The organism is Nonomuraea sp. B12E4 (assembly GCF_039871825.1).
Lineage (GTDB): Bacteria > Actinomycetota > Actinomycetes > Streptosporangiales > Streptosporangiaceae > Nonomuraea.
The window spans coordinates 1-44780 of record NZ_JBDPME010000046.1; the positions used below are offsets into that span (position 1 = coordinate 1).

Sequence of the window (44780 nt, forward strand, 5' to 3'; positions counted from 1 at the left end):
GCCTGGCCGTGCCCCGATGCGTCGGCATCACCGTGTGGGGCGTGCGCGACAGCGACTCCTGGCGCTCCGGCGACACCCCGCTGCTGTTCGACGGCAACGGCAACAAGAAGCCCGCCTACACCTCGGTGCTCAACGCGCTCAACGGCGGCGGCACCACGACGCCGCCTCCGAGCGGGGGCAGCACGGGGCAGATCAGGAGCGTGGCCTCCGGCCGCTGCCTGGACGTTCCCAACGCCGGCACCGCCGACGGCACCGCGGTGCAGCTGTGGGATTGCAACGGTCAGAGCAACCAGCAGTGGACGCCGTCCTCGGCCGGGGAGTTGAAGGTGTACGGCAGCAAGTGCCTGGACGCCGCGGGCACGGGCAACGGCGCCAGAATCCAGATCTACTCCTGCTGGGGCGGCGACAACCAGAAATGGCGCGTCAACTCGGACGGCACGATCGTAGGTGTGCAGTCCGGGCTCTGCCTCGACGCCGTCGGCGCCGGCACCGCCAACGGAACCGGGCTGCAGCTCTACTCGTGCTGGGGCGGCAACAACCAGAAATGGACCGTCACCAGCTGATCGGGCCCGAGCCGGACCCTGGGCACAACGTCCCCGGGGTCAACGACAGGACGGTGGCCCACGCCGTCGTGGGTCACCGCCTCCTGCGAGCCGAGAGGCGGGCGGCGGTTCATCGCAGGGCGCGGGACGACGGTCGAGACCACGGTCCGCACTGTGCGATGGCTTTGACGGGACGGTCACACACCCGTGATCGTCCACTGGTTGTTGGTGCTGTTGTTCGGCGCCCACATGGCCACGGTGGAGCCGACGGTGCCGTTGCCCATGCCGTCCAGGGCGGTGCTGGTGCCTCGGTTGATGATCTGGTAGCGGCCGTTGCCCACGCTGTTGAGGCGCCACTGCTGGTTGACGCCGCCGTTCCAGGCCGACTGCCGGGCGCTCGCACCGTTGGCGGTGTTGCCCCAGCTGTCGATGACCATGCCGTTGGTCCGGTTGACGATGCGGTACCAGCCGCCGCCCAGGTCCACGAGTTGCCACTGCAGGTTGGCACTGCCGTCGTAGTCCCATTGTTTGAGCACTGAGCCGGAGGCGACATTGCCACCGCTGTCCAGCACCAGGCCGGTGGTGACGTTGCTGATCCGTACGTAACCCGCCGGCGGTCCGAGCGCCGTCACGCGGTACGTGCGGCCGGCCTGGCCGGTCAGTCTGATGACGTCGGACTCGGGCTTGGTGATGCCGACAGCAGCGCCGGTCGTGGTGTCGACCACTTGGTGCGTGCCGGTGAGCATGCGGCTGCGCACGTTGACCGTCCCGCTGCGGTCGAACTTGACGAGGATCTCGGTGGCCGTGGCAGAGCTCCACGTGGTGTCCACCGTGTAGCCGCCACGCCCCCGGAGACCTTGCACCTTTCCGTTCGGCCAGGCCGACGGGAGTGCCGGCAGCACGTGCAGTTCGCCGTTGTGGCTCTGCAGCAGCATCTCGGCGATGCCGGACGTGGCGCCGAAGTTGCCGTCGATCTGGAACGGCGGGTGCAGGTCGAACATGTTCGGCGCCAGCCGAGCCGTCGTCACCAGGAGGCGGAGCAGCGTGTGCGCTCGGTCGCCTTCCTCCATCCGCGCCCAGTAGTTGACCTTCCAGGCGAGCGACCAGCCGGTCCCGTCGTCACCGCGCAGTTCGAGGGTGCGCCGCGCGGCGGCGTACAGCGCCGGGGTGCCGCGCTTGGTGATCTGGTTGCTGGGGTGCAGGCCGTAGAGGTGGGAGATGTGCCGGTGGGCAGGCTCGGTCTCGACCCAGTCGTACAGCCACTCCTGGATGTTGCCGCGCGAGCCGGTCTTCATCGGCGGGAGCCGGTCGCGGGCGGCAAGGACCCGCGCCCGGAAGTCGGTGTCGACGCCGAGCGCCTGGCCGGCCTGGGCACAGCCGTTGAACAGGTCTCGCAGGATCTGGTTGTCCATGGTGGGACCGGCGCAGACGCTGACGCCCGCGTGGTGAGCCAGTTCAGGGGAGTTCGACGGGTTTGTGACCAGATAGCCCAGGCTCGGTTCCGCTACCAGCGTGTCGAGGAAGAACTGCGCCGCGCCTTTCATCGCGGGGTAGTACTGCCGGAGGAACTCCAGGTCCCCGGTGAAGGTGTAGTGCTCCCAGATGAGGGTGGCCAGCCACGCGCCGCCGGTCTGCCACATGCCCCACAAGGCACCGTCGACGACCGACGTCCCCCGCCACGCGTCGGTGTTGTGGTGGGTCACCCAGCCCCCGGCGTTGTACTGCACCCGGGCCGTTCTGGCGCCACTGACCGCGAGCTCGTCGATCATCCTGAACACCGGCTCGTAGCACTCCGGCAGGTTCGTCGTGTCGGCCGGCCAGTAGTTCATCGGCAGGTTGGCGTTGATGGTGTATTTCGAGTCCCAGGCCGGCGTCAGCGAATCATTCCAGATCCCCTGCAGGTTGGCCGGCTGGGTCCCGGGCCGTGAGGAGGAGATCAGTAGATACCGGCCGAACTGGAACAGCAGCGCCGAGAACTGCGGGTCGTCGGTGCTCGCGTGCTGCGCGATCCGCACGTCGGTCGGCTGGTCCGCCGCCGCCGTGCGTCCCAGGTCGAGCGATGTTCGCCCGAACAGCCGCTGGTAGTCGGCGACGTGCCGGCCGCGCAGGTCGTCGTACGTTCTGCCGGTGGCCGCGTCGAGATGGCGCCGCGCGATGCCCTGGTAGTCGCCACCGACGTCACGGAAATTGACGTAGCTGGAGCCGATGGAGATCAGCACCGTCGCGCTGTCGGCGGACCTCACCTGCAGCGTGCCGCCGGAACTGGTGACGCTGCCGCCTTCGACGACGACCCTGGCCAGCGCCAGGAAGCGGACCGAACCGGGCACTCCTTCCATGTCACCCGAGATGCCGTCGAGTGCCACCGTGGTCGCATCCGGGCTGGAGCGGGTCGTCCTCTGGGGACTGGCGAACGTCGCGGAGAACGTGACCGAGCCGGGCCGGTCGGCGGTCAGGCGGATCGCGATCACCTGGTCCGGCGCGCTGGCGAGCGCCTCGCGCCGGTACCGCACGCCGGCGCGCAGATACGACACAGCCGTGGTCGCCGTGGTCAGGTCCAGGAAACGGCTGTACTCGGAAACTCCGTCGGCGCTGCCGAAGCTGAGCCGTAAGTCGCCGATGGGCTGGTAGGCGAGCTGGCCCACCGGGTTTCCCAGCAGGTTCTGGTCGATCATGGCCTGGGCCTGGCTCCACTGGTTCTGGAAGACCAGCTGCCGGATCTGACCCAGCGCCGCCGCACCCCTGGGATTGCTCTGGTCGTACGGGCCGCCGGCCCAGACGGTGTCCTCGTTGAGCTGCAACCGCTCGGTGTCGATGTTGCCGAACACCATGGCGCCCAGGCGGCCGTTGCCGATCGGGAGGGCTCGCAGCCAGTCCGTGCCGGCGCTCTCGTCGTACCACAGGGCCAGATCGTTGGCGGCGCGCACCTCAGGAGGGGGCGCCGAGGCGGCGCGGGCGGCGGCCGCCCATCGCAGCGGCAGCACCGCGGCTCCAGCTCCGGCCGCGCCGAACCTCAACACTTGCCTTCGCGACAAATCAGACATTGCAGCTCTCGTTCCCTACGAGTCGGATCACTGGACGTTTCCGCGTCACGGCGGTGCACCGGGTGAGGACATCGAAGACCTGGAGGGTATGGAGAACACCGCCCAGGGCCGGGTGGCGCCCGCCATGCCCAGCGGACCTGGCCGGTCAGCCGGCCCGCATGGGCCCTTGCTGGTTGAGGTCGTCACGCTGCGAGCGGGAAGCGCGGCGCCGAGGACCGGCGAAGGCCCCCATGGCCCGCAGGACGTTTCCGCGGCTCAGCGATCTCCACTCGCCGCTCCTGGGCTCGATCGGACCTTGCGTCATGCGGACTCCTTCTGGCCGTCGGCGCTGGTCCGAGCCTTCTCGGTTTCCATGGGCCGCCGGTTTCCGCAACCTTGGGAAGCGCTCCCGCGCCGCCATGACCACGCGCTCGTCCCCTTGAGCGGCCGGGATGGATGGTTGACGTGGACGTCAGGCCATGGCGGACAAGCCTCCTGGCACCGGGCGTCGCAGACGAACGGGATCTCTCGGAGCGCCGTTTGTTCGCGCTAACATCTCCTGGAGGAAGGTAAATCCCGCACCGTGACTCGTCAACCGTTCACCGGGAAGAAACTTAAGTAAGATCAAGTCGGTAGTCAGCCGCGCCCGCGCAGCAGCTCGCAGGCTGACGTACGGCGAGCCCGACCGCTTGCCCTCGTCACCTTCCGACGCAGCGGCCCGACGGCATGGCGCGACGTGAAAGTCAGCAAGTTAACTGGTGAGCCCTCGCAAATTACCCTGTTGCCAACGGGTAACTTCTGTGAAACTTTCACATGCACGAGCAGTTCGGCGTGATCTCCTCGAAGGCGAAACTCCAGGCGGGAAGGCGTTCCGATGACAACGCCCAGGTCGGCAAGGGCTGCCCCTCGTTGACGCCGGGCCTGGCCGTCGGATGTACTCCGCGACAACGCACTCAGCGAACAAGCCACACCGCTCCGGCAGGACCGAATGTTAGCGTTAACAATCACTGGCCGTCCGCGATCCAGCCGAGGAGACCCGGATGTCCGCCTCATCGCCCGGCGACGGCGCACGACAGCCCCTTCGCCGTATGCGACAGCTCCGTGCCGGCCGGCGGCTCAATGCTCCGGCACGGCCATGGCGGCCGCATATCCGCTTTCCCCTGGAAACCCCGCGCCCCGGCCGTCCAGACGCGATCCCGCGGGCGACCCAACCGGGATGTTAACGCTAACAAGTGACAACCTCTGGAGGTTCCTGTGAGACGCGTGCTCGCGGTTCTCTCGTCTCTTCTCTTCGTGGGCGTGTTACTCACGCCTCAGGCCTCGGCCGCGACGGTCGACCCCAACACGTGGTATGTGCTGGTCAACCGCAACAGCGGCAAGGCCCTGGACCTCTACAACCTCGCGACCAACGACGGCGCCCGCATCACCCAATGGACCCGTAACAACGGCAACCAGCAGCAGTGGCAGTTCGTCGACTCCGGCGGCGGCTACTACCGCATCAAGTCCCGCCACTCCGGCAAGGTGCTCGACGTCTACAACTTCTCCACCGCCAACGGCGGCGCGATCGTCCAATGGACCGACGGCAACGGCACCAACCAGCAGTGGCGCCTGGCCGACTCCTCCGGTGGCCACGTCCGGCTGATCAACCGCAACAGCAGCAAAGCCCTCGAAGTGCAGAACGCCTCCACCGCCGACGGCGCCAACATCGTCCAGTACGACGACTGGGGCGGCAACAACCAGCAGTGGCAACTCGTCCCGGTCTCCGGCGACTCGAATCCAGGTGGCAACTACACCAACCCGGTGGTCTGGCAGGACTTCGCCGACGGCGACATCATCCGGGTCGGCGACGCCTACTACTACTCGGCCTCGACGATGCACTACTCGCCGGGCGCGCCGATCCTGCGCTCGTACAACCTGGTCGACTGGGAGTACGCCGGGCACTCGGTCCCCAGGCTCGACTTCAACTCCAACGCCTACGACCTCAACGGCGGCCGGGCGTACGTCAAGGGCATCTGGGCCTCGACCCTGAACTATCGGCCCAGCAACAGCACCTACTACTGGATCGGCTGCGTCGAGTTCAACCGCACCTACGTCTACACCGCCTCCGCCGTCGACGGCACCTGGACCAAGCGCTCGCAGATCAACAACTGCTACTACGACGCCGGCCTGCTGATCGACACCAACGACACCATGTACGTCGCCTACGGCAACAGCACCATCAGTGTGGCCCAGCTCTCGGCCGACGGACTCAGCCAGGTGCGCGCCCAGCAGGTGTTCCAGACGCCGAGCAGCGTCGGCACCCTGGAGGGCGCGCGCTTCTACAAGCGGAACGGCTACTACTATATCTGGCTGACCCGCCCCGCCAACGGCCAGTACGTGCTCCGCTCCACCTCGCCATGGGGCCCGTACGAGATGCGCCAGGTCCTGCTCGACATGCCCGGCCCCATCTCCGGCGGCGGCGTCCCCCACCAGGGCGGCCTCGTCCAGACCCAGAACGGCGCCTGGTACTACATGTCGTTCGTTGACGCCTACCCCGGCGGCCGGGTCCCCGCACTCGCACCGATCACCTGGACCGGCGACTGGCCGACTGTGCAGACCGTGAACGGCGGCTGGGGAGTCACCTACCCGAGGCCGAACATCCAGACCAGCCGGACAGTGGCGTCCATGATCGGCCCCGACACCTTCACCTCGGGCGCCCTCGGCCACCGCTGGGAGTGGAACCACAACCCCGACACCAGCCGCTTCTCCACCGGCAACGGCCTGCGTCTGCAGACCGCGACCGTCACAGGCGACCTCTACAACGCCCGCAACACCCTGACCCACCGCATCCAGGGCCCGTCATCAACGGCGACCATCGAGCTCGACTACTCGCAGATGGCGGGCGGCGACCGCGCCGGACTGGCCATGCTGCGCGACCAGTCGGCCTGGATCGGCGTCAAACGCGACAACGGCGTCGACCGGGTCGTGATGACCAACGGGCTGACCATGAACAGTTCGTGGCAGACCACCGGCACGGGCACCGAGGCGGCCGGCGCGAACATCTCCGGCGGCCGGATCTGGTTGCGGGTCAACGCCGACATCCGGCCCGGCTCCGGCAGGCAGGCCCGCTTCTCCTACAGCACCGACGGCACCAATTTCGCGAGCCTCGGCCCGTCCTTCACCTTGAACAACGCCTGGCAGTTCTTCATGGGCTACCGCTTCGGCATCTTCAACTACGCCACCCAGTCCCTCGGCGGCGCGGTGACCGTCCGCCGCTTCGACCTCACCACCCCCTGACCGGTGTCACCTGCCCGGCCCGGTCGTGGCAGGACGACCGGGCCGCGCCACCGGCACGACCCGTCGACGCAGGAAGGCACGCACCGTCCATGTCCCTGATCACCACCGGGCTGGTCGAGGTCCTGGACGTCTACGACCTTCTCCACCGCCAACGGCGCCGCGATCGTCCAGTACGACGACTGGAACGGCAACAACCAGCAGTGGCAACTCGTCCGCGTCGGATGAATCGGAGCAGATCATGAAATTCAGATCCATGGCCATCTGCACGACGGTGGTCACCTTATTGGCGAGCCTGTTCGTCGCCATTCAGACGCAGTCCGCCAACGCGGCCACCGTCGACACCAACGCCTGGTACGTCCTGGTCAACCGCAACAGCGGCAAGGCCCTGGACGTCTACAACCTCGCGACCAACGACGGCGCCCGCATCACCCAATGGACCAGGAACAACCAGAACCAGCAGCAGTGGCAGTTCGTCGACTCCGGTGGCGGCTACTACCGCATCAAGTCCCGCTACTCCGGCAAGGTGCTCGACGTCTACAACTTCTCCACCGCCAACGGCGGCGCGATCGTCCAGTGGGCAGACCTGAACGGCACCAACCAGCAGTGGCGGCTGGCCGACAGCTCGGACGGCTACGTCAGGTTCGTCTCACGTCACAGCAACAAGGCCCTGGAAGTCCAGGGCGCCTCCACGGCCGACAACGCGAACATCGTCCAGTACGACGACTGGGGCGGCACCAACCAGCAGTGGCAGCTCGTCCAGGTAGGCGGCGGCAACCCGGACCCCGGCCAGTGCGCTCTTCCGTCTTCGTACCGCTGGACATCGACGGGCCCGCTGGCGACCCCGAAGTCAGGGTGGGTCTCGCTCAAGGACTTCACCGTCGCCCCCTACAACGGCCAGCATCTCGTCTACGCCACGACCCACGACACGGGCACGCGATGGGGCTCGATGAACTTCAGCCTGTTCACCAACTGGTCCGACATGGCCTCGGCCAGCCAGAACACGATGTCCTCCGCCACTGTCGCGCCCACGCTCCTCTACTTCGCCCCCAGAAACATCTGGGTGCTCGCCTACCAGTGGGGCGGGACCGCCTTCTCCTACCGGACCTCCAGCGACCCCACGAACCCCAACGGCTGGTCATCCCAGCAGGTGCTCTTCTCCGGAAGCATCTCCGGCTCCGGAACAGGCCCCATCGACCAGACGCTCATCGGTGACAGCACGAACATGTACCTGTTCTTCGCCGGGGACAACGGCAAGATCTACCGGGCCAGCATGCCGATTGGCAACTTCCCGGGCAGCTTCGGCACCACCTCGACAGTGATCATGAGCGACACGACGAACAACCTGTTCGAAGCCGTTCAGGTCTACAAGCTCCAGAACCAGAACCGATACCTCATGCTCGTCGAGGCGATCGGCTCGCAGGGCCGCTACTTCCGCTCGTTCACCGCCACCAGCCTGAACGGGTCGTGGACACCTCAAGCCGCCACCGAGAGCAACCCCTTCGCCGGCAAGGCCAACAGCGGCGCCACCTGGACCAACGACATCAGCCACGGCGAACTCATCCGCACCAGCGCCGACCAGACCATGACCGTCGATCCCTGCAACCTGCAACTGCTCTACCAGGGACGCAGCCCCAGCTCCGGCGGCGACTACGGCCTCCTGCCCTACCGGCCGGGTCTGCTGACACGGCAGGGCTAGTGAACGTGGCACGGGTCCGGCTCGGAGGTTCCTGACGTTTCCGGCAAAGGCGGATGCCCCATCGGGTGAGGCGCTTTCATGGCAGGCGATCAGGTCCGGGTGGAGCCGGTGTGGCGGGCTCGGTGCGAAACCGGGCCCGCCCTGATCACGTAGCACTGCCGGCGCACCGTGTGAACCAGGTCCCGGGCAGGGCGCCTGCGAGCATCCGCCGTGCCCAGGGCCTGCGGCCACCTCGCCGGAGAGAACAGAACAGGAGCTCTCCACCGCCGTCGGCGAGTGAGCCGTCGGGAGAAGTCTTGATCTTGGCGAAACACCGCTGCCCGCCTGTCGGCACTCCATGGCTAGACTGCCGCCATGACCACGGAGTCGTCCCCCCTCACCATCGCCCAGCTCGCCGAGCTGGCCGGGGTTTCCACCGCGACGGTCTCCAAAGTCGTGAACGGCCGTTCTGAGGTGTCCTCCGCGGCCCGGGCCGCGGTGGAAGATCTCATCCGCCAGCACGGCTACCGGCGACAGCGCCGCCGTTCCACGCCGACCGCCCTGGTGGAGTTGGTCTTCCACGCGTTGGAGGGCGATTATCCCGTCGAAATCACCAAAGGCGTGGCCGAGGTCGCTCGTGAGCACGAGTTCACGGTGGGGATATACGCATTCCGGACGATCTCAGTGTGATCGGCTTCGACGACCTGCCCTCAGTACGGGCGGCCATCCCACCGCTGACCACCATCCGCCAGCCCCTGGCCGAGATGGCCGCCGCGGCCACCTCGATGCTGCTGACGCTGGCCCAGGGTAAGCAACTGTTACAGAGCCGCGTCGAATTGGCCACCGAGCTCGTCGTACGTGAGAGCACCGCGCCCCCGCCTGCCTGAAGCCGAAGGGTGGGCTTCGGAGCCGGCACGATGAGCTGCTCTGCACGAGTACACCCATGCCGGCCGGCCGGTCGCGCCGCCCCGCCCATGGCGGCCGCCGGCATGCCCAGGGACGGAAGCGCTCGCTGGATGCCGTGCGGTGCGTCCCCGTTCTCGTTGGGCCATGGACAACCTCAGGTTTCATTCGTGGGAGGTGATGTGTCGCCCCATCAGCCCTTCAGGGAGCCTTGGAGCAGAGCCTTGACGAAGTGCCGCTGGAAGACGAGGAAGATCGCGACCGTGGGGGCCAGGATCAGCAGCGATCCCGCGCACAGCAGTGGGATGTCGGTTCCCCACTGTCCCTGGAAGGCGCCCAGAGCACCGGACATCGTGCGCTCGGCCGGGTCGTCGACGAGGACGATCGCCAGCAGGAACTGGTTCCAGGTCCACAGGAAGAGCAGGATGCCCAGGGACGAGATCGCCGGCATGGCCAGGGGGACGTGGATGCGCCGGAACAACTGCCATACGTTGGCGCCGTCCATTCGTGCGCTTTCGGACAGCTCTGCGGGCATGTTGATGAAATGGGCGCGCATCCAGAAGACGCTGAACGGCATGAACAGGCCGATGAGCGGCAGGATGATCGCCCATCGGGTGTTCAGCAATCCCATGTCCCGGATCTGGTGGTACAGCGGCGTGATGATGCCTTCGAAGGGCAGGGTCAGGCCGAGGACGAACAGCAGGAAGACCACGCGGCTGCCGATCACGCGCAGGTGGCCGATGGCGAAGCCGGCCATCGTACCCAGCAGGATCGAGATCGGGACCACGCCCAGCACGATGAGGATGCTGGACTTCAGCAACTCGCCCATGTTCGCGGCTCGGAAGGCCAGCAGGAAGTTGCCCCACTGCGGGTGGTCGGGCCAGGCGAGTCCGGCCGGGTACGTGCCGGAGGGGTGCAGGGCGGTGACGAACAGGCTGAGGAACGGCAGGAGCGTGACCGCCATCATGACGACGAGCAGCAGCCTGCCGGTCCAGGCCTCCCGCCACGAGGTGATCATCGGCCGTCCTTGGCGAACCACTGGATGGGAAGGGCGCAGGCGATCACGAGGAGCATGAGGACCATGGCCAGGGCCGAGGCGGTCCCTACCTCGCGTTCCGAGAAGGCCAGGTAGAAGATCTGCAGGCCGGGCACCATCGTCGTGTTGCCCGGGCCGCCCTGGGTGGAGATGTAGATGATGTCGAAGCTCGCCAGGGCCGCGATGACGGTCACGGTGACGCAGACCGCGATCTCCTGTCGCAGGCTGGGAACCGTGATGGAGACGAACTCCCGCCACGGCCCGGCGCCGTCCAGCCGGGCGGCCTCGTACAGGGCGGGGTCGATCTTGCTCATGCCGGCCAGAAGTAACAGCGTGCAGAGGCCGAGCAGCACCCATGCGCCGATCATGCCGACCGCCGGCAAGGCGGTGGCGAAGTCGCCCAGCCAGGCCCGGGTCACCCTGCCGAGGCCGATGAGCGAGAGGAGCTGGTTGATCACTCCGGTGGAGGCCAGCAGCCAACTCCACGCGATGCCGGCGGCCACCAACGGGATGACCTGCGGCAGAAAGAGCACGGTCCGCGCCACGAGGGCGAGCCGGCTCTCGGCGACGCGCCTGATGGTGGCGGCGATCGCCAGGCCGAGCACGACCGGGATCGCGCTGAAGAAGACGATCAGTTCGAAGGCGTTGATCAGGGAGTCGAACAGGTCGGGGTCCGTGAACACCTTGCCGTAGTTGGCCACGCCCGCCCAGGTGGACGGACCGATGCCGTCCCACTCGTACAGCGAGTACTGGAACGTCAGGGCGACCGGGCGCAGGACGAAGACCGCGTAGAAGGCGAGCGCCGGGATGATGAACAGCCAGCCGACCAGCCCGCGCATTCTGGTGGCAGCCGGTCGCCGGTGTACGGACCGGGCGGTGACAGGCCGGGCCATCAACGCGCTCAGTTCCCTTCAAGCTGGCCGGCGTAGTCGGCCTGGACCGTCTTCAGCAGCCCTTGCGGCGTCTGCTCGCCGGCCACCAGCTTCTGCAGGTTGGGGGTCCAGCTCTTGGCGTAGATGGCGCCGGTGGCGTTGGCGATGAAGTCCATCGCGCTGTTGTCCTTGGCGATGTCCGCCCCGGCCGCCAGGGTGCCGGCGGTGACCTTGTCCGCGGCCACCTCAGGCATGTACGCGTCGGCCGGTCCCATCGGGCGCGATCCGCCGACCTCGACGCCGATCTCGCGGGCCTGCCTGTCGGTGGCCACCCAGTTGAGGAAGGAGGCGGCGCAGTCGGCGTTCTTCGCGGTCGCGGCGATCCCGAAGGCCAAAGGCGCCGACATGGCGGCGAGCTTGCCGCCCTGCCGCGCCGGCGGCATCAGGGAGAAGCCGACGTTGCCCGCCATCTGCTTGTCGAGTTTGCCCGACTCCCAGTCGCCGTTGAACATGAACAGGCCCTGGCCGTCGATGAAGCGGCTCATCATGGTCGCGTAGTCGACCGCGTTGACATCCTTCTGGAAGTAGCCCGCCTTGATCCATTTCTCCAGGTGCTGGGCGGCCTGCAGGTTGGACGGGGTGTCGATGGTGGCGCCGGGCTTCTGGAAGATCCAGTCGTTGATCGGGGCGGCCGGGCCGTAGGAGGCCATGAGGCTCTGCAGCGGGAACGCCAGCCCTCCGGTGGCACCACCGTTGAACTGCACGATCGGTGTGATGCCCGCGCTCTTGGCCTTGGCCAGCACCTGATCGAGCTCGCCCAGCGTGGCGGGGGGCGTGGTCATCCCGATCTGGGCGGCGAGCTTCTTGTTGTAGAAGACGCCGGTCATGCTGAAGTTGAGCCCGAGGGCGTACAGCGATCCCTGTCCGCGCGGCCGTCCGCCAGGGCCCAGGCGGAGTTGCTCGAGTTGCGAGGCCGGCCACTTGTCCCAGCCGAAGGACTGCGCGTAGCCGTCGAGGTCCTTCAGCAGGTTGTCCTTGACGAGCTCGGAGACCTGGGGCAGGCGCATCAGGTCGGGCGGATTGTCCGCCAGGACGCGGGGGGCGTTCTGGGTGATCACCGCGAACTGGTCCTCGCGGATGTTCCAGGTCACGTTCGGGTGCTGCTTGGAGAACTCGGTGGTCAGCGCCTTGGGCAGCGGGAAGCCGGTCTCGAAGTAGCCGTTCATCGTTATCGGTGCCGTACCGCAGGTGGGAGCTGCCGACTGCGACGACGCGCCGGTGGCTGTGGGTTGCGAGCTGTTGCTGCCGGGAGCGGCGCAAGCGGCGGACAGCGTCCCCATGGCGATCACAAGTGCGGCTCCGGCCCTGCCGGGGCGAACTCGACGAGCCATGCGCATCTCCTCTGCTGCCTGGGACACTCGCACCCGGATGATGTCCCGCGTCCGACGCTAAATCGGGTTAGCGCCCGATAGTCTCACGGCGCACGTCGTACGATGTCAACCCCCCGTAACTCACTCTTGACGATCGGAGGCCCTGGGTGAGCCCTCGCCGGGTCACGCTGGCCGATGTGGCCAAAGCCGCGGGCGTCTCCCGCCCGACCGCCTCACTGGTCCTGTCGGGCCGCGGGCGCGAGTTGCGGATCTCTCAAGATGTCGAGCAGCGTGTCCTGCGGGCCGCCGACGAACTGCAGTACCGGCCCAACATCGTCTCCGTGAACCTGCGTACGGGCACCTCCCGGACGATCGGCTTCGTCTCCGACACCGTCGCCACCTCGCGGCTGGCCGGCGACATGATCAAGGGGGCGCTCGAGGCCGCCCGTGAGCGTGGCTTCATGCTGTTCATCGGTGAGACGGAAGGAGACGCCGGTCTCGAGCGGCTCCTGCTGCAGGCCATGCACGACCGTCAGGTGGACGGGCTCATCCTGGCCTCGATGTTCACCAGGACCATCAAGGTGCCCAAGTCCATCACGGCCGCCCCCGCCGTCCTGCTCAACGCGCTGCCCGAGCAGCCCACTCCCCTGCCCGCCGTCCTCCCCGACGAGGTGGAGGCCGGCCGCCGCGCGGCCCGGGTCCTGCTCGACGCCGGCCACCGCGATGACATCTATCTGATCGGCGCGGGACCCGGCATGAGCGAGGTGCCCCCAGAGAGCGTCGCGGCGGTGGAACGGCTCATCGGCATCCGGGAAGCGCTCGCCGAGGCGGGCGTCAAGGTGGCGGGCGGTCATCCCTGCCCCGACTGGCAGCCGGAACACGGCCTCGCCGCGACGCGGAAACTCCTCGCGACGGCGCGGCCGCGGGCGCTGATCTGCTTCAACGACCGGATCGCCATGGGCGCCTACCAGGCACTCGACGATGCCGGGCTCAACGTTCCCGACGACGTGTCCGTCGTCTCCTTCGACGACCATCCCATCGCCTCGTGGATCCGGCCCAAGCTGACGAGCGTGGCACTGCCGCACTACGAACTCGGCCGCAAGGCCGTCGACGTGCTTTTCACCGAGATCAGCAGCGACCACACGGCTCCCGATCGGCAGGGTGAAGTGCACCGGGTGCCCATGCCGGTGCGCAGCCGCGAGTCCATCGCGCCGCCGTCCGCGCAGTCCGGCTGAACACCACCGGCTGAACACCACCGGCTGCGCTTCACCGGCGGACCTGCGACCAGGCGCGTCTATGCCGGCGGCGCGGTGCTGGCGCGCAGGGAGATCGGTGGCGACAACAGCACGTGGCGCGCGGGCGCGTCCGGGTCAGAGATGCGCTCGGCGAGCAGTTCGACGGCGCGATCGGCCATCGCCACGATCGGCACGTCGGCCGCGGTGAGCGGCGGGTGGAACTCCTCGGCCCAGTGCTGCCCGACGACGCCCGTGACAGAGAACAGGCCGGGGATGGCACGCCCGAGTCGCCGCAGCCCACGTTCCAGGCCGGGCAGGGCGGCTTCGTTGACGGTGACGAGGCCGGTGACCTGCGGGTGGGTCGCCAGCAGATCCTCCACGCAGCTCTCACCGGCCATCGCCGCGTCGGCGCAGCAGAGCGCGATGCCGTCGAGCCCGCGCGCGGCCGTGGCCGCGGTGAAGCCGTCCAGGGCTCGCCGGGCGGGACCATAGCCGAGATCAAGGAACTCCTGGGGCCGGTTGACCAGCGCGATCGCCCGGTGACCGAGATCGGCCAGGTGTTCCACACAGCTCGCGACGAGTCCTTCATAGTCAAGATCCACCCAGCAGCCGGGCAGGGCGTCGGCGGTGTGGCCGATCGCCACGAACGGCAGGCGGGCCTCGCGCAGGCTCGCCGCCCGCGCGTCCTCCAACCGCACCTCCATCAGAATGACGCCGTCCACGCGGCGGCCGGCCACGATGCGCTCGAACGAGCGGTCGCGCTCGCCGCCGCTGGGCGACAACAGCACGTCCAGCTCATAGCGGCCGGCGGCCGCGACGACACTCGCGACGAAGCCGAGCTGGACGGGGGTCAGCCGAGGTCCCGCGGGCGGGATCACCAGGGCGATGGTACGGGTACGCCCCTCGGCCAGAGCCCTGGCACTGGCGTTGGGACGGTAACCGGCCTCGGCGATGATTCGCAGAATGCGCCGGCGGGTCGCGTCAGAGACCGTGCGCTTGCCACTGAGCGCATACGAGACGGTGCTGCGTGACACGCCAGCCCTTCTGGCGATCTCCCCGATGTTCATCCGGCCCCCGTGTCGAATCGATTCGACACAAGGCTAGGCAGGGGCTGCCGCCGCTGTCAAAGCAGGCGTCACGTCCTGTTTCGCCGCTCGTGCGCCGCGGCCAGGATGAGGTAGGCGCTGGCCGTCCAGGTGTAGGCGCGGTCGCGTAGCCCTTCCCCGGTGTGGGCGTCGAAGTTCTCGGCGAACCCCGACTTCTCGCACAACGTGCGGAAGCGGGCGCTGATCTCGTCGGCCAGGTCCGGGTATCCGGCGCGGCGCAGGCCGTCTTCGATCAGGACGGTGGAGGGCGCCCAGATGGGGCCGCGCCAGTAGCCGTCGTCCCGGTAGTGCTCGGAGGAGGGCAGCTCGGTGGCGGGCCCGAACGCGGTCAGGTGCTGCTCGATGCGGGCGGCCAGGGCCGCGTGGACGGGTCGCGGCAGCTCCTCCCCCAGGAGGATCGGCATGAGGTCGAGCAGGCTGGAGCTGGACCAGGTGCGCCCCGAGTGCGTGCCGCGGGCGACGAACCGTTCGCCGTCCCACAGCTCCGCGACCAGGGCGTCGCGCATCCGGTCCGCCCGCTCGGCCCATCGGGCGGACGCCTCCGGGTCGGTGGCCAGACGGGCCAGCTCCCGCATCTGCAGCACGAGGAAGGCGGCCAGGTCGGCGGTTTCGACGACGCGCTCGGGATCGAAGGTGGTGGCGTTGTCCCAGCCGCTGTCGTTGCCGTGCTGGTAGTGCGGCAGGGCCCGGCCGGGGGCGCGGCGGGCGTCGAGCCAGAAGGTGGTCCAGCGTTCCAGCAGCCGGTAGGTCTCGGCCGGGTCGGGTGCCGCGGGGAGGTGGCGCAGGGCCCAGCCGTGAATCGGGGGCTTGACGAAGTTGTAGAGGATCTCGGAGTGGGTGACGGAGTCGGGCAGCGCGCCGGCGGCGTCCTGGTGGTCGAAGGGCAGCCGGAACTGGTCCCAGGCCAGCTCCGGCAGGCCGCCGGCGAGGGCGATGGCGTTGAAGCAGTGGTCCCAGCTCCACACCTTGTCCATCCAGTGCTTGGACATCAGCACGGCGGGCCGGGTGACGAAGCCTGCCGGGTGGACGGTCGCCGACCACAGCACATAGGCGGCCAGCTCGGCGGCGGGCGTGCGATCGCTGCGCCAGGGCGCCACCGCCGCGGCGAACGCATCGAACTCCGCCCGCGCCGACTTGACCACGTGCTCGAAGACGTCCGTGCTCGCGTAGGGGGCACGGGCGGTCTCGTACTCCTCGATGGCGATCTCCCAGTCACCGCTGAGGAGGAGGCCGCGTTCGGCGATACCCAGCGCCTGGGTGCCGAAGTGTTCGGCCTGCCCGCCGAGGAGCGTGATCCGGTAGCGGCGGCCGGTCTGGTAGACGGTGAAGACATGGGACCCGTCGACAGGGTCCTGGTAGAAGTACGGCCCGCTGAACGGCGTCAGCACGGGGTCGGCGGCCAGCAGGCGGAGTCCCAGGCCGCGGCCTGTGACCCGTACGGTGTCGGGCCTCTCGTAGGCGAGGTCGATCCTGCCGTCGTCGCCGCTCCAGGTGAGCTGGTGCGGGGTGGCGGTGATGGCGGTGTCGGCGGTGGGGACAAGCCGCAAGATCGGGTGCATACCGGTCTGGTGAGAGACCAGGTGGACGTCCTCGGCGTACGTCTTCTCCGCCACCACGGGCGAGAAGCCGAACCACGATCCGCGGAAGCTGAACGGGATTTCCCGCAGGGAGAACACCGGGCCTGAAGCGGCGACGGTCATGAAGTGGGGGTCCCTTCTTAGTCCTTGACTGCGCCCGCGGTGACGCCGGCGGCAACATAGCGCTGGGCTACAACGAGCAGGATGGAGGCGGGGATGGAGGCGACCACGGCGGTCGCCATGATGGCGTTCCACTCCTGGTTGTTGTTGCCGATGTAGTGGTAGATGCCGAGCGTGATCGGCTGGCTTTCGCCGCCCTGGTCGAGGGTGCTGGCGAAGATGAAGTCCGACCATGCCCACAGGAACGCGAACAACGACACCGTGATGATCGAGTTGCGGCTGACGGGCAGCACGATGGACCAGAAGGTGCGCACCACCCCGGCGCCGTCGGTACGAGCGGCCTGCAGCAGCTCTTCCGGAATGCCGGACATGAACGTGGTGAGGATCAGTACCGCGAACGGCACCGCGAGGGTGGAGTCGGCCACGATCAGTCCGGGGACGGTGTTGAGCACGCCGGTGCTGAGGAAGATGGCGTAGAAACCCATCGCCATGATGATCCCCGGAATCATCTGCGCGATCAGCAGCACGAAGCTCAGCGCCCCGCCGCCGCGCGGGCGCAGCTTGGCCAGCGAGTACGCCGCCGGCGCCGCGAGCAGCAGGGTCAGGGCCACCGTGCCCAGCCCGACGACGAGACTCACCCCCAGATAGGGCAGCTGCTGGTCCAGTACCGCCCGGTAACCGTCCAGCGTGCCGTCGACCGGGAACCAGTTCGGCGGGCTCTTGCGCATGTCCTGGTCACGGGTGAACGACACGTTGATCATCCAGTAGACCGGGAACAGCATCACCGCGGTGAGCACCAGCCCGATCGCGGTCTTGAGGTGCCTCATGCCGGAGTCCGCCTTCGCTGCGCGCGGATGTAGATCAGCCCGAAGACGAGCGCCGTCACGATGAGCAGGTTGCCGACTGCGGCGCCGGGGCCGAAGGACGGCACCAGGTTGCCGAATCCAAGCCGGTAGGACCAGGTCGCGAAGGTGGTCGAGGCGCCGCTCGGCCCGCCCTTGGTCATGATCCAGATGATGTCGAACACCTTCAGCGTGTACACCAGGCCGAGCAGCAGCGTGATCGCCGACACCGGCCGCAGCAGCGGGAACGTCACCTTCCAGAACCGCTGCCAGCCGTTGGCGCCGTCCAGCGCGGCGGCCTCGTGCAGATCCGGCGAGATCGCCTGCAGTCCGGAGTACAGCACCACGAGGTTGAACGGGATGCCGATCCAGATGTTGGCGGCGATGACCGACCACAGCGCCCAGTCCGGCGAGGTCAGCCAGTTCACCGGCGCGATCCCGAACCAGCTCAGCACCGCGTTGACCACGCCCGAGTCGCTGTTGAGCATCCACGACCACGTGGAGGCCGACACGATCAGCGGCAGCAGCCACGGCACCAGGAACAACCCCCGGAGCGTGGCCGACAGCCGGAAGTTCTTCAGGAAGAACAACGCCAGCGCGAGCCCGACGGTGAACTGGAAGGCCAGCGACACCAGCGTGAACACCACCGTGTGCCAGAGCGCGGGCCCGAAGGTCGCATCGGCGAACACTTTCGCGTAGTTGGCCAGCCCCGCGAACGGCGCGTCGCCCTGAACGAAGGAGCGCACGGTGTAGTCGCGCAGGCTCAGCTCGACGTTGCGATAGAGCGGATAGGCGTAGAACACCAGCAGGTAGAGCACGACCGGGGCGAGAAATGCCCAGGCCGCCCACTGACCCGACCGGGCGCGTCCCGCCCGGCGGTTCCGCCCCCTCGCCGGTACGGAGCCGCAGGCGGCAGGACGCGCATGCGTCTGTGTGACTCGGCTCATGGTGCTACTGGATCGCGCTCGCCGCCGCCGACTGCGCCGCTGTCATCGCTTCCTGGGCAGACTTGGACCCGCTCAGCGCCGCCTGGACCGCGCCCCACATCGGCTCGGAGATCTTCGGGTACTTGGTGCCCAGATCGTCGCTGGTGCGGCCCTTGGCCGCCTTCACCGCGTCCACCCACACCCGCAGGTCGGGCGTGGCCGCCACCTGCTTGGCCTGCACCGCTTCCGTGGGCGCGACGTAGGAGAGGGTGGTGGTCGTGGCGAGCGAGTTGTCGGCACTGGTCAGGCAGGTCACCAGCGTCCGCGAGGTGGCGTAGCGGCCGGTGTCGGACTGCACGGGGACGCTGACGAACTCACCGCCGGTGGGCGCGGGCGCGGTGCCGCCGTCCTTGCCGGGAACCGGGATGATGCCGTACTCGAAACCGGCCTTCTTGGCGTTGGCGAGCTGCCAGGTGCCGTTCTCGGCGAAGGCGAAGTCGCCGCTCGCGAACTCCTGCCAGCTCGTGGTCTGCGTGTTGTTGATGACCGAGTTGGGGGCGTAGCCCTGCTTCAGCCAGTCGGTCCACAGCGCCACGGCGGAGACGCCCTCGGGCGAGTCGAGCTTGGTGAGATTCGCGCCCGAGCCCCAGAACCAGGGCAGGAACTGGAAGCTGCCCTCCTCCGTGCCGATGGCCGAGAACGTGATGCCCTTCTTGCCCGACGCCTTCACCTTCTCCAGCGCCGACGTCAGCGAGGCCCAGTCCTTCACCGAGGCGATGTCCACCGCGGCCTTCTTCAGGACCTCCTTGTTGTAGTACAGCGCCAGGGTGTTGGCACCGATCGGGACGCCATAGCTCTTGCCGCCGCTCTGCCCGGCCGCCAGCAGGTTCGGCGCGATCGCCGAGACGTCGAGCTTGTTCTCCTCGGTGGTGGTGAGCACCCCTGCTTCGGCCAGTGTGGAAACGACCGGATTGTCCACGATCAGCACGTCCGGCGAGTTGCCCTGCTGGGCCGCCAGGAGCGCTTTGTTCGTCAGGTCACTGGTGTCGTAACCCGTGCGCTCGACCTTGACCCCGGCGTCCGTGCCGCACTTGTCCAGCAACTTCACCCATTCCGAGCTCTTGTCGTACTGCGGGTACGGGTCCCAGATCTCGTAGGTTCCGCCTCCCGCGGCCTGACTCGCGCTCGCCGAGCCGCCCTCGTCGCCGTTGGACGATGACGAGCAGGCCACCAGCCCGCTCACGGCGGCCAGAACCGCCAGACTCGTGCCGGCCGCACGCCGACTCCTTGCCGCTGATCTCATTGAACTGACCTCCGAAGACAGGCGCTGCACGGCTGCTGCACACAAGTCGAATCGGTTCGCCGAATCGGTTCGACCGAACATAGGCCAGCTCATCACGACAGTCAATGGGAAGGCACGGCAAGGTTGCGGAGATGTTGCCCGGCACGCACGACCGCGACACATGCTCGTCTCGAATTCCGGCAGCGCACTCCCCCATGAACCGATTCGACCTACGATGGTCACCGATCGGCGGTTCGGAAGACGAAGGGTACGCGTGAACATCGGAGAGATCGCCAGGCGGGCGGGAGTGTCGCGCAGCACCGTCTCGTACGCGCTCACGGGCAAGCGCCCGGTGTCCGAGGAGACGAAACGCCGCATCCAGACGGTCATCGACGAGCTGGGCTACCGGCCCAACGCCGCCGCCAGGGCGCTGAAGGAGGGCCGCACCCGCACCATCGGCCTGGTCATCCCACCGGCCAGCCAGCGCCTGACCGACATGCAGCTCGGCTTCGTCGCCAGCGTGGTCGACGCCGCCGCCCACGCCGACCTGGACGTCCTGCTGTCACCCTCGGGCGGAGAGCACGACCGCTCCTTCGAACGCGTCGTCACCGGCCGGCGCGTGGACGGCGTCATTGTCATGGAGATCCGGCTGGAGGACGACCGGGTCACCCGCCTGCTGCAAAGCGGCCTTCCCTTCGTCGGGATCGGCCGCACCCGCCACCCGGAGGACATGTCCTGGGTGGACCTCGACTACGAGACGCTCATCGCCAAGTGCGTCCACCACCTGGCCGACCTGGGCCACCGGCATCTGGCGCTGGTCAATCGCAACGCCGAGCTGGTCGCCGCAGGATACGGCCCCGGCCACCGCGCGCAGGCCGGCTTCCAACGGGCCGTCGCCGAACGCGGCCTGCACGGCGTGCAGGTCTGCTGTGCCGACGACGCCCAGGCCGGGCAGTCCTGCCTGGGGCGACTTCTCGCCGAGCACCCGGAGTTGACCGCCATCGCCACCATCAACGAGGCGGCGGTGTCGGGCATGTACCGTGCGCTGGTCGAAGCGGGCCTGAACGTGCCGGGAGACTTCTCCGTCGCCGGTGTCGCCGCCCAGCATTGGGCCGAGAACCTGCACCCGCCGCTCACCGCCGCCGACGTCCCCGCCGACGAGATGGGCGCCCGCGCCGTCGAACTGCTCATCCAGCGCATCGCCGACCCCACAACCCCGCACCGGCACATTCTCGCCACCCCGCCGATCTCACTGCGCGGCACGACCGGACCCGCCCGCCCACGCGGCTGACCCACCCGGCGGCAGACCCCCGGATCTTTCGGTGGCGCGGCGGCGTGCCTGGAGGAACGGCCGCCCTGCTCCGCCTCGCGCGCGGGCATGAGAGGGCGGGCATGGGAGGGCGGGGAAAGCCCGAAGGCTCCCCGCCAAGCCGGTCGACGACGGTCGACGGCTCCTGCGAGACCTCAGGCGCGGGTCCAGCGCTGGTTGGCCTGCCCGTTGCAGGTCCAGATCTGCAACTTGGTGCCGTTGGCGGTGGCGTTGTTCGGCACGTCCAGGCACTTGTTCGCGCCGACGGCGGTGATGCTGCCGTCGGTGTTGATCCGCCACTGCTGGTTGGACTGCCCGTTGCAGTCCCAGATGATCACAGCCGTGCCGTCGGCCGTGCCGCGGTTGTAGACGTCCAGGCACTTGCTCCCGTACACCCGCAGTTCACCGGCACTCGTGAGCGTCCACTGCTGGTTGGCCTGCCCGTTGCAGTCCCAGATCTCTACCAGCGTCCCATTGGCCTGGGAGGCGCCCGTGACGTCCACACACCGGCCAGAGGCGACACCCTTGATCGTGCCGGTGGCCGTGGGAGGCGGCGTGACGATGCCCCCTCCGGTCACGACGTACATCGCGGCGCCGTGCCCGGGCACCGACGCGCTGATCGTGCCGGACGAGGAAGAGGTGGTGTGCGCCCATAGGTCACGTACCGAGTAGGAGGGCACGGAGCCCAGTCCCACGGCGGAGGCCGTGGTGGTCACCGTCGAGGTCGAGGTGCCTCGGTTGAGCAGGACGACGGCGACCGAGCCGTTGGACATCGGCTTGCGCCAGACCTCCAGGTTCCCGTTGTCGCTGATCTTGTGGCCCTGCCGGCCGCCCCAGTCCTGGTTGACCGCGATGACCTCGGTGTTGGTGAGTGTCGTGCGGGTCTCGGCGCTCATCGAGCGGATGTCGTTACCCGCGATGAGCGGGGCGTTGAGCAGCGCCCAGAGGCTGAAGTGCGCCCGGCCCTCGGTCCCGCTCAGCGAGCCGACGCCGACCTCCAGCATGTCGGGGTCGTTCCAGCCGCCCGGTCCCGCGTACGCCTCAAGCCCGACCTGCTGATCCAGAATGCCGGTGATCGAGTTCCAGTTGGCCTGGATGTCGCCTGTCGTGCGCCAGGAGTTGCCCACCGGCATCCCCCAGGTCCACACGCTTTCCTGGCCCCAGTTGCACAGGCTGTACAGGATCGGGCGTCCGGTGGCGGCCAGCGCGTCGCGCATCGCCGTGTACCGCTGTTGGCCGCTCCTGCCCTGGTGGTCACCGCAGTTGTCGTACTTCAGGTAGTCGATGCCCCATGAGGCCCACAGGCTGGCGTCCCTGCGCTCGTTTCCGAGACTGGCCGGGTAGCCCGCGCAGGTGGTGGTCCCCGCCGAGGAGTAGATGCCGAGCTTCAGCCCCTTGGAGTGCACGTAGTCGGCCAGGGCTTTGATGCCGTTGGGAAACTTCTGCGGGTCGGCCACCAGGTCGCCGCTTGCGTTGCGACTCCTCGTCGACCAGCAGTCGTCGATGTTGACGTAGCGGTAGCCCGCCGCCGCCATGCCGCTGGACACCATGGTGTCCGCCGTCTGGCGGATGAGCGTCTCGTTGACGTTGCAACCGAAGCTGTTCCAGTCGTTCCACCCCATCTGAGGGGTTCGTGCCAGCCCGTTGTCGAGAGCGGCGACCGGCGACACGGCACCACTGACCGCGACCAGGGACCCGGAGGCCAGGATCGCTGCCAGTGCAAATCCGAATAATCTGCGCATCTGATTCCTCTGCCTGCTCGTGTCGGGACTTCATGACGATCCGGCGGACTTACCGAAGGGGCGGTCCAGTACCGCGGTCATGCTCAAGCGGTTGACGCCGACGGCGCCTGCCAGTGCACGGGCGGCGCCGATGTACTGACCCGTTCGGCCATGCGGGTCAGGAGGACGCGGGAGAAGCACCGCCCCTCAAGGCGCCGACACTGGAGGAGGCGCTTGGCGATCTTCCATGTCGCCGCGTCGGCGTCCGCCGGGACAAGCCGAGGTGGGGCGATCCACCCTCAAGGTGGCGAGCCGCACGCCCCCTCGTCTCGTGAGGACGCGGAACCCCCTCTCTGTCGCAAGGCCGGCCGTTCCTGAAGCGGGCGCATGGATTGTTAGCGTTAACAACATCGTTCGATAAGGGTCCTCTTTCGGGCGAGCCGCTGAGGTGGTGGTATGGCGGAGCAAATACGACGCAACTGGATGTGTCAAGGCCCCCATCCGATCACCTCGTGGTTCCTCGCCTCGCCGAGGTGGCCCATCCGCCCTGACGAGGGGCAGGTCCGCCGGCACGGGAGACCAGAGGATGGAACGTTCATCCCGTGGCGGCGCAGCTTGGCCGCCTGGTCGCCGGCACAGGCGCGGCCGAGAGGCGGCGTAGAAGTCGAATCGATTCGTAAATGGCCTTGACATGTTACGTCGCTGTTTCCACACTAAGGCCCCAAGGCTTCCTCCTGCCGGAGTCGGTGGTGCGCGGCAGGAGCCCCAAGCGCGACGCCATGACGGCCGTCGCCTGGGTGACGAGGCCGGGCGTCGTGGAACACCAGCGGTGGCGCTTCGACGGCGACGGCACCCGCACCGTCGTGGGAGCGACCAAGTCGCCTGGACATGCCGACCTACTCCATCGTCACGCACCGAACCCGTCATTGGGCCCCGCAACGGCGGGATCCACCAACGCTGGATCCGCAGCCGACACCCACGACGTCATTCGCCGGGGCGGCCGTCGGCAGCCGCGGCTCCGGCGGTTCGGCCACGCCGGTTCACCCCCCAAGGAGGAGAGCAGTGCAGCCTTCATCCGTTCCCCTGCCCGACCATGCCGTTCCGCGGCGGCGTTCACCGGTGGCCGTCGCCGGATGCCTGGTGGCCATGCCGGCCACCGTGCTGGCGACCGCGCTGATCTGGACGATGCCGGCCTCAGCCGCGGCGGCGCCGCTGGTCAGCTCCGCTTCGGGACGCTGCCTGGACGTGAAGGGCGATGTCGACACGCTGGGCACCGCGCTCGACATCTGGGACTGCAACGGTCAGGCCAACCAGGTGTTCGAGTTCACTTCCGCGGGCGAGTTGCGGACGTTGAACGGCACACGATGTGTGGACGCGTACGGCAACCAGACCTCACCCGGAACTCAGGTGATCATCTGGTCGTGCAACGGCCAGGCCAACCAGAGGTGGCGGCAGAACTCCGACGGCTCCATCACCGGCACCCAGTCGGGCCTGTGCCTGGACGTGAACCAAGCCGGCACCGCCAACGGCACCCCCGTCATCCTGTGGACCTGCAACGGACAGGCCAACCAGAAGTGGAACACCACGGCGGGCCCGAGTACGCCGCCCACGACACCGGCCGGCGCGCGTCCCTGCGACATCTACGCTTCGGGCGGTACACCCTGTGTGGCCGCGCACAGCACGGTGCGGGCGCTCTACGGTTCGTACAACGGCAAGCTCTACCAGGTCAGGCGCTCCTCCGACAACACGACCAGGGACATCGCCGTCCTGATCGCGGGCGGCTCCGCCAACGCCGCGGCCCAGGACTCGTTCTGCGCCGGCACCTCCTGCGTGGTCACCGTCGTCTACGACCAGTCCGGGAAGGGGAACGACCTGTGGTACCAGGGATCGAGCGTGGTCCCCGGCTCGCCCCAGAGCAAACCCGCGGTCGCGACCTCGGAGTCATTGACGGTCGGCGGCGACAAGGCGTACTCGCTGTACATCAACCCCGGCAACAGCTACTGGAGGGACGGTCACCTGACGGGTGTCCCGACCGGCAGCGCGCCCGAAGGCATGTACATGGTGACCAGCGGCACGCACGTCAACAGCGGCTGCTGCTTCGACTATGGCAACAGCGAGACGACGCGCAAGGCCGACGCCGCCGGAGCGATGGACGCGATCAACTTCAGCAAGCAGTGCTGGTTCGGCGGCTGCTCAGGAACCGGCCCCTGGGTCCAAGCAGACCTGGAGTGGGGACTGTTCCCCGGAGGCAGCCAGTCCTGGAACTCGAACCAGAGGGCGTTCACCAGCAAGTTCGTCACCGCGACGCTCAAGAACAACGGGACGTCGCGCTTCGCCATCAAGGGAAGCAACGCGCAGTCGGGCGGCCTGTACACCCTTTACGACGGCTCGCTTCCTCCGGGATACAGCCCGATGAAGAAGCAGGGGGCCATCATCCTGGGAAGCGGCGGTGACTGCTGCAAACCCGACGGAGGCGCCAACCTCAGCGCGGGAACCTTCTACGAGGGAGCCATGGTCTCGGGTTACCCGTCCGATGCCACGGAGAACGCGGTGCAGGCCAACATCGTCTCCGCCGGCTACCGCTGATCCGAAGATCACTTCCGACACGAACGCGCGGACGGCGGCCTGTGCGCGAATCGGTTCGACAGCGGACCGGCTCCGCCCGTGAAGCCGTCCTACGATCGCCACTCCTGCGGCTTCGCAGGTCAGGAAGCCCCTTGTGCGCGACGCGGCGCCGACCGCTAGAGACGGGTCATTGTTGCATATTATGCAACGTAGAAAACATGATATGCAACCGACTATTGACATCGTTGCATATGTTTCTACGATCGTTGCAAATGTGAAAACGGCCGGACCGAATGTCCGGCCACCTCTCGTCCCCTGGAGGGAAGCAGCATGCCCGTGGCATATCCCCGTCCTTCGTCGAGATCCCGGCGGCGTGGACGGCTGAGATCGGTCCTGGCCGGCCTGACGATCGCGGCAGGGGTCGCGACCGTCTCGTTAGCGGCTCCGGCGTCGGCGGCTCCGGCTGCCGCCCTGGGGCCGACCGTGGTCAAGACCGATGCCCCGCCGAGCGGGTACGCGGTGAAGTTCCGGTACCAGGCCCCCGCCGGCGTCAATGCCGTTCACGTCTATGGCGACTGGTTCTTCTCCCGGCCGGAGAACGTCCTGTGCGCCGACTGCGGCGACGGCCGTCCCCCCTCGGAGTGGCAGCCGGGCGACATCCAGGCGACTCCGTGGCGCATTCTTCCCATGGAGAAGGGGACCGACGGGGTGTGGGAGATCACTGTCCCCCTGCCCGCCGGCACGTTCCGTTACGCCTTCACACACGACTGCACGAGCCCGGTGGCCACGGGCTGTGCGCTGTATGACGACCCGGCCAACCGGTGGGAGGTGCCGCCGCCGTATCCGGACGCTCCGGGCGCGGTGCGAAGCCGGGTGTACGTACCGGTCAGCAAGAAGTTCCCCACCTACGACACCGGATACCAGGCGCCGGTCGCTGCCGGCAAGCTCGGCAAGCTGGAGCCGCGGCGGTATACGTCTCCGCTGTCGACCAACCCGGCCGGTGTGCACGACATCGTCGTCTACACGCCGCACGGCTACGACCCGAACCGGGCCACGCCGTACCCGACCCTTTATCTGAGCCATGGTTCCGGTGACCACTCGACGGCCTGGACGATGCAGGGCGTGGCGCACCACATCCTGGAGAACGCGATCCGGGACGGTGCGGCGCAGCCGATGGTCGTGGTGTCGACCGACTTCAACGGCCTGCCGGGTGGCAACCAGGGTTACGCCGACGAACTGCGGAACAACGTCATCCCGTTCGTGGAGCAGAACTATCACGTCTCCACCCGTTCGCAGGACCGCGCGTTCGGCGGGTTCTCGGCGGGCGGGAGCCGCGCCTTCACCATCATGTACGACAACACCGACCTGTTTGCCTACCATGCCGCCTGGAGTTCGGGTGGGCCTGCGGCCTCGCAGGCGCAGATCGACCGGCTGAAGGCGGTGCCCGGCGGCATCCACATCGGCACCGGCCTCCAGGACCGCCTGGGCAACATCGCGCAGAACTCACAGCTACGGGCCGCCGCCCTCAAGGCCGCCGGTGTCAACGTCACCGAACACAACGTCGACGGCGTCCACACGTGGCACGTCTGGCGACCCCTGCTGAACTTCTATCTGCGGAACCTGGCGTTCCGCACGACCACGACGGGTGTGGACGTCAAGGCCGAGCCCGCCGGGAAGGCCGGCAAGGTCACGCTCACCGCGACGGCGACGGTGGACGGCGTGACCGCCAACGTCGCCTCGCCGAAGGGCAAGGTGGAGTTCTACGCGGGTGACGCCCACCTCGGATCCGCGCCGGTCACACATGGTGTCGCCACCCTCAACAAGGCCGTCGATGGCGCGCTTCTCGACAATCCCGTGGTCGCCCGCTACCAGGGCGACACATTGTTCAACGCATCGCAGAGCGCACAGGTGGACGCCGGCTGACCTGGTCCCTCCCTGATCCGGCAAGCCCTTGCCGTGGCTCCTCCCACCCGGGAGGCGCCACGGCAAGGTGCCGGACGATCCGCGGCGGAGGCCGCGGAGGGCACGCCCCGGCAAATGCGGAGCAGGGACACCCGCGGGGTGTTCGCGAAAGGGGGCGTCTCAGCTCGCCGATGGCGCAGGCGAGGGCTCGGGTGTGAATCCGATTTCCTGCGAGATCAGTGCCGAGGTCTCCAGCAGGAGCGGAAGCTTCTCCTTCAGCCGGTCCAAGCTCGCGATCACCTCGATCGCGGTCAGGGAGACGGCCGCGATGACCTGTCCACGCGAATCCCTGATCGGTGCGGCGACGCACATGACATAGGCGTCGTGCTCCCCGTCATCGATGGCCCAGCCACGCTCGGCGACGCGGGTGAGCTCGGCGTCGAGGGATTCGCGGTCGGCGAAGGTCGTGCTGGTGTACCGCTCGAAGGTGACGTGCGAGAGCAGGCGATCGCGCTCCTCCTGGGAGAGGTGGGCAAGGATCACTTTGCCCACGGCGCTCGCGTAGATCGAGACGGCACGGCCGATCCGTGACGGCAGCTTCACCGCGTCGAACGCGGGGCTGTCCACCTTGTCGACGTAGACGATCTCATCGCCGGTCAACTGTGCCAGGTGCACGGTATGGCCCGTCTGCCGCTGAAGCACGCGCAGGTGCGCGGACGCGAACTGACGTAGGTCCATCGAGCCGAGCGCAAGTTCCGACAGCTCGATGAGCCCGCTGCCGAACACGTACGTCCCCGCTCCCGTCTTGCGCACGAACCGTGCGGCCTCCAGCGTCCGAAGGATCCGGAGGGCCGTGGATTTGTGGACGCCGAGCACGTCCGAGGCCTCCGAGAGTGTCAGCGGATGTTCCGCCACCAGGCGGATCAGGTTGATCGCACGCTGGATCGATTGCGCCACTACCGTCCTCCTTGCGTTGCGTATAGTGCAATGTAGCTCATGAACTGCGCAACTGCCACTTGACATCGTTGCACATGTCGCTACGATCGTTGCAATTTCCGACCACGGTTTCGGGGAAGTAACCGGATATCACTCTGGAGTAACAAATGAGGCTGCATCGCCTTCGCCGCAGCATGGTCGCGGCGGCCGGCGTCACATGCATGGCCGTCGCCCTCTTGACCGGCTGCGGTTCCGACGGTGGATCCGAAGGCGGCGTGACCAAGCTGACGTTCGCCGCCTCGACCCTCGGCGATCCGGGCCGTGGGCCGCTGCTCACGAAGTGGCTCGAGGAGTTCAACAAGAGTCAGAGCAAGGTACAGATCTCCGCCGCGGCGGTGCCGTACCCGACCTTCGGCCAGACCATCCTGACCCAGATGGGCAGCGGACAAGGGCCTGATCTGATCCGCTTCGACATGCCGGAGTTCGAGGCCGCCTCGGACGCCGGCCTGATCGCACCGCTCAACGACCTGATCGACGTCAGCAAGTATGACCTGCTCAAGCAGCCGGACCAGTTCATGGTCCACGACGGCCAGCGTCACGGGATCATCTTCGAGGCGTCGAACTACGCGATGTTCTACAACGCCGACCTGATCCCGAAACCCCCGACCAACTATGAGGAGTTCTTCGACACGGCGAAGTCGCTGACCAAGGGCGACACGTACGGCCTGGCGTTCCGTCAGACGGAGGCCGAGGAAGCCGGTGTGTGGCAGGACATCTTCAATTACGTCTACGGCTTCGGCGGCGCGTGGTCGGACGGCCAGAAACTGACGATCAACTCGCCCGCGAACCTCAAGGGCCTGCAGGCGTTCAAGGACCTGTACGACGCCAAAGTGATCCCGCGTGGCGCGGACGCGGCGACGTTCCGCCGCATGTTCGCCGAGGGCAAGGTGGGCATGGAGCTCAACAACGGCGGCTATGTGACGGCGACTCGCGGTCAGAACGCCGATCTGAACTTCAACGTCGCACCCATCCCGTTCCCGGTCCGCAAGCAGGGCACGATCCTCGCACCCATCGTCATCAACGAGGCGAGTCCGGCGAAGGAGGCGGCGGCCACCTTCATCCGGTGGGCGCTCGAGCCGAACAACCAGGTCAAGCTGCAGGAGATCCTCGGCGCCAGCAGTGTGGCAACGGCCACCAAGCGAAGCCCTGAGGAGCTCAAGAAGACGCCCTTCCTGACCGTCTTCGACGACCTCACCGAGTCGAGCCTGCCGCAGATCGTCCAGGGGTTCGAGGCGAAGACGCCGGACATCCGCAAGATCGTCGTGCAGAACGTGATCGCGGCGCTCCAGGGCACGGTCGACCTCAAAACCGCACTGGACCGCGCCCAGCAGCAAGCGTCCCAATTGGCTGGCTGACCGGACGACGCCGCCGGCGAGACCCTCCCGCCGGCGGCGTCCTACTTTCGAAGGACCGAACTCGATGACCGTGCTGGAACAGCGGCAGATCACAGGGCCTCAATCCGGGGCCCGGCGTCGAGGCAGCCCGCTGGGGAGCAAGTGGACGCCCTACTTCTTCCTGGTCCCCGCTGCCCTCTTCATCCTGGTGTTCCAGGTCGTTCCGCTGGCGCAGGAAATCTTTCTGAGCTTCACGCGAACCTCACTGCTGAACCCCGCACGCAGCACCTGGGTGGGACTCGACAACTTCACCCGCATCTTCGGCGACGAGGACTTCCGCCGTACCCTCCTCATCACCCTCGTCTATGTCGTCGTGTGTGTCGTCGCCGCCGTGGGGGCAGGGCTCGCGGTCGCCCTGCTCCTCAACAAGGGCTTCCGCGGCCGGGGGCTGGCGCGGGCACTGGTGACCATTCCGTGGGCGGCGCCCGGCATCGCGGTCGCGCTCATCGCGATATGGATGCTCAACCCGGACTACGGGATCGTGAACCGATTCCTGGACGCGGTCGGCCTCGGCGTCCCGGGCGGCGCCATCCTCGACAGCCCGCGATACGCCCTCCCGGCGGTCCTCGCGACGACCATCTGGCAACTGTTCCCGTTCACCTCGGTGGTGCTGCTGTCCGCGCTGCAGTCCGTCCCCCCGCACCTGACCGAGGCCGCGACGATGGACGGTGCGGGAAGATGGTGGACCTTCCGCGCCGTCACCTGGCAGGCCATCAAGCCGACCGTCGGCCTGCTCGCCCTCCTCATGACCATCTGGTCGCTGCGCCGATTCGAGCTCATCTGGCTCATGACGAAGGGGGGACCGGTCGGCGCGACCGAGACGCTGGTCATCGACCTCTACTCGCAGGCCTTCGACTCCAAGCAACTCGGCTCGGCGGCGGCGGTCGGCATGGTCGGCGTCCTCATCTCGCTCATCGTCATCGCCGGTAGCCGGTTCGTCGCCCGTGCCGCCGAGAGGGAGGCCCGCTGATGAGACTGCCCCACGTCGGTCTGACCCTGCGGATCATCGGTGTTCTCGTCGTGCTCGGGATCGCCGTCTTCCCGCTGTACTGGATGTTCGTCACCGCGCTGACGGGCAATTCTGAGCTCTTCGCCCATGAGGCCCGGCTCGTCCCCGACTTCTCGCAGTTCGGGGTCTTCATCGACGCGCTGGCCGAAGGCAAGGCGACGACCTGGCTGCGCAACAGCCTGGTGATCGCCGCGGGCACGACGGTCCTCTCGATCGGCCTCGGCATCCCGCTCGGCTACGCTCTCTCGCGGTTCTCGTTCCGGGGCAAGGCCCTCGTGACCATCGTGCTGCTGTTCACACAGATGCTCCCCGAGGCTCTCATGGTCGTGCCGCTGTTCGCGCTGTTCCGGCGATTCGACCTCCTCGACTCCCTCGGCGGGCTCATCCTGGTCAACTCCGCCTTCGTCCTGCCGATCGTCGCCCTCATCCTCAAGGGCGCGATCGACGGCCTCCCTCGTGAACTGGAGGAGTCCGCGCGGGTCGACGGAGCACGGCCGCTCACCGTGCTCATCCGCATCAACGTGCCGCTGATCGCTCCGTCGCTCGCCGCGACCGCGGTCATCGCGTTCTTCCACGCCTGGAACGAGTACGTGTTCGCCGTGACGTTCATCTTCACCCCCGGAATGCAGCCGGCATCGGTCGGCATCGCGAACTTCATCGGCGAACTCGGCACGCCCATCCAGACGGTCATGGCGGTCGCCTTCATGTTCACGGCACCCGCCGTCGTCTTCTATCTGTTCGTGCAGAAGTATGTGGTCGCCGGCATGACCGCCGGCGCCGTGAAGGGCTGAGCCGGAGCATGAAGATCACCTCGGTCGACACCCTTGTCGTCGACTTCTACCGCACCAACCTGGTGATCGTCCGCGTCTCGACGGACGAAGGAATCGTCGGACTGGGCGAAGCGACCCTGGAGGGCAAGGAACGCGCCGTCCAAGGCGCCATCGCCGAAGTGGCCGAAGCCGTAGCCGGGATGGACCCCACCCGCATATCCGGCATCCTGTATGAGCTGGCGAGGGACTGGTACTGGCGAGGCGGCCCGGTCATCATGACCGCGCTGAGCTCGCTCGAGATGGCTCTGTGGGACATCTCGGCACGAGAGCTCGGCATCCCGGTCTCCCGCCTGCTCGGCGGCGCCACCCGCGACCGGGTGCGCGCCTATGCCAACGGCTGGTTCTCCGGAGCCGTCACGGCCGAGGACTACGCGGCCGCCGCGAGGAGGACCGTCGACAGCGGCTTTCGCGGTCTCAAGTGGGATCCCTTCGAGAACTACGACCTCACGATCACCTCCCGGCAGCTGGACCGCGTGATCGAGCAGATCGACGCCGTCCGCTCCGCCGTCGGGCGCGACGTCGAGCTGTTCATCGAGGGCCACGGCCGGTTCGACGTCACCCACGCCGTCAAGGTCGCGCGGGAGATCGCGCAGTTCGAACCGGTGTGGTTCGAGGAACCCTGTCCCCCGGACAACCTCGACGCCCTCGTCGACATCCGCCGAGCGTCGCCGGTGCCCATCGCCGCCGGGGAGCGATGGTTCGGACGGCAGGGTTTCGCGCCGGCACTCGCCCGTCAGGCGGTCGACTACGTCCAGCCCGATGTGACGCACGCCGGCGGCATCGCCGAGCTGGCCTTCATCTCGACGCTCGCCGCGACCGGCTACGTCGGTTTCGCGCCGCACAATCCCAGCGGACCGCTGAGCACCGCGGCGACGCTGCAGCTCGGGGCCGCCCTGCCCAACTTCCGCTACCTGGAGATCATGGCAACCGACGTCCCATGGCGCCCGGAGATCACCAACGAGAGACTCGTACTGACGGACGAGGGTGACGTCCTCATCCCGACCGGGGCCGGTCTCGGCATCGAGCTCGATCTCGGGGCGATCGCACGGCATCCCTTCACACCCCACCCCTTGCGGATGTTCCAGGACGCCGTCTTCGACATCCGGCCCCCGGACGAGCGGTCCTTCTTCAACCTGGGAGACGGCGAATGAACCGGTCATCGCCCGATGAGCTCGCCGCCGAGGCCGCCTGGTTCGGGGCGGCGGCAGACGCGCTGCCGGACGATGCCGCGGACAGTGTCCTGATCGGCCGGATCTGGGATCCTCTCGTCGAAGGGCCCTCACCCGTGGTGGTCCGCGACGGAGAGGTCATCGACATCAGCACGGAGTTCCCGACGGTCCGCGACATCTGCGAGCTGCCGGAACCCGCTGCCGTGATCTCCGGGCTCGATGGCCGGCATGTCGGCGGCTTCGGGGACGTGCTCGCCAACACCGGGGCCGCGGACCGGGACCCTACCCGGCCCTGGCTGCTCGCACCGGTCGACCTCCAGGCGCTCAAGGCCGCCGGGGTGACCTTCGCCGTCTCGATGATCGAGCGCGTCATCGAGGAGCGGGCCGGCGGGGACATGGCACTCGCGGCGGACATCCGCCGGCGGATGCTCGCCGGCGTTGGTGCCGACCTGCACGACCTGTCGCCAGGTTCCGAGGAGGCGGCGCGGCTGAAGACCCTGCTCGTCGCCGAGGGCGTCTGGAGCCAGTACCTGGAGGTCGGGATCGGCCCGGATGCCGAGATCTTCACCAAGGGTCAGATCCTCTCCGCCGTGGGAACCGCGGTGCCCGTCGGGGTGCTCGCCGCCTCGACCTGGAACAACCCGGAGCCCGAGGTGGCGCTCATCGTCCAGTCGAGTGGCCGGATCGTGGGGGCGACGCTCGCCAACGACGTCAACCTCCGGGATGTCGAGGGCCGATCCGCGCTCCTGCTGCCGATGGCAAAGGACAACAACGCGTCGTGCGCGCTCGGCCCCCTCATCCGGCTCTTCGACGAGCGGTTCGACCTGGAACAGGTGCGCGGCCTCGTGGTGCGGCTGGACATCGAAGGCGAGGACGGCTTCCGCCTTGAGGGGGTCTCGGAGATGGCGCAGATGTCACGCGATCCGGAAGCGCTGGTGCGGCAACTGATCGGCCCGCACCATCACTATCCCGACGGCGCGGTCCTCATGCTCGGCACAATGTTCGCGCCCATCCAGGACCGCGACCACCCCGGCGAGGGGTTCACGCACAAGACCGGCGATGTGGTGAGGATCAGCTCCCCCGCGCTCGGCACCCTGGTCAACCGCGTCCAGCACGCCGAGGACTGTGCGCCTTGGGGCTTCGGAGTCCGCGATCTCATGGGAAATCTCATGAAGAGAGGACTGTTGTGAGCACTGTCATCGCAGTCGATCCCAGGGAGGCCGGCGTCGCGAGACCGGACTCAAGCCTCTGAGGCGGATGCCGTTGCTCAGAGAGTCCTCCCGGCGGACACCCGGCACACCCCGGCCCGGCCGACAACGAGCCTCCGACGCCTCCCTGCTCCGGCGTCCCGAGGCAGTCGACCGGAGAAGGCGGCTGCTCCGCCCGCACACCGGAGGGGACGGCCTTGGCCGGGGTGGTGTGGAGCGCCACCCCGGCAAGGTGGGGATCAGCCGGTAAGGCTCCAGCGCTGGTTGGCGCCGCCGTTGCAGGACCACAGGTTGAGCTTGGTGCCGTTGGCGGTGGCGTTGTTCGGCACGTCCAGGCACAGACTCGACTGCACTCCGGTGATGGTGCCGTTGGCGTTGATGTTCCATTGCTGGTTGGCCTGACCGTTGCAGTCCCAGATGATCACCTGGGTGCCGTCGGCGGCGCCTTGGTTGGAGGCGTCCAGGCACTTGCCGCCGTACACCTGCAGCTGCTTGCCGGCCGTATAGGTGAATCGCTGGTTGGTGCCGCTGCCGCAGTCCCAGATCTGCGCCTGGGTGCCGTTTGTGGTGGCGGCGTTGCTGATGTCGACGCAGCGGCCCGACCCCGCCCCGACGATCCGCACGTTCTGCCGGCTGTCGCCGCCACCCTGCGGTCCGGCCGACGCCATCACGGCCTGGGCGCCGGAGGGCCAGTTGCCGTTGGTGACCGTGACGTTGTTGTTCACCACGTTCCCGCGGTCGCCGTTGGTGATGTTGGTGGCGCTGTTGCTGGTCCAGTTGCCGGTGACGGTGAAGTTGCCCATGTTCTCACCGCCCCAGTAGTTGGCGGTGGCCCAGGTGCCGACGTTGGACAGGACGTTGTTCTTGACGGTGAAGTATTTGGAGCCCTCGTCGAAGTAGATCCCGAACCAGCCGTTGGTCCGCAGGCAGTGGTTGTCGCTGATCACCGCGTTCGGGTTCCACGACAACGTGTAGATGCATCCGCCGTCGGTCATCTGCTGCATGACGTCGTGCACGTAGTTGCCGATGAGCTGGTTGTTCGACGCGGTGGTGGCCGTTGTGTACCGGGGCTGGTAATCGTACAGGCCGCGGTTCGCGTACTGGGTGCTGCCGCCGGGCTCGTTGGCTCCCCATCCGTACCCGATCGACAGGCCGGTGTACGGCATGTTGTAGACCTCATTGTGCGAGACCGTCGCGGTGGAGACATAGGTGGTCAGGACCGAGACGACGCCCCGGTAATCCAGGCCGAGATCGTGGATGCGGTTGTTGCTGACAATGATGTTCCGGTTGACCATCCGCTGGTCACTGGGGTGATGCGCGTCGGCACGCACGCCGCCGACGACGATTCCGCCCGCCGCGTTACGGGCGATCTCCGACCGGGTGACCGTGATGTTGCTGGCGCCCAGGCCGACACCGCTGGCGTGTCCGTTGGCGTCGTTGCCGATGCCGATCGCCGTCTGTCCCAGGTTGACGAACTGCGAGTCGGTGAAGGTGATGGTGTCGGCCGCGGAGACCTGTACGGCGGCGGGCATCTGGTACCAGTTCGGCCGGGTCGCCTCGAACTGCCGGCAACCCTCATGGCAGGAGGTGAACGAGGGCCAGCTCCAGTCGCCGGCCATGTAGGCGCCGGTCTGCTGGTCCACGAAGCCCTGGTTGCCGCCGGGGCCGAGCCAGCTCGTGCCGGAGAAGGTGATTCCGCTGAACGTGATGTGGTGCGCCGGCGCGTCGTAGGTCCCCCCGACGTTCACCAGCGACTGCAGCACCGGCAGTTCCACGCTGACGTTGCTCATGTTCTGCCCGGAGAGCGGGATGTAGAAGAGCATGCCGGTCGCGGTGTTGACGTACCATTCGCCCGGCGAGTCGAGGAACTCGTAGGCGTTGGCCAGATACAGCGGCCCGGCCCGGTGCGGGCTGGAGAAGGTGTCGTACCCGAAGTTGTTGTTGTTCCAGGCGGGCTGCCGCATCGTGATGAGATTTCCGCTGATGCTCTGCACCGGCGCGTACCGGTCGGTGAAAGAACCGATGCTCTCCATCTCAACCCGGCTCTGGTTGGCGAGGCTGTTCAGATAGCTCAGCGCACTGTTGCTGAACCTCATGCCGGTGCTGCCGGCGGTGAAGTCGGACCGGTTCACGCTGGTGCGCGCCCGGGTGGCGAGGGCGCCGTTGACGTAGAGCTGCCGGGTGTCGATCCCGGCGCCCACGTCGGCCCGCCAGATGTTCTTTCCGGAGTCGGCGAGCGACCAGCCGGTGACCGCCCTGGCTCCGCTGATCACGGGATGCGCCGACGAAGCCGCCCGCCAGATGACCTGATATCCGTTCCTCCCGGAGTCGGCGGCGGTCAGCCGTAGCGGCGCGGAGAGCCGGTACACCCCGTCGGCCAGCTCCACGACGATGTCCCCCGACATCGCGGCGGTGCGCGCCCGCACCGCGGCCTGCGCGTTCGGCAATGAGCATGGCTGGGTGGCGGAGCAGTCGCTGCCGGCACCGGAAGGGGAAGCGTAGAGGATCGTGGCAGCCGCCAAGACAGGAGAGGGAGGAGCGACCAGAACGGTTGCGGCGGCCAGGCCGATCGCGGCGGCACCGGCTGACAGCAGCCTCCGCAGCACAGCACAAGAACGTACGAACACGGGCTCTCCTTGAGGAGGTGGGTGGGGGGTGCGGGTCAGCGGCGATCCATCGTGGGGCGAAACGTAACTCGTATGACGTATAACGTCAACAGTCAGGTGCGTCGTGAGTTCTCACGAGCCGTCCAGCGCGGTGCCGGTGCCGCGGTTGATGATCTGGTAGCGGCGGAGTCGCCACGCACGACAGCCGGCCGGGGACTACTGGAGCGAGGCGTCGTCGATGGAGAAGCCGTCGGTGCCCGCCGCCGTCTCCACGTAGAAGGTGGCGCCGGTCAGTGTCCCGCTCCACGACACTGTCGCCGAGCCGGTGAGCTGGGTCCAACCACCGGAGTTCACCGTCGCGGCCGGCGTGAGCTGAAGGTAGCTCGTGGTGCCGTCGGCGGTGACCGCCAGAGTCGCCTTCGCACTGGGCGTGCCGCTCTGCGAGCGCACCCAGACGCTCGTGGCGTAGCTCTTGCCATTGGTCAGCTTGGCCGTCACGTCCTGGGTGATCCCGTTCCACGACGCCGTGCGACCGCTGATGGACAGCGCCCGCGCACCGCCGTGCACCGGGCTGGTGACGGACGACAGGGTCCCGCCGGACGCGCCCCAGCTCGTCGTGCCGCTCTCCATGTCGCCGTTGGTCAGCAGATCCCCACCGGTGCCGGTGCCGCCGCTGAACTGCCACCAGTTCACGTTGAACAGGTTGCCGCTCCCGCCGGTGTACTTGAAGTACAGGTCATAGGTACCCGTCGCGCCGCTCACCGAACAGGTGACCGTCGCCCACGTCTGCCAGCCACCGGTGCCCGGCACGGTGCACGTCCCGACCAGCGTGCCGTTGACACCGTCCAGGCGCAGCTCGATCCGGCCACCACTGGTCGCCGAGGCCACCCGGGCGCTGAACGACGTCGCGCCGGAGCCGAAGGCGACGCCCTTGACCTTGACGTAGTCCCCGTTCTCGATCCACCCGACGTTCATGCCACCCTCGCTGGAGGGCTCGGTCTCCACGCCCGATTCCCAGGCGATGGTCTCGGCCTCCTGGCGGACGTAGGGATTCAAGGTGCCCACCTGCGGAGCGCCGGTCGTGGTCATGTTGATGGCCGGAATGGACCCGTCGGAGTTGTAGGTGAACTTCTCCACGGCCACCGAGCGGGTGAAGCCGCCGCCACCCGGCAGGGCACCGTTGTGGTAAAAGAAGTAGGACCCGCCGTTGAAGTCGATGACGCCGGGGTGGTTCGTGAAGCTGCTGCCCTGTGTGGGCATGACCGTCCCTCGATAGGTCCAGGGGCCGGTGGGGCCGGAGGCCGTCGAATAACCGATGAACTCCGAGCAGCATTTCGCCGCGAACACGTTGTAGTAGAGGCCGTTGCGCTTGTAGACCCAGGGCCCCTCCTCGTACAGGGTCGGGCGGCTCGTGTCGCCGGTGCGGGTGCCGAACCCGGAGGTGGTGAGCGGGATCTGCGTCACGCTGCCCGAGTACGAGATCATGTCGGCATTGAGCCTGACGTACCAGAGGTTTGGATTGCCCCAGTACAGATAGGCCTGCCCGTTGTCGTCGATGAACACGGTGGGATCGATCTCGCCGTTGCGGACCAGCGGACGCCCGATGGCGTCGGTGAAGGGCCCGGTGGGGCTGTTCGACACCCCGACGCCGATGGCCATCTGGCCACTCGCCCGGTCCTTCACCGGCACGTACCAGTAGAACTTGCCGTTCCTGTACACCGTCTGGCCCGCCCACGCGTCGGAGCTCGCCCAGCTGAAGGTCGCGACGCTCATCGCAGCACCGTGATCGGTCCAGTTGACCATGTCCGCGGACGACCAGACCCGCCACTCCTTCATCGTGAAGTATGTCGACCCGTCCTCATCGTGCCCCGTGTAGAGGTACACCCGGCCGTTGTACACCAGCGGAGCCGGGTCGGCGGTGTAGATCGTCTGGACGATCGGGTTGTCAGCCCTGGCCGTACCCGGCGTCATCGCCACCGCGCAGAGCAGCGCGATGATCGCAAGCACGGCGCGCCTCGATATGACGTCGCGCCGAAGGGGAGATGCGAGTTTCATGGCCACCTTCCGGGTCGGGGCGGGAGCGGGTGCGACCGCCTTCTGAGGAGAGTCCGCCGGCATCCGGGGATCGCGACCGGATCGATCCCTGCCGCTGTCTGAGGGAGGTGAGGGGCTTACGCTCGCCGCACGCTTTGTGAGCGCTAACATGGTGTCCGGACCAGCTCACCGGATGTCACCGGCACGTCGCGGACGCCGTGGGATCGATGGGACAGGTGACGAGGACCCGCGTGGTCCAGGACCGGATCATCGCCGGCCCATGTCGGAGCCCCGCGGTTCCTGCCGCTCACCACCGACCCCGGCAGGAGGAAGTCGCGTTAGGGCCTAAGTGTGGAAACCTCCACGAAACATGTCAAGAGCTTGTCCGAATCGATTCGATGAGCCGTCCGAAGCTCCCGCGTGCCCGCGTTCCGCGCGCCAGAGCCCCGCACGTCATTGGGCAGGTGCACCGTCCGTCGCGGCGGCCACGACCGCATGAACGTTTCATCGCCCATGCTCTTCCCGAAAGTGCGGAGCGGCGCCCTGTCCGTACGGGGACGCCATTGCCCCGGCGGCTCCGAGAACGGTGGGGCACTTGACGAAGCTTCGTCGGTCGTATTTGCTTCGCAACACCACCACCTCGGCCGGTTCAAGTGAGCAAGGGGCACGCCTTTGGGTGATGTTAACGCTAACAATTCGCTCACCCGGCAGGGCGATTCGCCCATGGTGCGCCTGCGCAAGGCCAACGGGCGCGAGGAGCCGTGGCGGGTGTCCTTCTGGGGGCTGGGCAACGAGGCGTGGGGCTGCGGCGGCCACATGTCGGCCGAGCAGTACGCGGCCGAGGCCCGCCGGTTCGGCACCTACTGCCGCGACCACGGCGGCAACAAGCTCTACCGCATCGCCGCCGGCGCCAACTCCGGCGACTACGCCTGGACCGAGACGCTCATGAAGCAGCTCGGCGAGCAGGACCACAACACCCCCGACGCGCCCGGTGCGGTGGCGCCGGTCACGCACGAGCAGGTCACGGCCACGGCGTCCGGGGTGCGCGTGCACCTGCCCGCCCACTCCTTCGTCACCGTGAAGGGACGGCTGGCGTGATCGCCCGCGAGTTCACAGGTCCATGATCTGGGCCGTTCAGCACGTCACACCGTACGTCGCCCTGACCGCGACGTACGGTCCTCCCCTTCAGGTGCTCGTCACCACGGAGCCGAGAGCCGCATGATGAACCGCGATATCGGCCGCTCTGCGCGGTCCTCTTCACGGTCATCGACGGCGCGGCGTCCGGTTCGCCACCGCCGTCGGCGGCGGAGCCCGCTCAAGAGCGTCGGCTCGGGACAATGCCCGGATGTCATCAGCGCGCCCCACGGCACCGGCCCCCGGGCCGAGATCTGGAACCGCGGCGCACAGGCCGGCCAAAGCTGACACCTTCTCCTGCCGGCACTCGCGAACCTGACGGCTCCCACGACCGGCGTCGCGCCTCATGAGAGGTTTGGACTCCGAATCGATTCGATTCATCCCATCCATGGAGCTGCACGTCGCGGCAGATTCGGAGGGCGAAACACCCCATACATCTGGTGGACACCTCGTTGACATCCCGTCACCCGGATCTTAGGATTCGGGCGAATCGGTTCGATAATCAGCTTGATCAAGCGCTCCGTCCGGCCATGACGCCAGCCACTCGTGCGCGACCCGGCGCCCGAGCCGATCCGTGCGAACCATCCGCGGCCCCGCAAGGCTCCAGGATCGGCCACGACGTGTCCCGGGATGCCCACCCCCCTGTTCAAGGAGTCACTTGTGGACACCGAATCCAGCAGGCGGCGCAGGCGCCGCCCAAGGCTCGCCACCCTCCTCTCCGTCGGCGTGCTCATCACGACGTCGGTCTTCTCCCCTGCCGCGCCCGCCCAGGCGGCCGATCAGTCGATCAGTGTCGACTTCTCCTCCGCCGGCGGCTCTCCGACCTACCGGGCCTCCGGCTGGATCTACGGCATGACCGAGGACGCCTCCGCGCCCGCGGACCACTTCTTCCAAGACGTGAAGTTCCAGGCCATGCGGGCCGGCGGCGCGCAACTCGACAGCCCGGGAGGCTGGGTCTCCGGCAAGTACGACCGCCGATGGAACGCGACGCGCGCCCAGTTGCTGCGCACCCGGTCGCTAGGCGGCACGTTCGTCCTGCTCGTTCACGACCTGTGGGGTGCCGACGGGTATCCGATCTCCCGGTTCCCGGGTGACAACGGAGACTGGACCGACTACGACAACTTCCTGACCCGCCTCATCAACGACGTACGAGCGACGGGCGCCCCGGTCGAATGGGACCTCTGGAACGAGCCCAACATCACCCTGTTCTGGAATCGCCCGCAGTCCCAGTACTTCGAGATGTGGCGACGTGCCTACCAGCGCGTACGGGCCGCGTTCCCCTCCCAGCCGATCGTGGGCCCGAGCCTTGCGGGCGTGCCCTCCACCGGAGGGTGGTGGACCCAGTACCTCGACTACGTCAAGGCCAACAACGTGGTCCCCGACATCATCAGCTGGCACTCGCTGCCCAGTGACCCGGTCGCCAACGTGGCGACGGCGAACACCACTCTGGGCTCGCGCGGCATCGCCCACCCGCGCCCGTATCAGATCAACGAATACGGGGCATCCAACGAGCAGAACCCGGCGGACGGCGCCTGGTACATCGCCAGGCTCGAGCGGGCCGGCGCGGACGGGCTCCGCGCCAACTGGGCAGGAGGGAACAATCTGCACAACGACCTGGCCAGCCTGCTCGTCCGCAACTCAGCGGGACAGTACCAGCCGAAGGGCGAGTGGTGGGTCTACCGTTTCTACGGCTCACAGACCGGCCGGCTCGTCTCCGTCACCCCCAGCTCCAATTACGACGCGTTCGCCACCAAGGCGAACGGCAATGCCAAGATCCTGGTCGGTGGGGGCACCACGACCGGTAACGTCGCCGTCGGCCTCCAGCGGATCGACACCACGAGCGGCATCGTCCAGAACAACCAGGTGCGGGTGCTCGTCGAGCGCATCCCCAACAACGGCGGCGGCGCGGTGACGGGGCCGATCACCGTCCAGAACTCGGTCGTCACCCTTACGAACAACGGCACGACCGTCAACCTGCCCCACACCGCCATCGACGACACCTTCACCATCACGCTCCTGGCGCCTTCTGACAGCGGGTCGGGAGGTGGATCAACGTCGGCGTGGCGCAACGTCAACGCCGGCCGATGCCTCGATGTGCCGAACGCGTCGCAGACCAACGGCACGCAACTCCAGCTATGGGACTGCAACGGCCAGAGCAATCAGCAGTGGACGTCGACCTCCTCCAAGCAACTGCAGGTGTACGGCAACAAGTGCCTGGACGCGAACGGGCAGGGCACGAGCAACGGCACCCAGGTGATCATCTGGGACTGCAACGGCCAGGCCAACCAGCAATGGAACATCAACACCGATGGCACCATCACCGGCGTGCAGTCCGGCCTGTGCATGGAGGCGAGCAACTTCGGCACGGGGAACGGGACGAAGGTACAACTGTGGTCCTGCACCGGCACCACCAGCCAGAGGTGGACCGGGAATTGAGCCGCTCACAAGTACGTGCGCTCTAAGGCGCACCTCGCCGAGGGACGCGCCCGTCGTCTCCTCTGTTTCGCCTATCTCATCGAAAGGCGCCCATGAGTCGGCGGAGGGAAAGCAGCCGGTGTCCGTGCGGTCCACGTGGTAGATCCGGTCGGCGAAGTCGAGGATGAAGGTCGCGGGGTCCAGGTCCTGCCACACGGTGTGACCGTGGCCCCGCCCGCCTGAGGGCGCCGGTAGGCACCGCCGCGACGGCACCGAGGTCGGCGTCAACGGTGCCGGTGCGGCTCGGGGCGCCGATGACCCGGTATCCGTGCTCGGCGAGGATCGGCAGGACGTGCCGCCAGGCCCGCCAGGTCTGGGGCCGGCCGTGCGGCAGGAGCACCGGTGCGCCCGAGCCGCCGACCACCGCGTGCAGGGTGATGCCGTTGGCGGTGACGGCAGTGTGCTCGAACCCGTCGGGCACCGGGCCGCCGCCCCGGCCCGAGACCGGGTCGGGCGCCGAGTCGGGTGGAGTGTTCATCACGTGGGGATGAGGGCGCCGACGATGGGGAGAAGCTTCTGGCCGGCCGGCGAGGACCAGTCGCGGGCCAGCTGCGTGAGGATCATGTTCGTCGAGGCGATCTCGGCGCCGGCCTTGTCCATGCGTCGCAGCGCGATGTCGTCGGCCGGCTTGGTCATCGATCCGCCGGCGTCGGCGATGACCTGGACGCGGTATCCCTGCTGGAGGGCGGTCAGGGTGGGGTAGACGGTGCAGACGTCGTTGGTGACACCGGCGATGATCAGGTTGCGGCGGCCGGTGGCCTTGACCGCGGCGGCGAAGCCGGGGTCTTCCATGGCGTCCACCACGCCCGTGCGCTGGATGCGTTCCTCGAACTGCTTGGGGGCGATCTCGGCGAGCTCTGGCAACAGCGGTCCTTGCGCGTGATCTTCCAGCGAGGTGGTCAGGATCAGCGGCATGTCCAGCGCCACCGCGGCCTTGGCCAGCGCGAGCGCGTTGGCCTTGACCTCGTCGTGGCCGGCCGAGCCTATCCAGCGCATGGTGCCGAGCTGGTGATCGATGAGCAGGATTGCCGTGTCATCGGGTGTGAACAGGTCCATCGTGGTTCCTCTCAGTGCGGCGGTATCGCCGCGTGCCGGGGCGATGCGGTCAGCTCGGCGCCATCGTGTGGCTAGCCACATAAACTCTATCCACAGATTTAAGTGGCTGGCAACGTAAGTTAGGATTCGAATGGCCGCCGCAGATCCGAGGAGGTCAACGCCGTGACAACCACGCAGCCACCACACGCTGCACGCGCCGGAAACCTGAGCTTCGCCATCTTCGCGCTGGCGCGGGCCCACCGGGCGACCGCGGCGGCCATGCTCCGCGCCCTCGGCCTGCATCCCGGCCAGGAATTGCTCCTGATGCAACTGTTCGACAGGGACGGCCAGACACAGTCCGAATTGCTGGACAGCGTCGGCCTGGACCACTCCACCGTGTCGAAATCACTGCGCCGTATGCAGGAAGCCGGCCTCGTCACCCGCCGGCCCAACGAGGACGACCGGCGGGCGCTCAACGTCTGGCTCACCGACCGCGGCCAGGCGATGCGCGAACCCATCGAGGCCATGTGGGTCACACTGGAGGAGATATCCACTCGAGACCTGGACGAACAGGCGATCAGCTCATTCATCGCCACCGCTCGCACAATCGAAAATTCGGTCAATGACCGAAGCCGGAAGGAATCGGGCCGAACCTCCCAGGAAACGCAGGGCACTGCATGAACAGCGCCTTGGAGCACGCTCGTCCTGGCCGCAGCGCAGGCGATCTGCAGCAGGAGAGGGCGCCTCGCCCACTCGCGGTCGGCGTCGGCGGTCAGGAGGAAAAGGCCCTCCAGTGCCCCTCGGAGACGACCTCGACGGTGCCGTCGGTCACCTTGATGGCCGTCTGGTCGTCGATGGCGTACGCCGGACCCGCGATGTCGGCGGCCCATCTCTCGGCCTTGGCCATGGTGTTTCCCGGCATGAGCTCGTGTCCCAGATGCGGGAAGATCGAGAAGTCGACGACCCCCAGGGTGCGGTCGTTTCCGGTGGGCTGCGTCCATTCGACGAAGTAGTCACCGATTCGGGGGGTCATCACCATGCTTCCGGCGCTCACCCCCACCCAGACCTTCTCGGTCAGAGACGGCAGGAGATCCACCAGCCCGGACTGCCGCATCCAGTGGCACAGGTACGTCGCATCGCCGCCGTCCACCAGCAGGACGTCGGTCTCCCGGACCCAGGGGACCCAACGGTCCTTGCCGATGCTGGGCAGTGCGGTGAGCTCGAGGACGCCCACCGACTTCCAGCCCAGGTCGCACATGGGTGCCGGGGTCTGTCCGGCGATGAAGCGCCAGGCTGAGGCCGGCGTGCACATGGGGTGACCGTACTCCGCCGTAGGGACGCAGAGGGCACTGGAGTCGGCGATCGGCTTGCCCAGCAGGTCGACCAGAGCATCACGGATGCTCTGGTTCGAGACGCCCCCGGACGTGAGAAGAAGCTTCAAGATGTCTCCCGATTTGAGTGCGATGGAGCGGTGTGGTTAGCGTCCACGGGAGTGGTGTACGGGTGATCTTCCCTCTGGTGTGACGGGAGAGATCCATGTGACAAGTGACGGCCACTTCGTAATCCTTCGATTTGCACATTCAGACACGAAGGGGACGAAGTGACCGAAGT

Annotated in this window: 34 protein-coding genes; 17 read left to right on the forward strand and 17 right to left on the reverse strand. The window is 67.6% G+C overall.

Annotated elements, in window-relative coordinates; genetic code table 11:
• On the forward strand, positions 1–563 hold a 563-nt coding region (locus tag ABGB18_RS46330), incomplete at its 5' end, for a ricin-type beta-trefoil lectin domain protein (protein ID WP_347702094.1).
• 176 nt (positions 564–739) lie between these two features.
• Here the strand turns inward: ABGB18_RS46330 and ABGB18_RS46335 are convergent.
• Together ABGB18_RS46335 and ABGB18_RS46340 are read right to left on the reverse strand one after the other, a co-directional pair.
• Entirely contained in the window at positions 740–3523 is a 2784-nt protein-coding gene (locus ABGB18_RS46335) for a glycoside hydrolase N-terminal domain-containing protein (protein ID WP_347702095.1), read from the reverse strand.
• A gap of 205 nt (positions 3524–3728) precedes the next feature.
• On the reverse strand, positions 3729–3887 hold the full coding sequence (locus ABGB18_RS46340) for a hypothetical protein (protein ID WP_347702096.1): 159 nt from the start codon (positions 3885–3887) through the stop codon (positions 3729–3731).
• Between the two features lie 974 nt (positions 3888–4861).
• Here ABGB18_RS46340 and ABGB18_RS46345 point away from each other — a divergent pair.
• The 4 genes from ABGB18_RS46345 to ABGB18_RS46360 all read left to right on the forward strand — a co-directional run bounded on the left by ABGB18_RS46345 (position 4862) and on the right by ABGB18_RS46360 (position 9400).
• On the forward strand, positions 4862–6838 hold the full coding sequence (locus ABGB18_RS46345; protein WP_347702097.1) for an RICIN domain-containing protein: 1977 nt from the start codon (positions 4862–4864) through the stop codon (positions 6836–6838).
• 238 nt (positions 6839–7076) lie between these two features.
• A complete protein-coding gene (locus tag ABGB18_RS46350) occupies positions 7077–8534 on the forward strand; it encodes a non-reducing end alpha-L-arabinofuranosidase family hydrolase (RefSeq protein WP_347702098.1) in 1458 nt (485 codons plus the stop codon).
• A 354-nt stretch (positions 8535–8888) separates the two neighbouring features.
• Complete coding sequence (locus tag ABGB18_RS46355) at positions 8889–9203, forward strand: LacI family DNA-binding transcriptional regulator (RefSeq protein WP_347702099.1); 315 nt, start codon at positions 8889–8891, stop codon at positions 9201–9203.
• Positions 9200–9400, forward strand: a complete 201-nt coding sequence (locus ABGB18_RS46360) for a substrate-binding domain-containing protein (protein WP_347702100.1) — start codon at positions 9200–9202, stop codon at positions 9398–9400. Before ABGB18_RS46355 ends, ABGB18_RS46360 begins: the two co-directional genes overlap by 4 nt.
• Before the next feature lie 209 nt (positions 9401–9609).
• Here the strand turns inward: ABGB18_RS46360 and ABGB18_RS46365 are convergent, their stop codons facing one another.
• From ABGB18_RS46365 to ABGB18_RS46375, 3 genes are all read right to left on the reverse strand, one after another.
• On the reverse strand, positions 9610–10434 hold the full coding sequence (locus tag ABGB18_RS46365) for a carbohydrate ABC transporter permease (RefSeq protein WP_347702101.1): 825 nt from the start codon (positions 10432–10434) through the stop codon (positions 9610–9612).
• Positions 10431–11291: a sugar ABC transporter permease gene (locus tag ABGB18_RS46370; protein ID WP_347702102.1), complete on the reverse strand. Its 861-nt coding sequence runs from the start codon at positions 11289–11291 to the stop codon at positions 10431–10433. The genes ABGB18_RS46365 and ABGB18_RS46370 overlap by 4 nt, the downstream gene beginning before the upstream one ends.
• A 62-nt stretch (positions 11292–11353) precedes the next feature.
• A complete protein-coding gene (locus tag ABGB18_RS46375; protein ID WP_347702103.1) occupies positions 11354–12715 on the reverse strand; it encodes an extracellular solute-binding protein in 1362 nt (453 codons plus the stop codon).
• A gap of 146 nt (positions 12716–12861) precedes the next feature.
• Here ABGB18_RS46375 and ABGB18_RS46380 point away from each other — a divergent pair, with 146 nt between their 5' ends.
• Positions 12862–13929 (forward strand): LacI family DNA-binding transcriptional regulator, encoded by a 1068-nt coding sequence (locus ABGB18_RS46380; protein ID WP_347702104.1) that lies wholly within the window; start codon positions 12862–12864, stop codon positions 13927–13929.
• 59 nt (positions 13930–13988) lie between these two features.
• On the opposite strand, the gene ABGB18_RS46385 is transcribed toward ABGB18_RS46380, so the two are convergent.
• The 5 genes from ABGB18_RS46385 to ABGB18_RS46405 form a co-directional block, all read right to left on the reverse strand.
• Entirely contained in the window at positions 13989–14996 is a 1008-nt protein-coding gene (locus ABGB18_RS46385) for a LacI family DNA-binding transcriptional regulator (RefSeq protein ID WP_347702105.1), read from the reverse strand.
• 68 nt (positions 14997–15064) lie between these two features.
• Positions 15065–16735 carry a trehalase family glycosidase gene (locus ABGB18_RS46390; RefSeq protein WP_347702106.1) on the reverse strand — a complete coding sequence of 557 codons (1671 nt, stop codon included), beginning with the start codon at positions 16733–16735 and terminating at the stop codon, positions 15065–15067.
• Positions 16736–16752: 17 nt separating this feature from the next.
• Complete coding sequence (locus ABGB18_RS46395) at positions 16753–17559, reverse strand: carbohydrate ABC transporter permease (protein WP_347702107.1); 807 nt, start codon at positions 17557–17559, stop codon at positions 16753–16755.
• Positions 17556–18521 carry a sugar ABC transporter permease gene (locus tag ABGB18_RS46400; RefSeq protein ID WP_347702108.1) on the reverse strand — a complete coding sequence of 322 codons (966 nt, stop codon included), beginning with the start codon at positions 18519–18521 and terminating at the stop codon, positions 17556–17558. Before ABGB18_RS46400 ends, ABGB18_RS46395 begins: the two co-directional genes overlap by 4 nt.
• Before the next feature lie 4 nt (positions 18522–18525).
• Positions 18526–19743: an extracellular solute-binding protein gene (locus tag ABGB18_RS46405; RefSeq protein ID WP_347702109.1), complete on the reverse strand. Its 1218-nt coding sequence runs from the start codon at positions 19741–19743 to the stop codon at positions 18526–18528.
• Positions 19744–20056: 313 nt separating this feature from the next.
• On the opposite strand from ABGB18_RS46405, the gene ABGB18_RS46410 reads away from it, so the two are divergent.
• Complete coding sequence (locus ABGB18_RS46410) at positions 20057–21073, forward strand: LacI family DNA-binding transcriptional regulator (RefSeq protein WP_347702110.1); 1017 nt, start codon at positions 20057–20059, stop codon at positions 21071–21073.
• A gap of 173 nt (positions 21074–21246) precedes the next feature.
• Here ABGB18_RS46410 and ABGB18_RS46415 read toward each other — a convergent pair whose 3' ends face one another.
• Positions 21247–22833, reverse strand: coding sequence for a lectin (locus ABGB18_RS46415; protein ID WP_347702111.1), 1587 nt, complete (start codon positions 22831–22833; stop codon positions 21247–21249).
• Positions 22834–23874: 1041 nt separating this feature from the next.
• Here ABGB18_RS46415 and ABGB18_RS46420 point away from each other — a divergent pair.
• Together ABGB18_RS46420 and ABGB18_RS46425 are read left to right on the forward strand one after the other, a co-directional pair.
• Positions 23875–25398, forward strand: a complete 1524-nt coding sequence (locus tag ABGB18_RS46420) for a lectin (protein WP_347702112.1) — start codon at positions 23875–23877, stop codon at positions 25396–25398.
• A 462-nt stretch (positions 25399–25860) separates the two neighbouring features.
• Entirely contained in the window at positions 25861–27300 is a 1440-nt protein-coding gene (locus ABGB18_RS46425; RefSeq protein WP_347702113.1) for an alpha/beta hydrolase-fold protein, read from the forward strand.
• A gap of 159 nt (positions 27301–27459) precedes the next feature.
• Here the strand turns inward: ABGB18_RS46425 and ABGB18_RS46430 are convergent, their stop codons facing one another.
• Positions 27460–28236 carry an IclR family transcriptional regulator gene (locus ABGB18_RS46430; protein WP_347702114.1) on the reverse strand — a complete coding sequence of 259 codons (777 nt, stop codon included), beginning with the start codon at positions 28234–28236 and terminating at the stop codon, positions 27460–27462.
• 173 nt (positions 28237–28409) lie between these two features.
• Here ABGB18_RS46430 and ABGB18_RS46435 point away from each other — a divergent pair, with 173 nt between their 5' ends.
• From ABGB18_RS46435 to ABGB18_RS46455, 5 genes are all read left to right on the forward strand, one after another.
• Positions 28410–29630, forward strand: coding sequence for a sugar ABC transporter substrate-binding protein (locus tag ABGB18_RS46435; RefSeq protein ID WP_347702115.1), 1221 nt, complete (start codon positions 28410–28412; stop codon positions 29628–29630).
• A 64-nt stretch (positions 29631–29694) separates the two neighbouring features.
• Positions 29695–30639 carry a sugar ABC transporter permease gene (locus tag ABGB18_RS46440; protein WP_347702116.1) on the forward strand — a complete coding sequence of 315 codons (945 nt, stop codon included), beginning with the start codon at positions 29695–29697 and terminating at the stop codon, positions 30637–30639.
• Positions 30639–31469, forward strand: a complete 831-nt coding sequence (locus tag ABGB18_RS46445) for a carbohydrate ABC transporter permease (protein WP_347702117.1) — start codon at positions 30639–30641, stop codon at positions 31467–31469. The genes ABGB18_RS46440 and ABGB18_RS46445 overlap by 1 nt, the downstream gene beginning before the upstream one ends.
• A gap of 8 nt (positions 31470–31477) precedes the next feature.
• Positions 31478–32659, forward strand: a complete 1182-nt coding sequence (locus tag ABGB18_RS46450) for a mandelate racemase/muconate lactonizing enzyme family protein (RefSeq protein WP_347702118.1) — start codon at positions 31478–31480, stop codon at positions 32657–32659.
• Positions 32656–33867 (forward strand): fumarylacetoacetate hydrolase family protein, encoded by a 1212-nt coding sequence (locus tag ABGB18_RS46455; RefSeq protein WP_347702119.1) that lies wholly within the window; start codon positions 32656–32658, stop codon positions 33865–33867. The genes ABGB18_RS46450 and ABGB18_RS46455 overlap by 4 nt, the downstream gene beginning before the upstream one ends.
• Before the next feature lie 257 nt (positions 33868–34124).
• Here ABGB18_RS46455 and ABGB18_RS46460 read toward each other — a convergent pair whose 3' ends face one another.
• Positions 34125–36512, reverse strand: a complete 2388-nt coding sequence (locus ABGB18_RS46460; RefSeq protein ID WP_347702120.1) for a ricin-type beta-trefoil lectin domain protein — start codon at positions 36510–36512, stop codon at positions 34125–34127.
• 195 nt (positions 36513–36707) lie between these two features.
• Positions 36708–38498: a family 43 glycosylhydrolase gene (locus ABGB18_RS46465; RefSeq protein ID WP_347702121.1), complete on the reverse strand. Its 1791-nt coding sequence runs from the start codon at positions 38496–38498 to the stop codon at positions 36708–36710.
• 699 nt (positions 38499–39197) lie between these two features.
• On the opposite strand from ABGB18_RS46465, the gene ABGB18_RS46470 reads away from it, so the two are divergent.
• A complete protein-coding gene (locus ABGB18_RS46470) occupies positions 39198–39623 on the forward strand; it encodes a hypothetical protein (protein WP_347702122.1) in 426 nt (141 codons plus the stop codon).
• A gap of 696 nt (positions 39624–40319) precedes the next feature.
• The gene (locus ABGB18_RS46475) at positions 40320–42095 is read left to right on the forward strand and encodes a ricin-type beta-trefoil lectin domain protein (RefSeq protein ID WP_347702123.1); all 1776 of its coding nucleotides are present in this window, start codon (positions 40320–40322) and stop codon (positions 42093–42095) included.
• 76 nt (positions 42096–42171) lie between these two features.
• On the opposite strand, the gene ABGB18_RS46480 is transcribed toward ABGB18_RS46475, so the two are convergent.
• Positions 42172–42612 (reverse strand): hypothetical protein, encoded by a 441-nt coding sequence (locus tag ABGB18_RS46480; RefSeq protein WP_347702124.1) that lies wholly within the window; start codon positions 42610–42612, stop codon positions 42172–42174.
• Positions 42612–43190, reverse strand: a complete 579-nt coding sequence (locus ABGB18_RS46485) for an isochorismatase family protein (protein ID WP_347702125.1) — start codon at positions 43188–43190, stop codon at positions 42612–42614. Before ABGB18_RS46485 ends, ABGB18_RS46480 begins: the two co-directional genes overlap by 1 nt.
• A 162-nt stretch (positions 43191–43352) precedes the next feature.
• Between ABGB18_RS46485 and ABGB18_RS46490 the strand changes: the two genes are divergently transcribed.
• A complete protein-coding gene (locus tag ABGB18_RS46490) occupies positions 43353–43850 on the forward strand; it encodes a MarR family transcriptional regulator (protein ID WP_347702126.1) in 498 nt (165 codons plus the stop codon).
• A 91-nt stretch (positions 43851–43941) separates the two neighbouring features.
• Here the strand turns inward: ABGB18_RS46490 and ABGB18_RS46495 are convergent, their stop codons facing one another.
• Positions 43942–44610, reverse strand: coding sequence for a Type 1 glutamine amidotransferase-like domain-containing protein (locus ABGB18_RS46495; RefSeq protein ID WP_347702127.1), 669 nt, complete (start codon positions 44608–44610; stop codon positions 43942–43944).
• Positions 44611–44780: the final 170 nt, after the last annotated feature.

What these genes read in the sequence shown, in the direction of transcription:
- ABGB18_RS46400 (WP_347702108.1), bottom strand. Translation starts at nt 18,521, where the DNA reads ATGAGCCGAGTCACACAGACGCATGCGCGTCCTGCCGCCTGCGGCTCC.
- ABGB18_RS46450 (WP_347702118.1), top strand. Translation starts at nt 31,478, where the DNA reads ATGAAGATCACCTCGGTCGACACCCTTGTCGTCGACTTCTACCGCACC.
- ABGB18_RS46440 (WP_347702116.1), top strand. Translation starts at nt 29,695, where the DNA reads ATGACCGTGCTGGAACAGCGGCAGATCACAGGGCCTCAATCCGGGGCC.
- ABGB18_RS46435 (WP_347702115.1), top strand. Translation starts at nt 28,410, where the DNA reads ATGGTCGCGGCGGCCGGCGTCACATGCATGGCCGTCGCCCTCTTGACC.
- ABGB18_RS46480 (WP_347702124.1), bottom strand. Translation starts at nt 42,612, where the DNA reads ATGAACACTCCACCCGACTCGGCGCCCGACCCGGTCTCGGGCCGGGGC.
- ABGB18_RS46485 (WP_347702125.1), bottom strand. Translation starts at nt 43,190, where the DNA reads ATGGACCTGTTCACACCCGATGACACGGCAATCCTGCTCATCGATCAC.
- ABGB18_RS46365 (WP_347702101.1), bottom strand. Translation starts at nt 10,434, where the DNA reads ATGATCACCTCGTGGCGGGAGGCCTGGACCGGCAGGCTGCTGCTCGTC.
- ABGB18_RS46390 (WP_347702106.1), bottom strand. Translation starts at nt 16,735, where the DNA reads ATGACCGTCGCCGCTTCAGGCCCGGTGTTCTCCCTGCGGGAAATCCCG.
- ABGB18_RS46370 (WP_347702102.1), bottom strand. Translation starts at nt 11,291, where the DNA reads ATGCGCGGGCTGGTCGGCTGGCTGTTCATCATCCCGGCGCTCGCCTTC.
- ABGB18_RS46355 (WP_347702099.1), top strand. Translation starts at nt 8,889, where the DNA reads ATGACCACGGAGTCGTCCCCCCTCACCATCGCCCAGCTCGCCGAGCTG.
- ABGB18_RS46455 (WP_347702119.1), top strand. Translation starts at nt 32,656, where the DNA reads ATGAACCGGTCATCGCCCGATGAGCTCGCCGCCGAGGCCGCCTGGTTC.
- ABGB18_RS46340 (WP_347702096.1), bottom strand. Translation starts at nt 3,887, where the DNA reads ATGACGCAAGGTCCGATCGAGCCCAGGAGCGGCGAGTGGAGATCGCTG.
- ABGB18_RS46445 (WP_347702117.1), top strand. Translation starts at nt 30,639, where the DNA reads ATGAGACTGCCCCACGTCGGTCTGACCCTGCGGATCATCGGTGTTCTC.
- ABGB18_RS46395 (WP_347702107.1), bottom strand. Translation starts at nt 17,559, where the DNA reads ATGAGGCACCTCAAGACCGCGATCGGGCTGGTGCTCACCGCGGTGATG.
- ABGB18_RS46375 (WP_347702103.1), bottom strand. Translation starts at nt 12,715, where the DNA reads ATGGCTCGTCGAGTTCGCCCCGGCAGGGCCGGAGCCGCACTTGTGATC.
- ABGB18_RS46385 (WP_347702105.1), bottom strand. Translation starts at nt 14,996, where the DNA reads ATGAACATCGGGGAGATCGCCAGAAGGGCTGGCGTGTCACGCAGCACC.
- ABGB18_RS46415 (WP_347702111.1), bottom strand. Translation starts at nt 22,833, where the DNA reads ATGCGCAGATTATTCGGATTTGCACTGGCAGCGATCCTGGCCTCCGGG.
- ABGB18_RS46350 (WP_347702098.1), top strand. Translation starts at nt 7,077, where the DNA reads ATGAAATTCAGATCCATGGCCATCTGCACGACGGTGGTCACCTTATTG.